The sequence below is a fragment of the Lysobacter spongiicola DSM 21749 genome (genome assembly GCF_900167055.1).
Taxonomy (GTDB): Bacteria; Pseudomonadota; Gammaproteobacteria; order Xanthomonadales; family Xanthomonadaceae; genus Novilysobacter; species Novilysobacter spongiicola.
Genome location: NZ_FUXP01000007.1, coordinates 1 through 57,500, shown reverse-complemented (window position 1 = coordinate 57,500; position 57,500 = coordinate 1). Strand labels below are relative to the sequence as shown.

Below are 57,500 nucleotides of genomic sequence, written 5' to 3'. Positions count from 1 at the left end.
CATGCCTTCCGCGTACAGCGGCCGGCCGCAGCAGAGCGGCTTCTGCAGGACGATGGGCCGGTAACCCGCCGCCTCCAGCACGTCGGTGGCGGCCTTGAGCGGCCCCGGCGTCAGGTAATTGCCGAAGGTGTCCGCCCACAGCACCACGGGTTTGCCCCCGGCCGCCGGCGTACGTCCCGCGAACCATCGTTTGAAAGTGGGCTTGGCGAAACGTGGCATCTCGCGTTCCACCGCAATGCCGCCGACCTTCTTCGCCAGCCTGCCCAGGCCAGGTGCATGCAGCGCAGCGTTCGCCAGCCCCGGCATGTGCGACGCGATGCGGCTCCACCAGAAGATCAGCCCCATCGAGTAGGCATCGCGCGGGCGCATCCGGCCCTGGTAGTGGCGGGCCATGAACTCGGCCTTGTAGGTGGCCATGTCGACGTTGACCGGGCAGTCGTTCTTGCAGCCCTTGCAGGCCAGGCACAGGTGCAGTGCATCGCGCACGGCCTCGCTGCGCCAGCCGTCCTGGATGGTTTCGCCGCGCAGCATCTCGTGCAGCAGGCGAGCGCGGCCGCGGGTGGAATGCTGCTCGTCGCGGGTGGCGCGGTAGCTGGGGCACATCACGTCGCCGGTCATGTTGCGGCAGGCGCCGACGCCGACGCAGCGCATCGAGCTGCCGGAGAACTGGTGCTCGTCCTCCGGGTAGTCGAAGGCGGACGCGACCTTCGGCAGGTTCAGCCCGGGGCCTTCGCGCAGGTGTTCGTCCACCGCGGAATCGAACAGCTTGCCGGGATTCATCCGGCCGTCGGGATCCCACAGCGCCTTGAATTCGCGGAAGGCGCCGACCAGCTCGTCGCCGTACATCTTAGACAGCAGGTAGCCGCGGGCCTGGCCGTCGCCGTGCTCGCCGGAGAGCGAGCCGCCGTGGCGCACCACCAGGTCGGCGGCTTCATCAAGGAAGCGCTTCCACTTCTCGATGCCCTCGCGGGTTTCCACCTCGAAATCGATGCGGCAGTGCACGCAGCCGTCGCCGAAGTGGCCGTACAGGGCGCAGTGGTAGTCGTGCTGGCGCAGCAGCTCGCGGAATTCGCGCAGGTAGGTGCCAAGGCGTTCGGGCGGAACGGCGGCATCCTCGAAACCGGGATGGGTCTCGTGCTCGCCGGGCACGTGGGCGGTGGCGGCCAGGCCGGCCTCGCGCACCGTCCACAGGCGCGCCTGCTCGGCCGGGTCTTCCACCAGCTCCACGCTTGGGCTCTCGTCGCCATCGCCGCCATCGCCGATGCCATCGACCAGCCGTTGCGCCGCGGCGTTGGCGTCTTCCTGGTCGTCGCCGCCGAACTCCGCCATCAGCCAGCCTTCGCCATCGGGCAGGCGCTTGATGGCGCCGGGATGCAGGTTCTTCTTGCGCATCGCGGCGACCAGCGCCTCATCCATGCCCTCCAGCCCGTAGGGCTCGTATCGCAGTACCCGTTCGACGTCCGCGGCGGCATTGCAGACATCCGCGTAGCCGAGCATCACCAGCGTGCGGCACTTCGGGCGCGGGGTCAGCCGCAGGCGGGCCTGCAGCACCACCACGCAGGTCCCTTCCGAGCCCACCAGCGCGCGGGCAACGTTGACCCCGTGGTCGGGCAGCAGGTTGTCGAGGTTGTAGCCCGATACCCGCCGCGGGATGTCCGGGTAGCGCTCGCGGACCATGTCGGCGTAGCGCTCGCGCAGGCGCTGCAGGCCCTGGTAGATCTCGCCCTTGCGGCCGTCGGTGCCGGCATGTTCGGCGACCTCGTCACCGTCTTCGCCACCGACCCAGAAGCGCGCGCCGTCGTAGGTCAGCACCTCCAGCGCCACGATGTTGTCGGCGGTGCGGCCGGTGGTGACCGAGTGCACGCCGCAGGAGTTGTTGCCGATCATCCCGCCCAGGGTGTTGTGGGCATGGGTGGAAGGATCGGGCCCGAAGGTCAGGCCATGCTCGGCGGTGGCATCGCGCAGCTGGTCGAGCACGCAGCCCGGCTCCACCAGCGCGGTGCCCGCCTCGGCATCGATATCGACGATGCGGTTGCACCATTTGGAATAGTCGAGGACCACGGCGGTGTTGCAGCACTGGCCGGCCAGGCTGGTGCCGCCGCCGCGCGACAGCACGGGCGCATCGAACTCGCGGCAGGCGGCGACGGTGGCGACAACATCGTCAAGGTGGCGCGGCACCACCACGCCGATGGGGACCTGCCGGTAATTGGAGGCATCGGTGGCGTAGAGCGCGCGAGATCCCGCGTCGAAGCGGACCTCGCCATCAATCCGCTTGCGAAGCTCCCGGGCCAGTGCGTGTGCGGTGTCGGATGCCAGCGCCATTTCAGATCCTGTGCTCCTCCATGTCGGCCTCGCGCAGCACCAGGCCGTGGCCGGGGCGGCTGCGGTCGGGCACCAGCGCGCCATCCTGCAGCGGTGCCACGCCATCGAAGGCCATGGCCTCCAGCCGCACGTGGTCGTGGAAGTACTCCAGGTGCCGCAGCTCGGGCACGGCGGCGGCGACGGGGCCGTGCAGCGCCGGAGCGCAATGGGCGGACAGCGGAATGTGGTGGGCATGCGCCAGCGCGGCGGCATCGAGGAAGCCGGTGTAGCCGCCGCATCGCGTGGCGTCGACCTGCAGCACGTCCACGGCGCCGGCTTCCAGCATGCTGGCGAAATAATGGTTGGCCCAGCCGTATTCGCCGGCGGCGATCTCCATGCCACCCGGCACGCGGTCACGCAGCAGCCGCAGGCCCTCCAGATCGTTCGATGACACCGGCTCCTCGTACCAGCCGACTGCGGCGTCGGCGAACTCATCGGCCAGCGCGAGCGCCTGTTTGCGGTCATAGGCGCCATTGGCATCGACCATCAGCACCGCGCCGGGTCCGATGGCTTCACGGGCGATGCGGGTCCGCTCGCCATCCCGGCCCGGATCCGTGCCCACCTTCATCTTCACCTGCCCGATCCCCTGCCCGACCCAGTGGGCAAGCTGCGATTGCAGGCCATCGTCGTCCAGGCTGGTGAAGCCGCCACTGCCGTACACCGGCAGCGAGCGACGGGTGGAAGACAGCAGGTCCGGCAGCGAGACATCGAGCAGCTTGGCCTTCAGGTCCCACATGGCCACGTCCATCGCCGAGACCGCCATCGCGCCGATGCCGGGGTAACCGGCGTTGCGCAGGGCGATGACGGCATCGCGATGCATGGCACGGGTGTCGAACGGGTCGCGCCCCTCGGCCAGTGGCGCCAGCGTGTCCCGCACCACCGTCACCACCGCCCGATGGCCGTAGGTGTAGCCGAGCCCGCAGTGCCCACCCGCCTCGGCCCGCACCACGACCATGGTGGTGCTGTCCCAGCGGAAGCTGCCGTCGGCCTCGACCTCGTTGGTGGGCACCGTCCAGGCATCCACCCGCACGTTGGAGATGGACGGCCGCGCGCTCACTTGCCGTCTTTGTGCGGCAGCACTCCGGCCGCGACCTGCTTGATGCTCTGCTTGATGATGCCGGCGCTGTCCGGATCGCCATGCACCAGGGCGGACATCAGCGCGCGGGCCTGGCCCGGCTTGATGTGCGGCGGCAGCGGTGGCACGTCCGGATCGGTCACGAACTCGATCACCACCGGCCGGTCGGAGGCGAATGCATCGTCCCATGCCCGGCCGACATCCTCGGGCCGCTCGACCTTGATGCCGCGGAAGCCGAGCAGTTCGGCGTAACGGGCGTATGGGAAATCGATGACGTCCTGGGCAATGGGGAACTTCGGGTCGCCGGCCAGGACCCGCTGCTCCCAGGTCACCTGGTTGAGGTCGTGGTTGGCCAGCACCAGCACGATGAAGCTGGGGTTGCTCCACTCCTTCCAGTACTGCTGGACGGTGAGCAGCTCGGAGTTGCCGTTCATCTGCATCGCGCCGTCTCCGACCATGGCGATGACGGGGCGGTCCGGGAAGGCCATCTTGGCGGCGATCGCATAGGGAACGCCGCTGCCCATCGTGGCCAGGCCGCCGGAGAGCGAGCCCATCATGCCGCGCCGCATCTTGATGTCGCGCGCATACCAGTTGGTGTGCGAACCGGAATCGCCACACAGCACCGCACGCTCCGGCAGCCGGGGCGACAGTTCGTGGAACACGCGCTGGGGGTTGATCGGCTTCGCATCGGCCATGGCCCGGGCTTCCAGATCCTCCCACCACTCGCGTACGTTGCCTTCGACCTCGTCGCGCCAGCTGCGGTCATCCTTGTGCTTGAGCAGTGGCAGCAGGCGGGCCAGGGTCTGGGCGCTGTCGCCGACCAGGTTGATCTCGGTCGGGTAGCGCATGCTCATGTTGCGGGGCTGGATGTCGATCTGCACCGCCCTGGCCTGGCCCTGTTTGGGCAGGAATTCGGAGTACGGGAAGGTGGTGCCGACCATCAGCAGGGTGTCGCAACCTTTCATCAGCTCCCAGCTCGGCTTGGTGCCCAGCAGGCCGATGGAGCCGGTCACGAACGGCAGGTCGTCCGGAACCGCGGCCTTGCCCAGCAGCGCCTTGGCCACGCCGGCGCCGAGCCGCTCGGCCACCTGCACCACCTCGTCGGTGGCCTTGATGGCACCGGCGCCGACCAGCATCGCCACCTTGCCGCCCTCGTTGAGGATCGCCGCCGCGCGTTGCAGCTCGTCGTCGTTGGGCTGTGGGCGCGACAGCGCGTGCCCGACACCGGAATAGACGTAGCCGTGCTCGCGCGGGATCTCCTCGACCGCATCCACCTCCTGCAGATCGTTGGGCACGATGATGCAGGTCACCGCACGCTCGGATGCGGCGACGCGGAAGGCGCGGTCGACCACGTGCTGCAGCTGGGCCGGCTTGTTGATCTGCTCCAGGTAGTTGGTGACGTCCTTGAACAGCGTCTTGAGGTCGACCTCCTGCTGGTAGTCGCTGCCCAGCGCGGTCACCGCCTGCTGGCCGACGATCGCCACCACCGGCACGTGGTCGGCCTTGGCGTCGTACAGGCCGTTGAGCAGGTGGATCGCGCCGGGGCCGGAGGTGGCCATGCACACGCCGATCTCGCCGGTGAACTTGGCGTGGGCGGTGGCCATGAAGGCGGCCATCTCCTCGTGGCGCACGCGCACGTAGTGGAAGCGGTCGGAGGCGCGGTCGAGCGCACCCATGATCCCGTTGATGCCGTCGCCGGGGTACCCGAAGATGCGCTTGACGCCCCAGTCGGACAGGCGTTGCAGCAGGAAGTCGCCTACGGTCTGGCTCATGGTGTTTCCTCCGTGAGTGGTGTGTCGGGCGCGGCGGCACGCGCGCCGGTGGGGGAATGCCCGCGGCCGCCCTGCTCTTTCGATTGCTGTTCGGGCCGGGTCGGATCGGGTTGACCGGTGCGGCCGCGTTCGGCGTCGGCGACGATCCGGGCGCTGTTGATCAGGCCCACGTGGGTCAGGCCCTGCGGGATGTTGCCGAGCATGTCGCCGGTTTCGATGTCGTACTCCTCGCTCAACAGGCCGACGTGGTTGCACAGGCCCAGCAGGCGCTCGAACAGGTGCCGGGCTTCCTTCACCCGGCCGCTGAGGGCAAGGTTGTCGACCATCCAGAACGAGCACGGCAGGAAGGCGCCCTCCACGCCCGGCAGGCCGTCGAGCGGGTTGACCGGGCTGTAGCGGCGCAGCAGGCCATCCACCGCGAGTTCCTTGCCGATGGCATCGGCGGTGGCCATGGCCTCGGGCGAATCGGCGGCGACGAAGCCGACCAGCGGCAGCAACAGCAGGCTGGCGTCCAGGTCCTTGGCGCCGTAGCGCTGCACGAAGATGCCGCGCTCGCGGTCGAAACCGTGCTCGTAGATGTCGGCGCGGATGGCATCGCGCACCTCGCACCAGTGCTCCACCGGCCCCTTGATCAGGCCCTCGCGGGCGGCGCGGATGCAGCGGTCGAAACCCACCCATGCCAGCGCCTTGGAATGCACGAAGTGCGCCTCCCCACCACGCATCTCCCAGATGCCGCGATCGGGCTCGCGCCAGTGCTGCTCCAGGTCCTCCAGGATCGCGACCTGCAGGTCCCAGAAGTGCTCGCGCCCCTCCAGGCCGTTTTCGCGGCCGACATGCAGCACGTCGAGCACCTCGCCGCGGATGTCGAGCTGGAACTGGCGCCCGGCCTCGTTGCCGATGCGCACCGGGCGCGAATCGCGATAGCCGGGCAGCCAATCGGCCGTGGCCTCGGACATCTCCGAGTCGCAGTCCACCTGGTACAGCACGTGCATCGCCAGCGGCTCCCTTCGGACCGCGTCCACCAGCCAGTCGCGCCACTTGCAGGCCTCGTCGCGGTAGCCGTTGCCGAGCAAGGCGTAGAGGGTGAAGGTGGCATCGCGCAGCCAGCAGAACCGGTAGTCCCAGTTACGGCAGCCGCCGGCCACTTCCGGCAGCGATGTCGTCGCCGCCGCGATGATGCCGCCGGTCGGCTCGTAGATCAGGCCCTTCAGGGTCAGCAGCGACCGCATCACCGCGTCGCGCCAGGGGCCGTCGTATTCGCAGCGGCCGGCCCATTCGCGCCACCACTCGGCGCAGCTCTCCAGGGCGCTGTCTGGATCCATGGGCGGGTCCGTTGGGCGCCCGCCACGGGCGAAGGTCATGGCGAAGGTGACGCGATCGCCGGCGGCAAGTTCGAAGTCCGCGCGCACGTCGCCTTCCTCCACCCGGCACGGCACCGATGCGTTGAAAGCGAGGGCCTCGTCTCCCGCATGGCCAATCACCACCCCGTCCCGGTCCACCAGCTCCGGTGTGCAGGAGCCGAACTGGAAGCGCGGGCGGAACCGCATCTTCATCGGCACCCGTCCAGACACGCCCCGCACCACCCGGACCACCTCGGCGCAGTCGGGGTCGATCGGCATGCAGTCGGCGATGCAGACGGTGCCTTCTGCCACCTCGATCTCGGTCTCGACCACCAGGGTGTCGTCGCGGTAGCGCTGTTGTGTCCGGGTGGGCTGGCCGGCGGGTGCCAGTTCCCAGCAGCCGTGCTCCGGGGTGCCCAACAGGGCGGCGAAGCAGGCGGGCGAATCGAACCGTGGCAGGCAGAGCCAGTCGATGCAGCCGGAGCGGTCCACCAGGGCCGAGCCGCGGGTGTTGCTGAGGAAGGCGTGGTCGTTGATGGATGAGGGCATGCAGGCTCCGGTCCTGCCCTCCTTATGCGGCCGGCTGCGACGGCAAGGCCTGGCGCGCCTGCGGGCTGGGACGCGTGGGCGCCGTGCGGAGGGTCTTCGTTGGAGCGGGCGGCGGGTGCCAGCCCGCGGTCGAAACAGTGACACCGCGGGGCTTACGGTACGCAGCGGGCGTTGCGGGCCGGTGAAGTTCTTCTACAGCCGGGGCATGCACTGTCCCCGCCGACCGATTGCTTTAAACTGTCGCCCCGCAGCGGCCGGCTTCTAGCCCGCTGTCCTTGGTGAATCCCTCCGATTCAATGACTTACCACCCTCTGTTGGCGTAGTCCCTTCACACGCCGACGCGGAGCACCCGATGATTTTCGAAACCCTGGATACTTTCGGCCACGAGCAGGTCGTGTTCTGCCACAACAAGGACGCGGGCCTGAAGGCCATCATCGCGATCCACAACACCGTGCTGGGCCCTGCCCTGGGCGGCACGCGCATGTGGCCGTACCAGACCGAGCAGGATGCGCTGAACGACGTCCTGCGCCTGAGCCGCGGCATGACCTACAAGAATGCGGTGGCCGGCCTGGACATCGGCGGTGGCAAGGCCGTGATCATCGGCGACCCGGCCACCGACAAGTCCGAGGCGCTGTTCCGCGCGTTCGGGCAGTTCGTGCAGTCTCTGGGCGGGCGCTACATCACCGCCGAGGACGTGGGCATCGACGTCAACGACATGGAGTTCGTCTACCGCGAGACCGAATTCGTCACCGGCGTGCACCAGGTGCATGGCGGTTCCGGCGATCCTTCCCCGTTCACCGCCTACGGCGCGCTGCAGGGCCTGATGGCCTCGCTCAACAAGCGCTTCGGTGACGAGGAAGTCGGCAAGTACAGCTATGCCGTGCAGGGCCTGGGCCACGTCGGCATGGAGTACGTGAAGCTGCTCAAGGAGCGCGGCGCGAAGATCTTCGTGACCGACATCAACAAGGGCCTGGTCGAGAAGGCCGTGTCCGAGTACGGCGCCGAGGCCGTGGGCCTGGACGAGATCTACGACGTGCCGGCGGACGTGTACTCGCCGTGCGCGCTGGGTGGCACCGTCAACGAGCAGACCCTGCCCCGCCTGAAGGCGAAGGTGATCTGCGGCGCGGCCAACAACCAGCTGGCCACCAACGCCATCGGCGACGAAGTGGCCAAGCGCGGCGTGCTGTACGCGCCGGACTATGCGGTGAACGCCGGCGGCGTGATGAACGTCGCGCTGGAGATGACCGGCTACAACCGCGAGCGCGCGATGCGCCAGATGCGCACCATCTACCACAACCTGACGCGCATCTTCGAGATCGCCGAGCGTGACGGCATCCCGACCTACAAGGCCGCCGACCGCATGGCGGAGGAGCGCATCGAGCTGATGGGCAAGCTGAAGCTGCCGCTGGGCCGCTCGACCCCGCGCTTCCAGGGCCGCATCCGCGGCGGTGCGTAAGCGCCTCTGAAGCTGTACCGACGACGGGGCCGAGTGCCCCGTCGTCGTTTGCAAGATTCGACGTTGTTGTTCTTATCAGTACGCCATTCCCGTACGCCATTCCCACCCCCCTTCCGGAGCCTTCCATGCGCCCTTTCCCCCTTGGTGAAGAAATCGACGCCCTGCGCGAGGCCGTGCGCCGATTCGCCGAGTCGGAAATCGCCCCGCACGCAGCTGCGATCGACGAGGAGAACGCCTTCCCGCAGGAGCTGTGGCCGAAGCTGGGCGAGATGGGCCTGCTGGGGCTGACCGTACCGGCGGAGTTCGGCGGCAGCGAGATGGGTTACCTGGCGCACCTGGTGGCGATGGAGGAGATCTCCCGCGCCTCGGGTTCGGTGGGCCTGAGCTACGGCGCCCACTCCAACCTCTGCGTCAACAACCTGTATGCCAACGGCACCCAGGCCCAGCGCGAGAAGTACCTGCCCAAGCTGTGCAGCGGCGAGTGGAAGGGCGCGCTGGCGATGAGCGAGCCGGGCGCCGGTTCCGACGTGGTCGGCTCGATGAGCTGCCGCGCCGAGAAGAAGGGCGACGTATGGGTCGCCAACGGCAACAAGATGTGGATCACCAACGGCCCCGAGGCCGACGTACTGGTGGTCTACATGCGCACCGCCGGCAAGGACGCGGGCAGCAAGTGCATGACCGCCTTCATCGTCGAGCGCGGCATGAAGGGCTTCACTACCGCGCAGAAACTGGACAAGCTGGGCATGCGCGGCTCCAACACCTGCGAGCTGGTGTTCGACGATTGCGAGATCCCGGCGGAGAATGTCCTTGGCGAGGTCAACGGCGGCGTCAAGGTGCTGATGAGCGGCCTGAACACCGAGCGCCTGGTCCTGACCGGCGGACCGCTCGGCCTGATGCAAGCGGCCCTCGACATCACCCTGCCCTACGTACGCGAGCGCCGGCAGTTCGACGAGCCGATCGGCACCTTCGGCATCATGCAGGCCAAGGTCGCCGACATGTACACCGCGCTGCAATCCAGCCGGGCTTTCGCCTATCAGGTCGGCCGCGACTACGACGCCGGCCACAAGAGCCGCGTGGATGCCGCCTCCTGCCTGCTGCACGCCTCCGACGCCGCGGTGCAGGTGGCGCTGGAAGCGATCCAGTCGCTGGGCGGCAACGGCTACATCAACGAATACCCCACCGGCCGCATCCTCCGCGACGCCAAGCTGTACGCCATCGGCGCCGGCACCAACGAGATCCGCCGCATGCTGATCGGCCGCGAGTTGTTCGACGGGCGCAGCTGAGGGTGCTTGGGCCGGAGTGCGCCGGCACCTCCCGCTGCGACAGCTTTCGCCTCCGGGCGAGGCCTTCGACCTCCCGGGCGATGCCTCGCACCCCGGGCTGTGCTCTTCTGTAGGAGCGACGTGAGTCGCGACCGCGCATTTCCGGGTGGCATGTACAGGTCGCGACTGACGTCGCTCCTACACGGTCGGGGCGCGCGACGCGGCGGCTGACGGCACCGCCATCGGGCTTCCTGTAGGAGCGGCTTCAGCCGCGATCGTGAAATGGGCGCGGGCGAACCGGTTTGGGTCGCGGCTGAAGCCGCTCCTACATGGGCAACGGGAGATCCTCGGTGCCGGCAACACCCACAAGGAACGCGCGGGTGTCCTCGTCGGGAAACATTCACGCAGTCGACATAAAAAAACGCCGCGGAATCCGCGGCGTTTTTCGTTACACGACTTCCAGCCTCAGAACCCGACGGCCCAGTTCGCGAACGCGCCGGTCCAGCTCTGGCCATCCTGCCTGCGGCTGTCGACATCCAGCGTCAGGTGACCCACCGGGAGCGCCGCGCCAACACCCAGGCCGAACACGGTGGCGTCGCCGCCAAGGCCGGTGCCGGCAATCGGGGACCAGGCGTCGATGCCGGTGAAGCGTGCATCGATGGCCTCGCCCGTCTGCGACAGCGTGCGCTGCCACTCCAGGCGGCCGCGGAAGTCGAGCGCGGTCGCGCCCCACTGCCATTGCCGGTCCATGCGCAGGCCGCCCAGGGCCTGGGTGGCTTCCAGCGTCGAGCCGGCGGTGCTGAGGCCGAAGCCGGCGGCGCCCTGCTCGGTGAACGCCTCGCGCTCCATGCGCAGGGCCTGGGTGCCGAGGTACGGGGTCAGCGTGCCCATGCCGACGTCGAACCGGTGGCCGACCTGCAGCCCGGCGGTGGTGTACCGGTTGGCATAGTCCGCAGCGACACCGAAGCGGCTATTGCCCAGCAGGATCTCGCGCTGCATGTCGCGCTCCATCCGGCCCATGCCGAGGTGGCCCAGCACGTAGTTGCCGTCCTGGCTCCACGATGCATGCACCTGGCCTTCGGTCTGGCGATTGCGCTCGCGGTCGCCACGCAGGCCGCGGCCCGCAACACCATCGGTTTCACTGAAGGACGCGCCCATCACCAGGCCCGGGGCCACCCGGAAGTCCTGACCGATGGTCCAGCCGCTGGAGTCCAGCTCGGCGTGGGACCAGCCGCGCTGGCCGTTGATCCGGTCCGCCCAGGCGCCGGCGGCGATGCCATTGCCGATGGCGTCCAGGCGGGACTCCAGCGCGTGGCGGCTGCCCTCCAGCGCCATCATCGTGAACGCGGCATCGGCGGCATGCATTTCGCCCGAGAGGCTGGCGAGGGACTGCTCGGCGGCGGCGAGGCTCGCGGTGCGCTGGAACTGGCCCGCTGCGCCGAGGAAGTCGCCGTTGACGCCGACCGGGGCACCATCGGCGCCCTCCGTCCCATCGATGGCGCGGAAGGCCGTCTCGACACGGGTGGCGCTGCCGACGGAGACCGCGGTGAAGCCGTAGGACTGCGCGGCCGCCGTCACGTCCAGGCGGTCGATGTCGAGCCACGCCCAGTTGCTGTCGTAACCCAGCGTGGCCTCGAGGAAGACGCCGCTGGCGGTGGTGATGTCGTCGAACGAACCGGTCAGGCCGCTTTCGGCGTACAGGAACTCCTCACGTGCGCCGCTGACGTAGTCCTCGCGGACGCCCAGCACGTGCACGTCGCCGCCCTGGATCGATGCGGTACCGGAGACATGGAACTCGGTGCCCAGCTCGATCGCGAGTGTTGCGTCCGAGCCGTGGGTGTAGTTGCCGTCCATCCCCACCGACATGCTGCCGGTGCCGGCCTCGTCCAGCGTCACCTGCACCCAGCCGTCATTGTCGAGGTCGCCCACCAGGCCGGTACCGAAGCCGAAAGCACCGTTGGTGCCCACGCCGACGTCGCCGGTAATAGAGCCGGCCGAGACCAGCGCGCCACCCGAGACCTGGATGCCGTCGTCGAAGCTGGCGTCATTGTCGAGGTAGAGGCTGCCCGCGCCCTGCTTGGTCAGGGTGCCATTGCCGAACAGCTCGTTCGACCAGGTCGAGCTGCCACCGTCGATGCGCACGGTGACATCGCCCCAATCCAGCCTCGACGGGCCGCGGATGGCCGCGCCGATGTCGAGCAGGCCGTTGCCGAAGACCTCGTCGGTGCCCGGGGCGCCAAGGTCCTGCGCGGTGCCGAGCAGGGTCTGGCGCACCAGGTTGTTGTCGAAATACGGGAACGCCTCCCAGACCAGGGCCGCGGCGCCTGACACCAGCGGAGCGGCGAGCGAGGTGCCGCTCCAGTTCCAGTACGTGGGCGCATCGGGCGCGTCATCCTTGCCGGTCACGACCACGTCGCCGGGCGCCACCATGCAGTACGACATCGCGATGCCACAGGCATTGGAGTAGCTCGCCAGTTCGGTCGGCGACGCGGTGGCCAGCGCGGCCACTGCGATCCAACCCTCTTCCAGGTCCGCAGCGGGCCGGGTGCCGTTCGGACCCGGCTGGCTCGGCAGGGCCGCCATGTCCGTCGGGTCGGCGAAGGACTCGTTGCCGGTGGCGAACACCACCAGGCCGTCGTTGTCATGGATGAACCGGCGGTATTCCTCGGCAATGGGATCGGTTGCCCCGACGTCATCCCAGTACAGCCCGCCCCACGAGTTGTTCATGATGCGGACGTCGTAATCGATCAGGTCATCGTGGATGCCTTCCAGGCCCAGCGCGCCGTCGACCTCGTTGCCTTCGCCCGAGCCGTCGTCGACCGGCGGTTCGTCGGAAATGATGCGGGCCGAGACGATCTCCGCGCCGGGCGCAATGCCGCCCGGCCAGGCGCCGAAGGGCGTACCCGCCATGATCTGCGACACGCCGGTGCCGTGACCGTCCACGTCGTCGACGGTCTTGTCGTTGCGGGTCGGATCGAGATAGAACAGGTTCACCAGCACACGGGGGTTCAGCGCCGGATGGGTGCTGGTCACGCCGCTGTCGACCACGCCGATGCGGTAGCCCTCACCGGTCAGGCCGGCGTCGTGGGCTTCACCGGCATTGGTGAGCGTCAGGTGCTTGCTGAAATCGGGCTCCGGGTCATACACCACCGGTGGGGTCGGCGGCGGCGACGTCGGCGGCGGGTCGATCGGGCGCACGTTGCCGCCGCTGCCACCACCGCCACACGCGGCGAGGATCGCCACGCTCAAGCTGCTCAACCCCAAACGCCACGCGCCGTTGCGCGGATTTCCCTGCGATGCCATAGATTTCCCCTGGTCTGATGTTGTTCTCCCGGCCCCGAGTATCCGCCGAAATCGGCCGCCCGGACAATGACGGCCTGCTCAGACAGGTGAACCGTTGTGGCATCCCGGGCGTTTGCGGCACCGCAGCACGACGGACCATAATCGGGGGTCTGGGCGGTCCATCGCCCCCCCTCCACAGCAGGAGTCCCCCATGAGCGACGTCGTCATCGTCGGTGCCAAGCGCACCGCCATCGGTTCCTTCCTCGGCCAGTTCACCGGCGTCCCCACGCCCAAGCTCGGCAGCGCCGCGATCACCGGCGCGCTGGAGCAGGCCGGGCTGGCCCCGGACCAGGTCGAGGAGGTCATCATGGGCTGCGTGCTGCCCGCGGGCCTCGGCCAGGCTCCTGCCCGCCAGGCTGCGCTGGACTCCGGCCTGCCGGTATCCGCAGGCTGCACCACCATCAACAAGGTCTGCGGCTCGGGCATGAAGGCGGTGATGTTCGGCCATGACCTGATCAAGGCCGGGTCGGCCAAGGTGGTGGTCGCCGGCGGCATGGAGTCGATGACCAACGCGCCGCACGTGCTGAACGGATCGCGCACCGGCATCCGCTACGGCAGCACCGAGATGCTCGACCACATGGCCCACGACGGCCTGACCAACCCGTACGACGGCAAGGCGATGGGCGTCTTCGGCGACGCCACCTGCAACACCTACGAGTTCGACCGCGCGGCGCTGGACGCCTTCTCGGAGGAGAGCGTCAACCGTGCCAAGGCCGCCCAGGCCGATGGCAAGTTCAAGGACGAGATCGTTCCGGTCACGGTGAAGACCCGCAAGGGCGAGGTCGTGGTGGACAGCGACGAGGAGCCGGGCAAGATCGACACCGCCAAGATCGCCGGCCTGCGTCCGGCCTTCGGCAAGGAAGGCGTGCTGACCGCGGCCTCTTCCTCCAAGATCTCCGACGGTGCCGCGGCCACGGTGCTGATGAGCGCCGACGACGCCAAGGCACGCGGGCTGAAGCCACTGGCGCGCATCGTTGCCCACTCCACCCACTCGCAGGCGCCGGAGTGGTTCACCACCGCGCCAGTGAAGGCGATCTCCAACGTGCTCGACAAGGCCGGCTGGAAGGTCGAGGACGTCGACCTGTTCGAGATCAACGAAGCCTTCTCCTGCGTCGCGATGGCGCCGATCAAGGACCTGGGCATTCCGCACGAAAAGGTCAACGTGCACGGCGGCGCCGTGGCGCTCGGCCATCCGATCGGTGCCAGCGGTGCACGCCTGCTGGTGACCCTGCTCAGTGCCCTGCGCCAGCGTGGCGGCAAGCGCGGCGTGGCATCGTTGTGCATCGGCGGCGGCGAGGCCACGGCCATCGCGGTCGAGCTCCTCTGATCCACACGCCGCCCGCACGCAGCGGCGGATAGGATCGGCACAACCCAACCGGAGATATCCCGATGAAGCTCATGCAATCCGTGGCCGTGGCGCTGGTGTTCTCCAGCGCGCTCGTCGCCTGCGACCGCCGCGACGAACACCTGCAGGACGAGGCACGTTCGGCGGATACCACGGTCATTGATGAGAACACGCCCGACACGTACGTCGACCCGGACGTGGCTTCACAGGCGGTCGATCCCGATCAGCGCTGCACCGGCCTCACCGGGCAGGCGTTGACCGATTGCGAAGCCGAGGCGGCGGCCGCCACCGGTGCGGACATATCGAGTGGCGATAACGTGGAGCCACCGGTCGGTGACTGAGTCGTTGCCGGCTGCAAGCCCGAGCAGGCCCCCGAACGGGGGCCTGTTTCGTTTCAGCCGTCCCCTGCCCGGCTCAATCCCTGCAAAGCGGGCCCTTCGATCACCCGCCCGGTGGTGTCGAAGCGACTGCCGTGGCACGGGCAGTCCCAGGTGCGCTCGCCCTGGTTCCAGTGCACATGGCATTTGAGGTGGGGGCACACCGGCGAGAGCACAGTGACGGCGCCATCGTCGTCGCGATAGACGGCACGGGCTTCTCCGTCGATGTCCATCAGGCGGCCCGTCCCCGCCGGCAACCGGTCCAGGGCCGCGTCCGCAGTGTGCGGGTGTAGCCGCTCGAGCAGGTGCCGGGTGGTGGTCTTGTATTCCGCCAGCCACCCTTTCGCGGATTTGATCGGCGTAAACCGTCGCGGCCTGAGCAGCTCGGACAATGGCGAGTCCCGCCCCTGGACCAGATCGGTGATGACCTCGCTTGCCACCACGCCCCAGGTGAGGCCATCGGCCCCCATGCCGGTTGCCATGAACACGTTGTCGTGGCCGCTGGCACCGATGTAGGGCAGCCCGTCGGCCGAACTGTACTGCTGCGCGGACCACTGGTGGGTGAACGTCCTGATGTCGAAGTGCTCGGAAGCGAACGACCGCAAGCGCTCGGCGTAATCCACCCCGCGTTCGCCTTCGCCCGTCTTGTGCTTCTCGCCGACCACGACCAGGTACCGGGTGCCGTTCGGGTCCCGGTACGTGCGGATCGATCGCATCGCCGGTCCCTTCATCCAGACGCTGCCCACGGGAGGTCCCTCGGAAGCAAGCCGGGCGGCGATGCCGTACTCGCGGAATACCTCCATCTCGGCCTGCACGATGTTGAACCCGAGCGGCGTATGGGTGGCGAGCACGATATCGGTGGCGCTAACGGTCCCGCCCGAAGCCGTTACCCGCCCATTTCCGGCATCGATGTCCAGCACCGGGCTGTTCTCATAGACGGCCACCCCGCGTCTGGCCAGTTCGCGGACCAGGCCGCAGGTGAACGCGCACGGGTTGAAGTGCGCCTGGGACAGCAATGTGTGCACCCGTCGCGCCTGCAGCGGCCATCCGTGCAATTGCTCTCCCCACTCGGCCAGCAACCCCGCTTCCAGCGCCGCTTCGTGTTCTGTCCGCAGATCCTGCACCTGCAGACCGTCGTCGTCCGCGACGCATTCGTGCAACGGCACGCTTTCAAAGCTGCAGTCGATCCCGTGGCGGCCGGCTGTTTCGCGTATCCACGCCAGGGCCCGCGATCGCCCCGCCACGGCGCAAGCGACCTCCTCGGGACCCCATTTCTTCCGCAGGTTCCGCAGTCCGCTGGAGACAGTCCCATAAAGATTGCCAGTGGAACGGCCGGTATTGCCGGCCCCCACGCGCCGTGCTTCCACCAACGCCACCGACAGGCCGGCTTCGGCCAGACGCATGGCCGTGGCAGCGCCGGTGATGCCTCCACCAACCACCACGACGTCCGCATTGACCTCGCCTTGCAGAGCCGGGTAGGTATCCTCCTCAGCGCTGTTTCCGCACGCGTCGATCCAGATGCTGCGCATGTCCAACCTCGTTCAGGCCCGGGACCGCCAGATTGACGCCATACTGGTGGAACACGCGTGAGCGGCGGCCTCCGGCGTAAGCCGTTGACGCAGTTAGGGAAGATGCTGAATAGCCGCGGGCGCGGGAGTTGCCGGCGATCTTCGGCTAACGGGTTGTTAACGTGTCCGGGCACTGCCGCCGCTTGACAGGCGTCGCGGTGTTGTCATCATGTTATGGGCGCGCAACCACGCGATGCCCAACCTATTTAATTGACGAGGAATACACCATGACTTTCAACAAGGCGCTGCTTGCCCTCGCCATGGGCTTTGCCCTGGCTGCCTGCTCGAACCAGCAGCAGGCTGAAGACTCCGCCGCCGAGGCCGCCGAGGCCGCAGGCGAGGCTTCCGAAGCCGCTGCCAACGCCAGCGCCACTGGCGACGCCATGGCCGCGGACTCCGCCCAGGCTGCTGCTGACACCGCCGCCGCCGCTGCCGAAGCCGCTGCCACCTCGGCTGACGCCGCCGCCGCTGCGGACGACATGACCGCTGCCGACGACAGCGCCGACGCCGCGGAGAACGCTGCCGACGCCGCTGAGCAGGCTCAGGACGCTGCTGAAGAAGCCGCTGCCGAAGCCGACGCGGAGACCAACAACGACGGCATGTAATATCGCCGCGTTGCTGTGACAAGAAGGCCGCCAGGGCAACCTGGCGGCCTTTTCTTTGGTGTCGTCTTCACATTGCTTTACGGGCGGACCGTCAATAGTGCGCCCGCCGGCAGAACCGGCGACCCAATGCAGTTCCACTGCCGACAACCCAGGAGCTTTCAATGAACAACAAGCTTTCGATCCTTCTCGCCGCCAGCGCCTTTGCCCTGGCCGCCTGCAACTCCCCCACCGCCGACCAGGAAGCCAGCGAAGCCGAGATGCAGGCCGAAGTGGCCGGTGACCAGGCCGCCGCCGCCGCCGAGTCCGCTGGCGACGCCGCCGCTGCCGGCGCTGAAGCCGCTGCCGCAGGCACCGCCGCCGCCGTGGGTTCCGCCGCTGCCGCGGTAGACGAAGCCACCGACCCGATGCAGCGCGCGTACGAGGAAGGCAAGGCGAACGCGGCCGAGAACATCGCCGACGGCGCCGACAACGTCTCCGCGGAAATGCGCGAAGAGCAGAACGAGGCCGAGGCCGAGGCTATCGAAGAAGCCAACGACTGACCTTCAGTCCCAAGCTTGCCGTACCGACGGGACCCGCTTGCGGGTCCTGTTTTTTTGGGGCTGCGGTTATCCTGTGGCGCCCCTCACCACCCGGCCGACGCTTCCATGCCCGTACTGAGCTCCGCACTCGACCCAGCCTCGCGCGACTTCAAGGACAACGCCGCCTACCACCGTGCGCTGGTCGAGGAACTGGATGCACGGCTGGCACGTGCGGCAGCCGGCGGCGGCGAAAAGGCGCGGGACAAGCACACCGCGCGTGGAAAGCTGCTGCCCCGTGACCGCGTCACCGCCCTGCTCGACCCCGGCTCGCCCTTCCTCGAAATCGCGCCGCTGGCCGCTGAAGGCATGTACGACGATGCAGCCCCCGCGGCCGGCATGGTCTGCGGCATCGGGCGCGTCATGGGGCAGGAAGTGGTGGTCGTCGCCAACGACGCCACGGTCAAGGGCGGCACCTATTTCCCGATGACGGTGAAGAAGCACCTCCGCGCCCAGGAAGTGGCACGCGAGAACAACCTGCCGTGCGTGTACCTGGTCGACTCCGGTGGCGCGTTCCTGCCGCTGCAGGACGAGGTATTCCCCGACAAGGAGCATTTCGGGCGCATCTTCTACAACCAGGCCCGCATGAGCGCGGAAAACATCCCGCAGGTCGCGGTGGTGATGGGCAGCTGCACCGCGGGCGGCGCCTACGTCCCGGCGATGTGCGACGAATCGGTGATCGTCAAGGAACAGGGCACGATCTTCCTCGGCGGCCCGCCGCTGGTGAAGGCCGCCACCGGCGAGGTGGTGGATGCCGAGACGCTGGGCGGTGCCGAAGTGCACACGAGCATCTCCGGCGTCGCCGACCACTTTGCCGAGGACGACCGCCATGCGCTGCAGATCGCGCGGGACATCGTGAGCACCCTCAACCGAGAGAAGACGCTGCCCGTAGCCGTGCGCCCGGCGCGCGAACCGCTGTTCGCCGCGCAGGAGCTGTACGGCATCGTCCCGAAGGACACCCGCCGCCCGTTCGACATCCGCGAGGTCATCGCCCGTATCGTCGACGGCAGCGAGTTCCAGGAGTTCAAGGCGCGCTACGGCAAGACACTCGTGACCGGCTTCGCCCACCTGCACGGCTACCCGGTCGGGATCGTCGCCAACAACGGCATCCTGTTCGCGGAGAGTGCACTGAAAGGCGCCCACTTCATCGAGCTGTGCAACCAGCGCGGCATCCCGCTGGTGTTCCTGCAGAACATCACCGGCTTCATGGTCGGCAAGAAGTACGAGCAGGCCGGTATCGCCAAGGACGGGGCCAAGATGGTGACCGCGGTGGCCTGTTCGCACGTGCCCAAATTCACAGTGGTGATCGGCGGCAGCTTCGGCGCCGGCAACTACGCCATGTGTGGCCGTGCCTACGGTGCCCGCTTCCTGTGGATGTGGCCGAACGCGCGCATCAGCGTGATGGGCGGCGAGCAGGCGGCCAGCGTGCTCGCGACCGTCCGGCGTGACGGCATCGAGGCCCGCGGCGGCGAATGGAGCCACGAAGACGAAGAGGCCTTCAAGTCCCCGATCCGCGACCAGTACGAGACCCAGGGGAACCCCTACTACGCCACCGCGCGGCTGTGGGACGACGGCATCATCGATCCCGCCGACACGCGGCGGGTGCTCGGGCTGGGGCTGTCGGCGTCGCTCAACGCGCCGATCGATCCGCGTACGAAGTTCGGCGTGTTCCGGATGTAGGAGCCACGGCGAGACGGCCATCACGGCTTTGGGGAAGATTCCTGACCGTTTCCTGAAGCTGCGGTGTCCTGACGTAGTTGGTCACATGATGACGCTGTGAAGCAGGTGCTAAGTTCGGGATCCCTTGCATCCACCCATACGGATCCTGTCGATGGCCATCTGGAAAGACTCCACCCCCGCCAAGCCTGCTACCGCGCCCAATCCTGCGCCCTCCTCCGAAACGGACAACGCTCCCAAGCCGGCGAGCTTCGATCCGGCGCCGGTCCGCGAAGTCCCGTCTTCGCCCTCGCCCTCCGCGAGCAGCGGCAGCCGCGCCGCCGAAGCACCGCTGAAGGAATCGGTGATCGCCGCCGACCTCACCATCGAAGGCAAGATCGAAGGTACCGGGCATGTCCGCATCGCCGGCCGCTTCAACGGCGACGTCAACGTGCAGGGCAACCTGACCATCGAAACCGGGGCGCGCCTATCTGGTGGCGTGCGTGCACACAAGGTCATCGTGGCCGGTGAGCTGGAGGGGAACATCGAGTCGGCCCAGCGGGTCGAGTTGCTGGAGTCCGGCGCCCTCACCGGCGACGTCAAGGCCGGCGTGCTGACGGTGGCGTCCGGTGCACGCATGCGCGGCCAGGTCGACTTCGGCTGGAGCGACAAGGACGCGCCCGCCGGCCGCGGCGACAAGGGCCGCTCCGGCACCAAGCCCGACGCTGACGCATGAATGGTCCGCGCCCGGGCACCGCGGGCGCGACACGCACCTGCCCCCACTGCCGGACGACGATCCTGGAAAGCGCCAGCGTCTGTCCGCAGTGCCGGGGCCACCTGCGTTTCGACGCCGAGGCGAACGCGGTCAAGGCCGAGACGTTCTCACCGCTGCGGGTGGAAGGCACCATCCCCGCCCCCGGCGACGCGGCCTACGAGTACTCGATGGTGCTGTCGATCCGCGACGAGCGCGGTCGGGAGATCAACCGGCAGGTAGTCGGGGTCGGCGCACTCCATCCCGGCGAGGAGCGGACTTTCACCCTCGAAGTGCTGGCCAGCAAGGCCGCCTCCAGGGGGCGGCGAGGCCGCCACTGAGTCGCGACCCGTCGCCCACCTCGTGAAGGGACGTGTACGGGTGGGCGACGCCACTGCGCCGCCCGCCCACCTTCCTCAAGCCGTGGCGGGCCTGCCTGCTTCGGCGAACCGGTTGTACATGAACCCGGCGGCGATGACGGCCAGCACCAGCACCTGTGCGCCAACACTCTGCAGGGTCGGATACAGGCCGAGCAGGTCCACGCGTGGTCCGTTGAACATCGACATCGAGATCCAACCCGCCTCCTGCAGCGCGGCGATGCCCTTGCCTGCCAGCACCACGGCCAGCACCGCGATCAGGATTGAGCTGAGTGCGAAGAAGCGCGCGATCGGCAGTTTCAGGGCGTAACGCAGCATCGCCCATGCCACCACCACCAGCACGAGCGCGGCGGCGCCACCGCCCGCGACGATCGCCCCACCGTTGCCCTGGCTCCAGAGCGCGGCGTAGAACAGCACCGTCTCGAACACCTCGCGATACACCACCACGAACGACAGCAGGAACAGGAACCAGGCCGAACGCCGGTTCAGGGCGTGTGACAGCTTCTCCTGGATGTAGCGCTGCCATGCGCCGGCCTGGCTCTTGCCATGCATCCAGATGCCCACGAACAGCAACACGACGGCGGCAAACAGGGCCGCGAAGCCCTCTGTCAGCTCCCGGCTGGCGCCGCTGATGCTCACCAGGTAGGTCGCCGCGATCCAGGTCACGACGCCGGCGAGCAGCGCGCCGACCCAGCCGGCGTGCACGTATGGCATCGCATCTTCCCGGTTGGCCTTGCGCAGGAAGGCGATCATCGCGATCACGATCAGCAGGGCTTCGAGCCCCTCGCGCAGCAGGATGGTGAAGGCGCCGATGAAGGACGAGGCGTCGCTCGCCTGGTCGGGCGCCAGCGCCACTTCGGCCCGGTCGAACAGTGCATCCACCGCGTCGGCCTGCGCCTGCACTTGGGCGACGTCGGCGGAACCGGCGATCCGGCTCCGCAACTCGGCCATCGCCTCTTCAATTTCCGCCATCAACCCGGCATCGCGGGCGGCCAGCAAGGGCTCCATCGGCTCGAACCCGTCGAGGTAGGCCGACAACACCAGGTCGCGGGCTTCGCGCTGGTTCCCGGCTGCATAGGCATCGGTGCCCTGCGCAAGCCGTTCGCGGGCCAGTGCCAGCAGGCCGGCCGGTTCCTGCACGGACTGCACCACCTCCGGGTGGCGACGCAGGTAGGCGGTCAGGGCCCGGGCCTCATCCTCGCCGACTTCCGCCGCCAGCGTGGCGGGCGTCACATGGATGAGCGTGGCGAGGTCGGGCAGCAGCGCGCGAACCTCATCGCTTCCTTCCCACAGTTGCCGGCCCGGCTCCACAAGGTCCGCCGGGTAGGCGTACTGGCCGATATGGAAAGAGAGCGCCCAGCGGTCGTCAGCGGGCAGATGGGCATAGCTGCCCATGGTGGTGCCTTCCAGACCCTGTTCGATGACCTGGTACAGGGCGAAGATGCTGCGCTCGCGTGCGCGCGCCTCATCGGTGAAATCGATCGGTGCGGGATCCTGTCCCACGCCCGCCGGACCGTCGCCGGCGCCCTCGGTACCATGGCAGCTGGCGCACTGCTGCTGGTACAGGGGCGCGGCCGCCGCCGGGGTCGGCACCGAATCCGGCGCCAGGGGCACCGGATAGGCCTCCAGCACTGCGGCGGCGAGTGCACGCGCCATCACGCCGATCTCGGCCGGATCGCCCTTCGCGGCAATGGCCGCCTCCAGTGCTTCGGCTTCGCGCATCAGCTCCGGATGTGATCCGGCATCCGGCAACGCGGCCAGGCGCTCGCGGACCGAGGCGGAGAACTCGACCATCTCGTCGAACTCGAGCTGGTTGACCACCTCGCCCCCCTGCACGGCCTCGGGGTAGTCGACGGCCACGTAATCCAGCAGGCGCCACACGGTCTGCGCGCCGGGATTGGCCTCGGCAGGCAGGCACAGCAGGAACAGCGCGGACAGCACCAGGGAGCGCAGGAGGTTGGACATTCGGGGCATCGCGGCAGGCGGAAGAGCCGGATGTTACTTCAAATGAGAATTGGTCGCATTGGTGGAGCCGCCGCGCGCGATGCCCTCGGGGGTGCTGGCCGCTATCATTCATCGACCCCGCAGCAAGGACACCGCGAATAGATGAGCCACCCACTTCTGAGCTTGCGCGAGGGGCCGGTGGCCCGCCTGCGCATGAACCGGCCCGAGCTGCACAACGCCTTTGATCCGACCCTGATTGCCGCACTGACCGGGGCGCTCGATGCGCTCGGCCGCGACGGCGACGTGCGGGTGGTGGTGCTGGAGGCCGAAGGCACATCGTTCTCGGCCGGCGCCGACCTCAACTGGATGCGCGGCATGGCCGCCGCCGGCGAGGAAGAGAACCGCACCGATTCGCTCGCGCTCGCCCGGCTGATGCGCGTGCTGGACGAACTGCCCAAGCCGACCATTGCCCGGGTGCACGGCGCCGCATTCGGTGGCGGCGTCGGGCTGGTGGCCTGCTGCGACATCGCCATTGGCGCGGCGGGAGCCAGGTTCGGCCTGACCGAGAGCCGCCTGGGCCTGCTGCCGGCGGTGATCTCCCCCTACGTGGTGCAGGCCATTGGCCCACGACAGGCACGGCGATGGTTCGCCACGGCCGAGGTGTTCGATGCCGCGCAGGCACTGCAAATGGGCCTGTTGCATGAAGTGGTGGAGCCAGGCGACATCGACGAAGCGGTGCAACGCCAGGTCGACCTGTTGCTCAAGGCCGGGCCGGTGGCGTCGGCGCAGGCCAAGGCGCTGGTGCGCTCGGTAACGTCGCACGCCAATGGCGCGCGCCACGACCACGACAACGCCGCGCTGATTGCGCGGCTCCGCGTATCGCCGGAGGGCCAGGAAGGCCTCGGGGCATTCCTGGACAAGCGCAAGCCGGACTGGTGCAACTGATGTTCGACAAGATCCTGATCGCCAATCGCGGCGAGATCGCCTGCCGCGTCATCCGTACCTGCCGCCGGCTGGGTATCCGCACCGTCGCCGTCTACTCCGAGGCCGATGCCGACGCGCAGCACGTACGCCAGGCGGACGAGGCCTACCTGATCGGCGGGCCGCAGCCGGCCGACAGCTACCTGCGGGGCGAGAAGATCATCGAGGTGGCTCGTTCCGCCGGCGCACAGGCGATCCACCCGGGCTACGGCTTCCTGTCCGAGAACGCGGATTTCGCCGAAGCGGTGGCCGATGCCGGGATCGCGTTCATCGGCCCCGCCGCCGCCTCGATGCGCAAGATGGGCAGCAAGGCCGGTGCCAAGGAGCTGATGCAGGCTGCGGGCGTACCGGTGGTGCCTGGTTACACCGGCGAGAACCAGGAGCCCGCGCACCTGAAGGCCGAGGCCGACAAGGTCGGCTATCCGCTGATGATCAAGGCGGCCCATGGCGGCGGCGGCAAGGGCATGCGCATCGTGCGCGACCCGGCCGAGTTCCTGGCCAGCCTGGAGTCGTGCCAGCGCGAGGCGAAAAACGCGTTCGGCCGCGACCGGGTGCTGATCGAGCGCTACGTCGAGAAGCCACGCCACATCGAGATCCAGGTATTCGGCGACACCCTCGGCAACACCATCCATCTCAACGAGCGCGAGTGCTCGGCGCAGCGTCGTTACCAGAAGGTGCTGGAGGAGTCGCCCTCGCCTTTCGTGACCCTGGAGCTGCGCCAGCGCATGGGCGAGGCCGCGGTGCTCGCCGCCCGCGCGATCGACTACGTCAACGCCGGCACGGTCGAGTTCATCGTCGGCCAGGACGGCCAGTTCTATTTCATGGAGATCAATACCCGACTGCAGGTCGAGCACCCCGTGACCGAATGCGTGACCGGGCTTGACCTGGTGGCGTGGCAGTTGCAGGTCGCTGCGGGCGGTGCGCTACCGCTGGCGCAGGACCAGGTGCCGGTAGAGGGCCATGCCATCGAGGTGCGCCTGTACGCCGAGGACCCGGAAGCCGGGTTCCTGCCCGGCTCCGGCAAATTGGAGCGGCTGCGCCTGCCGGAAGCCTCCCCCGGCGTCCGCATCGACTCCGGCGTGGTCGAAGGCGATACGGTCACCATCTTCTACGATCCGATGATCGCCAAGCTGATCGTGCATGGTGCGGACCGGCCGGAGGCGCTGTCACGCCTGCGCGAGGCGCTGGCCCGATGCGAGGTGGTGGGACCCAAGTCGAACATCGGCTTCCTGGAACGGCTGGTCCGGCACCCGGCGGTGGTCGAGGCCACCATCGATACCGGTTACCTGGACCGGCACCTCGAAGAGTTCATGCCCGCCGCGGGCGAGGTCGACCACGACCTCCTGATGGCCGCGACGGTCGCGCGCCTGCTGGGGGATGAAGAGGCGACCCGAGAACGTGCGGAGCGGTCCGGCGATCCGACCTCCCCCTGGGCGATCGCCGATGGCTGGCGGCTCGGCCACGGCAGCCGTCGCAGCCTGGCTTTCGGGCAGGGCGACCAGCGCATCGAGCTGCATGCCAGCGGCAGCGACGGGCACTACCAGATCGAACACGACGGCGGACATGTGGCCGTCGCCGGTGCCCGGCTCGCGGGCAGCGAACTGACCCTGCGCATCGGCGACCGCGGCCGCCGCTTCCTGGTGCTGGACCGCGAGCACCATGTCCTGGTGCACGACGGCCAGCAGCGCCTGCGCTTGCAACCCCTGGCGATGTACCAGCACGAAGCCGGCGCCGGCGCGACGGGGGCGGACAACGTGGTCGCGCCGATGCCGGGCCGGGTGGTCGTGGTCAAGGCGGCGGCCGGCGACACTGTCGAGGCCGGACAGGAAGTGATGGTCATCGAGGCGATGAAGATGGAGCTGAGCCTCAAGGCACCGAGGGCTGGCACGATTGCCGAGATCCGCGCCGAAGCCGGCGATTTCGTCGAAGCCGACGCCGTACTCGTGGCGATGGAGCCGGCATGAGCGACCACGTCCGCATCGTCGAGGTGGGTCCGCGCGACGGACTGCAGAACGAAAAGGCGCAGGTCGCGACGGCCGACAAGATCGCGCTGATCGATCGCCTCACGGCCACCGGCCTGCAGAGCATCGAAGCCACCAGTTTCGTCAGCCCCAAGTGGGTGCCGCAGCTGGCCGATGCCGCCGAAGTGTTCACGGGCATTCAGCGCAAGCCGGGCGTGCACTATCCGGTACTGGTGCCCAACGAGAAGGGTTACCTGCGTGCGCGGGAGGTCGGCGTCGAGGAGATCGCGGTCTTCAGCGCCGCCTCCGAGGCCTTCAACCGCAAGAACATCAACGCCTCGATCGACGAATCCCTGGCGCGATTCGCTCCGGTCATGGCCATGGCGCGCGAGGATGGCGTGCGGGTCCGCGGCTATGTCTCCACCGTGCTCGGCTGCCCCTACCAGGGCGAGGTTCCGCTGGCCGACGTGGTGCGGGTTGCGCGTGAACTGCATGCAATGGGCTGCTACGAAGTGTCACTGGGCGACACCATCGGCACCGGGACACCCGGCAAGGCGCGAGCGATGCTGGCGGCAGTGGCCGCGGAGGTCCCGATGCAGTCGCTCGCGGTGCATTTCCACGACACCTGGGGACAGGCGCTGGCGAACATCCTCGCCTGCCTGGAGATCGGCGTGCGGGTGGTGGACTCCTCGGTTGCCGGCGCCGGTGGCTGCCCTTATGCACGCGGCGCCAGCGGCAACGTCGCCAGCGAGGACGTTGTCTACATGCTGCATGGGATGGGGATGACGACCGGCATCGACCTGGCGGAACTTGCCGCGACCGGGCGCTGGCTCGCCGGCCTGCTCGGACGCGAGACCGGCAGCCGTGCCGGGAAGGCGCTGGCGGTGTCATGACCGGCCGGCCGCCAGTGCCCGGCGTGCCTCCACCCCCCGACGGGACGGATGCAACGACGGCGCTCGCGGCACTGGAGGAAGCCTGCCTCCGCAAGGATCTTCCGGCAGGCATGCACGCGCTGCTCGGGCAGGCGCGGGCCGCACTGGAAGCCGCCCGGGACGATGCCGAATCGGCGCGGCTGCGCTACCACGCCCTGTTCGACGCCGTGCCCGATCCGGTCAGCATCCTCGACCATGACGGCACCGTGCTCGACCTCAACCGGGCAGGCCTGGCCGCTTACCAGCGCACGCGCGAAGAGATCATCGGAAAGCCCATCCACGTGCTCAACCCGGACCTGCCGGACGACCACCTGGCGCCGGTCTGGGAGACGCTCAACCGCGGCCGGTCCTATGTGATCGAGGTCAACAACATGCGGGCCGACGGCACCCGCTTCCCGGTCGAGGTGCATTCGGCGCCGCTCCACCACGAGGGCCGCGACTGTATCGTCGCCGTAGCCCGTGACCTCAGCGGTCGCCGAAACGCCGAGAAGCGCTATCGCCTGCTGATGGAAACCATCGACACGGCCGTCCTGGTGCGGGATGCCAGCGGAGACATCACGCACGTCAACGCAGCGGCGATGCGCCTGTTCGGAATCGATCCCGGCGAACCGGCCGCACAGGCCCTGGCCGCGGAACAGTGGACGGTGGTGGACGAAAATGGCCGCGAGCTGACAGCGCCCGAACAGCCTGCCGCCCGCGCCGTCCATACCGGGCGTGCCGTGGAAGCCACGGTGCTGGGCTATTTCCACCGCCGCCGGCGGACGCTCGCCTGGCTGTCGGTCACGGCGATGCCCGAATTCCTGCCGGGGCACGCGACGCCGCACCAGGTGCTGTCGATGTACTCCGACGTGACCGAGCTCAAGCGCGACAGTGCGCTGTTCGACCGTGCCCAGGCACTCGCGCACATCGGTGGCTGGGAATGGGACACCGGCCGCGACCAGCTCTACCTGACCCTGGAGGCCTGCCGCATCCTCGGCCGCACCACTCCGCCCACCACGCTCGGCGAACTCCACGGCTGCCTGGTCGAGCCCGACCGCCGACGCCTGCGCGAGGCACTGGAGCATGCCGCCGCCACTGGCGAGGGCCTGGAGCTCGACGTCCAGGGATTTCGCCAGGGCGGCGCGCCGTTCTGGGCCCGGATCATCGGCGAGGCGGACGCCGGTGGCCCGCTCAGCGCGCGCCTTACCGGCACCCTGCAGGACATCACCGAGCGCAAGCAGGGCGAGGAGATCCTGCGCATCCAGGCACGCACCGACCCGCTGACCGGCCTGCTCAACCGCGACGCGATCCGCTTCGAGATCGAGGCACGCCTGCAGGAGCCCTCGCTGGCGCACCTGGCAGTGCTGTACATCGATCTGGACCGTTTCAAGATCGTCAACGACGTACTCGGCCATTCGGCGGGAGACCGGCTGCTGGCATCGGCGGCGCACCGGATCCGGCGTGCCGTGGGCAGCGAAGGCCTGATCGCCCGGTTCGGTGGCGACGAGTTCCTGGTGGCCTGTTCCACTGGCGACGATGCCGGCCGTCCGTCCCGCCTGGCCGAGGCGATCCTGGCGATCTTCGGCGACAGCTTCCGGATGGATGGGGAGGAGTTCGCCATCACCGCCAGCATCGGCGTCGCCTGTTCGCCCGTCGACGGCACCAGCGCCGGGCAGCTGGTGCAGAGCGCGGACGTGGCGATGTACGACAGCAAGCGACGCGGCCGCAACAGCTGGCAGGCGTTCACCGCCGAGCTGGCGGCGCGGCAACAGGATCGCCTGCAACTGGAGACGCACCTGCGCCGTGCGGTCGAGAACGAAGAGTTCCACCTCGCCTACCAGCCGCAGGTCGAACTCACCTCCGGCCGTCTGGTGGCAGTGGAGGCACTGATCCGCTGGAACAACCCCAACCTCGGCGACATCGACCCGGGACAGTTCATCAGCCACGCAGAGACCACCGGCGATATCATCCGCATCGGCAGTTGGGTCCTGCGCAATGCGTGCATGCAGCTGCGGGACTGGCGCGACCGCGGGTTGATGGTGGATCGCATGGCGGTCAACGTGTCCTACCGGCAGTTCATCGGCGAGGACCTGGTCGAACGGGTGCGTGCCGCGTTGGCCGAGACAGGCCTGCCGGGGACCGCGCTCGAGCTGGAATTCACCGAGCGGGTACTGATCGAGGACGATCCCGAGACCGTGCGCACCTTCGCCGCCCTGCGCGAGCTGGGCGTGCACCTGAGCATCGACGACTTCGGCGAGGGCTACAGCGCTCTGAACTACCTGCGCCGGCTGCCGATCCACGGGCTCAAGCTGAGCCAGCTGTTCGTGCAGGGCGTACCGGACAACGCCTCCGACGTTGCCGTCTGCGAGGCGGTGGTCGGGATCTCCCGCAGCCTTGGCCTCGGGCTGGTCGCCGAGGGCGTGGAAACCGAGGCGCAACGCGAGTTTCTCGTCGGCCTGGGCGTCGGGATCGGCCAGGGCTTCCTGTTCGACCGCGCCCTGCTGCCCGACCAGCTGCTGGCGCAATACCGCCCGGTGCCGCCCTCCTCAACCGGCGATGCCCTCCCCCTGTAGGAGCGACGTGAGTCGCGACCTGTACATGGTTCCGAACGGTCGGCGGTCGCGACTCACGTCGCTCCTACGAAAGCACGGGGTTCCGACTTCGCATCGCTGCGACCTGCCCCGCGATTCGCGGCCAACCCCGCCCCTCAATTAGAATCCCGGTTTTCGCCCGCAGGACTTCCCCATGCAGCTCACCGACACCCGTGCCATCGTCACCGGCGGCGTTTCCGGCCTCGGCCTCGCGGTCGCCCAGCACCTGGTCGCAAACGGCGGCAAGGTCGCGTTGTTCGACGTCAACGAGGAGAAGGGCGCGGCCGCGGTCGCCGAACTAGGCGAATCCAATGCGCGCTTCTTCCGCACCGATGTCACCGACGAGGCGGGCGTGGCGACCAATGTCGCCGAAGCCAAGGACTTCCTGGGCGGGCTGAACGTCGCCGTCAGCTGCGCCGGCATCCTCGGTGCGGGCCGCGTGCTCGGCCGCGAGGGTGCGATGCCGCTGTCGCAGTTCCAGACCACGGTGATGGTCAACCTGGTCGGCAGCTTCAACGTCGCCAAGGCCACCGCCGAGGTGATGCAGCACAACGAGGCCGGCACCGACGGCGAGCGCGGCGTGATCGTCAACACCGCTTCCGTCGCCGCTTACGAGGGCCAGATCGGACAGGCGGCGTACTCGGCCTCCAAGGGCGGCGTGGTCGGCATGACCCTGCCCATGGCCCGCGAGTTCTCGCGCTTCGGCATCCGCGTGATGACCGTGGCCCCCGGTGTGTTCTGGACCCCGATGGTCGACGGCATGCCCGAGTCGGTGCAGCAGTCGCTGGCGGCGAGCATTCCGTTCCCGTCCCGCCTGGGCAAGCCGGAGGACTTCGCCGCCCTTGTCGCGCACATCCTCGGCAACACCTACCTCAATGGCGAGACCATCCGGCTGGATGGTGCTACGCGGCTCGCGCCGAAGTAGGTCAGGGCTCCCCGGGCCATTGGCCCGCGTGATTCCCTTCGTTTTGTAGGAGCGGCTTCAGCCGCGATCGGGAACAGGCGCGGCACGGATGATTCCACGATCGCGGCTGAAGCCGCTCCTACGCACACACACATACGAAACAACACCACCGGAAAACGCATGAAAGCCTCAGACGTCAAGAAAGGGAACGTGGTCGAGCACAACAACGCGATCTACCAGGTGCGCGACATCGAGCGCAGCTCGCCGCAGGGGCGCGGCGGCAACGTCAAGTTCCGCTTCACCATGTATTCGGTACCGGGCGGCAACAAGTACGACCTGAGCCTGGGCGGCGACGACGAGCTCAAGGAAGTCGAGCTGACCCGCCGCCAGGCGACCTACTCCTACAAGGACGGCGACGCTTTCGTGTTCCTCGACGACGAGGACTACACGCCGTATACCCTTGATGCCGACGTGGTGGGCGACGACGCCGGCTACATCGTCGACGATCTGTCGGGCTGCTACGTGCAGATCATCGACGACCAGCCGGTCGCGCTGCAGTTGCCGGCAAGCGTGGCGATCGAGGTGGTGGAAACGCCGCCGGAGCTCAAGGGTGGCACCGCGACCAAGCGTCCCAAGCCGGCCAAGCTCTCCACCGGTATCGAAATCATGGTGCCCGAGTACATCGGCAATGGTGAGCGGGTGCTGGTCAACACCAGCAGCGGCGAATTCGCCGGCCGCGCCGACTGATACCTGGCCGCCGACCGGTCACGGCAGGCGCAGGCCGCCCTGCGCCGCGTGCAGTGCACGCATGCGGGCGGCCAGCGCATCGACGTTGGCGTCGATGTTCTCCAGGTCATCCCGCATGCGCGGGTCGAGCAGTGGACGGACCTGCTCGGCGAGCGAGACGCCCATCGCCTCCAGGCGCGCCTGTCGCCGCGCGCCCTCTTCTTCCATCCATGCCAGCTCGTCGCCTTGCGGCAACCCGTATCCCGGCCGCCCCTCCAGCAAGGCGGCCGGTCGGCTGAGAAAACCGCTGTCGGCCAGCATCCGGCGCAGGTGGTCGGCCACCTCCCCGAAACCTTCCGTTGCGGACGCGTCCCCGGCGTCCGAGTAGCGGCGTTTCAGCTCGTCGCGCGCCTCCAGCATCCGCCGGCGCTGCGCAGCCTGCTCAAGTAGCAACAAGGCCGCGGTAGCCTGCATGTCACCCTTGCCCACCCAGGCCGCGCGACGCAATGCTGGCAGGTCCAGCCACTGCTCCACCTGCGCCTCCGGCAGTCCAAGCCGCTCGCGGGCAACCGCGTACATGGCCTGTTGGCGCTCGCGCATCGAATCGAAGCGGTAGCCCAGCCTCAGCGCCTCGTCCCGGTCTTCCAGCACCGAAGCATCCGCCACTGCCTGCTTGCGCAGCTTCCCCATCAGTCCGGTCGGGGTGATGCTGCGCAGGCGCGCCCTCCCGAGGCGGGGTGCGCCGTCGTGCAACAGCTTGAAGGTCTCGACCGCACAGTTGTTGCTCAGGAAGTAGTACTCGCCGTCGTAACTCCAGTGCAGCCGCGCGGCACGCTCGACGACGCCGCCGATCTCCTCCTGCGACAGCTCGAGTGGGATCGACTGCAGGGCACGCAGCTGGACCTTGGTGTACTCATCCACCACCTGGTCAAGCGGCAGCACGAACAGGCGCGAGGGATACGAGCCGGTCAGGCCGCGCCAGCTGGACAGCTGCACGTCATCGACGAAGGCGCGGAACGACAGCACCCGGTGGTGTTGCAGGTCCAGGAGGCAGTCGGGTCCCCGCTCCCGCCCCGGCGCACAGACCACCAGCCGCAGCATGCCGTGGCCCCAGCGGCTCATCAGCTGCTCGTTGCCTTCGGCCAGCAGGTAGTGCACCTGGTAGACGCGCGCCGGGTCGAGCAGGGTCAGCGCGCCGTCACTGTCGGGATCCGGATCGAGGAAAGGCAGGCCCGCCGGACACGCATCGGCAGGCGGCGCCCAGCCGAAGTGCTCGCGGAAATGGCGATGCAGCGCCGGCCGCCGACAGGCGTAGGCGGGATCGAGCAGGAAATACTCCATGTTGACCGCGACGAACTCCCGCGCGCTCTCCAGCTCGTACGGATCGGGGCTGCGATCGGTGAAGTGGTTGCCGGAACGTCGCGACCAGGGGAAAGCCCCCACCTGCCAGCCGGCGAGGTCCAGCAGCCGTGGATCGCCCGACAACCGCCCGCCCCGGCCGCCCGTGCGGTCGTAGAAGTGCGTCACTTCATGCAGGAGCGTCGCGCGCAGTTGCTCCAGCTCGCTCCGCTCCGGATGCGGGCTCGCCGCCATGGCCGAGGTGCCGTCGACGAGGCGCGGCAGCAGGCGGCGGTTGAGCAGCAGGGTCCGCTGCGTCGCGCGCCCATAGACCTCGGGTGCCAGCGTGGCGTCCCAGCGAATCCGGATGGGCTCCTCGATGGCCGCGGCCATGGCAGGCGGCAGCATCGAAACGGCGTCGTCCAGCAGGCCCTGGGTGGCGTCCTGCTCGTGGCCGTCCAGGCCTTCGGGGTCCAACTGCAATTGCAGCGCCGCCACCGGCCCGGACGCGAGCAGTGCGGCGGCGAGCAGGAGACCCGGCCAGCGGCGCCGGCGCGGGTCCCGTGCCGGCTTCACAGGGCCAGGATGGCCTGCGCCAGTTCCATGTCGCTGGCGGTGCGGGCTTCCGGAACGCGCTGGCGCAGCAGCTCGAGCGCCGCTTCCAGGTGCACGCCGCGGATCGCGCCATCACTGGCCACGTGGCTGGCCGCATCGTCGCGCGCAGCCAGCAAGATCTTGTTGTCGCTGAACGAGCCGCTGGTGCCGGAGATGCCGTCCGAGACCGACTTGACCGCGCCGCTCAATGCATCGGAGGTGGTGTAGAAGCTGGAAGCCAGCGCTGCCGGGGCAAGCCCGAGCAGGAGCGCGGCGGTGAGGATCCGCACCGGCTTCATGTTCAGGGTGACCGGTTTGATGTTCAGCGTGTGCATGTTCGGGAGGGCCGTGGGGCCGGCGGCCGCCGGCGGAGGGCGACAGATTACCGGCGAACACGGCCCAATCCCATGACGCACCGCCCGGTTGGAGAGGCAATGGATCGACCGGGTTCAGCGCGGGGTCAGTCCGGGAACACCTTGCCCCGGTTCATGATGCCGTCCGGGTCCAGTACCCGGCGGATGCCACGCATGACCTCGATCTCGGCCACGCTGCGGGTGCCCTGCAGGTAAGGCTTCTTGACCAGCCCGATGCCGTGCTCGGCCGAGATGCTGCCGCCATGCCGGGCCAGCACGTCCGAGAGCAACCGTGTGACCTGCTCGCAGCGGCCGATGAACGCCTGCTCGGCCATACCCTCCGGCCGCAGCACGTTGATATGGAGGTTGCCATCGCCGATGTGCCCGAACCAGACCACCTCGAAGTCGGGGTAACCCTCACCCAGAAGACCCTGGATCTCGGCCAGGAAGGCCGGCATTGCGCCTACCCGCACCGACACATCGTTCTTGTAGGGCCGCCTGGGCGCCAGGCTTTCGGTGATGCCTTCGCGCAGCTGCCAGATTTGCGCGGCCTGCGCGTCACTCTGGCTGACCACGCCATCGACCACCAGCCCGGCCTCCATCGCACGTTCGAAAGCGGCCATTGCAGCCGCCTCCCCCGCTTCGTCGGCGACAGCGAACTCCACCACCACGTAATACGGATGCACCTGGTCGAAAGGGTCCGAAGCGCCATGGCCCACCACGTGGCGAAGCGCCACGTCGGTGAAGAATTCGAACGCCTCCAGTTGCAGACGCTCCCGGAACACAGAGAAGACCTCCATGACCGCTTCGAACGCCGGCAGGGCCAGCAGCATCACGTTGGTGGGCGGCGGTGACGGGGCCAGCTTCAGCGTCGCCTCGACCACGATCCCAAGCGTGCCCTCGGACCCGACAAGCAGGTGTCGCAGGTCGTAGCCGCTGGAATTCTTGACCAGGCCACGGTTGAGCTCGAGCAGTTCGCCGCGGCCAGTCACGACGGTGAGGCCGGCGATCCATTCGCGCGTGTTGCCATGGCGCAGCACCCGGATCCCGCCCGCGTTCGTCGCGATGTTGCCGCCGATGGTGCACGACCCGCGCGATCCGAAGTCCACCGGGTAGGCCAGGCCATGACTGCGCGCCGCCTCCTGCACCACCTGCAGCACGGCGCCCGCCTGCACCTGCAGCGTCCGGTCGACGGGGTCGAAGCCGAGGATGCGGTTCATCCGCTCCAGGCTGACCACCAGCTCGCCATTGGCCGCCACGGCGCCGCCGGACAGGCCGGTGCGTCCACCCGAAGGCACCAGCACCACGCCCTCGCGGCGTGCCCATTGCACGATGCCGACCACGTCCTGCGCCTGGCGCGGGAACGCGATGGCAAGTGGCGCCGGCGTCCAGCGGCGCGTCCAGTCGCGGCCGAAGTGCTCGAGCTCCGCGGGGCCACATTCCAGCTGCAGCCCCGGCAGCACGGAGCGCAGCGATTCCAGGCGCGGATCGGTCATCGGGGGGTTGCTCGCTAACGGGAATCCGAGCCTGCCAGCCGCGGGGCCTGCCCGTCCACTGGCCACCGCGGCAGCACGGCGCGGATTCTGCGATATTCGGAACCTCCGCTCGAGCGACACCCACACGTGGCCAGGACGTCCTACCCGAAGCACGAGATTCGCATCCTGCTGCTGGAAGGCATCAGCCAGAACGCCGTCGAACAGTTCCGCGCCGCTGGCTATTCGCGCATCGACCAGTTCGACAAGTCGTTGCCGGAAGACGAGCTGCGCAGGCAGGTGGCCGATGCGCACTTCATCGGCATCCGCTCGCGCACCCAGCTCACCGCCGAGGTACTGGGCGAGGCCCGCAGGCTGCTGGCAGTAGGCTGCTTCTGCATCGGCACCAGCCAGGTGGACCTGGATGCGGCGGAGCGCCTGGGCATCCCGGTGTTCAACGCGCCCTACTCCAACACCCGCAGCGTGGCGGAGCTGGTGGTGGCCGAGGCGATCATGCTGATGCGCGGCATCCCGCGGAAGAACGCAGCCTGCCACCGCGGTGGCTGGGAGAAGTCGGCGGCCGGCAGCCACGAGGCCCGTGGTAAGACCATCGGCATCGTCGGCTACGGCCACATCGGCACCCAGGTCGGCCTCATCGCCGAGAACCTGGGCATGCGCGTGCTCTTCCATGACATCGAGGCCAAGCTCGCGCTCGGCAACGCGCGCCCGGTCGACAGCCTCGACAGCCTGCTGGAGCAGAGCGACGTGGTGACCCTGCACGTGCCCGAGACACCGGCCACGCGCCTGATGATCGGCGAGCCGCAATTGTCGAGGATGCGGCGCGGCAGCCACCTGATCAACGCCTCGCGCGGAAGCGTGGTCGACATCGAAGCGTTGGCAGCGGCGTTGCGCTCGGGCCACCTGGGCGGGACGGCAGTGGATGTGTTCCCGGTCGAACCAAAGGGCAACGACGATGTGTTCGAGTCGCCGCTGGCCGGCATCGACAACGCGCTGCTGACCCCGCACATCGGCGGCAGCACGCTGGAGGCGCAGGACAACATCGGCCTGGAAGTGGCGGCCAAGCTGGTGCGTTACAGCGACAACGGCTCGACCCTCTCCGCGGTCAACTTCCCCGAGGTCACCCTGCCCGAGCACACCGGCAGCCGGCGGCTGCTGCACATCCACCGCAACGTGCCGGGCATGATGTCGCGGGTCAACGGCATCTTCTCGCAGCGCAACGTCAACATCGACGGCCAGTACCTGCGTACGCATCCGGAAGTCGGCTACGTGGTGATCGACGTGGACGCCAGCGAGGAACAGGCCACGGAGCTGAAGGAGGAGCTGGCGGCGATCGACGGCACCCTGCGGACCCGCATCCTGTATTGACGGCTGGCGCTCGGGCGCTCGCTATTGCCGCGCCGACCGCGCCACCCACTTTTCCGCCATGCGCCGCAGGGAGGGATCGGCTTCCGGATCCTCCAGGACCTGCGCGACCTCCCGCCATGCCAGGTCGAGCGATTCCTCGCTGACCACGAACTCCTCGCCCGCCTCCGCCCGCACCACGTAACGCACGTCGTAGTGCCAGTGACCCGGCACGGCGCCCCGCTCCGGGATCCAGTGGCGGTCCAGGTCGAAGATCTTCGCCTCGCCCACCAGCCCCTCCAGGCCCGATTCCTCGGTCGCCTCCCGCAATGCCACGCGGGCCAGGTCCATGTCGCCATCGGCATGCCCACCGAGCTGTAGCCAGCGGCCGAGCTTGCGGTGGTGGGTCAGCAGGGTGCGGGTGCCACTGCGGTCCACCAGCCAGCTGGAAGCGGTGAAATGGCCGGCCAGGCGCGCCCTCTCGAATGGCGCCTCCGGATCGTCGAGCAGCGCCTCGAACAGGTCCACCACCTCGGCCTCCGCAGGCCATTGCCGGCGATAACGGGAGAGGCTGCCAAGCAGGTGTGAATGGTCGGAGGGTGGGGCGTGATGCATACGGGAAAGTACGTCCGGCAGGAGGGATCATGACAAGCGCAAGCACGGCTTGCCGGCTGTTTCGCGGCTGGGGTATGGTGGCCCGCCACTCGTCGCGCGCCAAGGGCGACGTGCTTGGCGGCAACATCGCGCCGCCGCTTGTTCAACCCGGGGAATCCATGTCCAGCAAGTCGTCCAGCATCGAGCCGAGCGCTTCGGCGGGCCGCCCGGTACCCATGATCCTGTCCCCGCACCCGTGCGGAATCCACTGCGGATGAGCACTGCAGCGCCCAGGGAGCCCTCCCTGCTGCAGGCTTTGCTGCCGCTGCTGCTTCTTGTCCTGTTGCTGGGCGCCGCGGTCTACCTCTACGGCGACAACGCCTCCTACGGCGCCAACCAGGTCTCGCTGATGATTGCCGGCGGTGTCGCCGCGCTGGTCGGCATCCGCAACGGGATGCGCTGGGACGACATCCAGGACAGCCTGGTACGCGGCATCTCGCTGGCGATCGTGCCTATCTTCATCCTCCTCGCCGTGGGTGCGCTGATCGGCACGTGGATCCTCAGCGGCACCGTACCGACCCTGATCGTGTACGGGCTGAAGCTGTTGCACCCCTCGTTCTTCTTCCCGGCGGTGTGCCTGATCTGCGCGATCGTCGCCCTTGCGATCGGCAGCTCGTGGACGGTCGCGGGCACGCTCGGCGTGGCCCTGATCGGCGTCGCGCAGGGGCTGGACATGTCCCCGGCAATCACCGCCGGCGCCGTGATCTCCGGCGCCTACTTCGGCGACAAGATGTCCCCGCTGTCGGACACCACCAACATCGCGCCGGCGGCCGCGGGCAGCGAGCTGTTCGAGCACATCCGCCACATGATCTGGACGACCGGTCCGAGCTTCCTGATCGCGCTGGTCCTGTTCGCGATCATGGGTATGGGCAGCCAGGCGGCGGGCGTGGGCGGCGACGCCTTCGGTGACCTTCCGCAGGTGCTCGGGGCGCAGTTCGACCTGGGCTGGTACCTGCTGATCCCGATGGCCGTGGTATTCGCGCTGGCGGCGATGCGCTTTCCCGCCTTCCCCAGCATCCTGATCGGCGCGCTGCTCGGCGCGGTGTTCGCGGTGATCTTCCAGCCCGAACTGGTGGTCAAACTCGCCGACAGGGAAACCCTGGCCCGCCCGATGGCGCTGCTTTCGGGCGCGTGGATGGCGATGTTCGACGGCTACAACGCCAGCACCGGCAACGCCGCGGTGGACGACCTGCTCACCCGCGGCGGCATGTCCAGCATGCTCAACACGGTGTGGCTGATCGTCTGCGCGATGGGCTTCGGCGCGGTCATGGAATCCACCGGCCTGCTCGAGCGCATGATCCGCAGCGTGCTCAAGGCGGCGCGCTCCACCGGCTCGCTGATCACCGCGACCCTGGGCACTGCGATCGGAGCCAACGTGGTGGCGGCCGACCAGTACATGGCGATCGTGCTGACCGGGCGCCTGTTCCGCCCCGAGTACGAGAAGCGCGGGCTGGCACCGGTGAACCTGTCCCGGGCACTGGAAGATGGCGGCACCATCACCTCGCCCCTGGTGCCGTGGAATACCTGCGGTGCCTACATGGCCGCGACGCTGGGCGTCGCCACCCTCGATTACCTGCCGTACGCGTTCTTCAACCTCGCCAGCCCCTTGGTGGCGGCCGTCCTGGCGTATGCGGGATTCAAGATCCTGCGCATGCCTCCGCGCGATTCGATGTCGCCTGAAGCCGCCCCGTCCACTACCGGTACCAGAGCCTGAGCCTTCCCATGGAAAAGACCTCGATCCACGGCATGTGGTCATCGCGCCTCGCCTTCATCCTCGCAGCCACGGGCTCGGCCGTCGGGCTGGGCAACATCTGGCGCTTCCCGTACCTGGTCTCCGACAACGGCGGCGGCGCGTTCGTGCTGGTGTACATGGGCTGCATCTTCCTGGTCGGCCTGCCGGTGCTGATCGCCGAGATCCTGCTTGGCCGCCATGGCCGCCGCAGCCCGGTCAACACCCTGCTCGACCTTGCGCGCGAAACAGGCGCGGCCAAAGCCTGGGCCGGCATCGGCTGGATCGGCATCATCGCCGGCGTGCTGATCCTGAGCTTCTACAGCGTGGTCGGCGGCTGGACGCTGCACTACGCCTGGCTGTACCTGATGCAACTCTTCGGCGGTGCCCCGATCGATGATCCCGCCGCCGCCTTCAGTGCCCTGCTCGCCGATCCGCTTGAACTGACCTTCTGGCACGCCGCCTTCATGTTGCTGACGGTGGGCGTGGTCGCACTGGGCGTGGAGAAGGGCCTGGAGCGGGCGGTCAGCTTCCTGATGCCGGCGCTGTTCCTGATGCTGTTGTTGCTGGTGGGCTATGGCGCCACGACGGGGCACCTCGGGCAGGCTGCAGCCTTCCTGTTCCAGCCGGACTGGTCGAAGGTCAACGGAGGCGTGTTCGTGGCGGCGCTGGGCCAGGCCTTCTTCACCCTCAGCCTTGGCATGTGCACGATGATGACCTACGGCGCCTACCTGCCGAAAGACGTCTCGATCCCCAAAACCGGCGCGGTGGTCGCGGTCGCCGATACGGGCGTGGCACTGCTGGCGGGCCTTGCGATCTTCCCGATCGTGATCGCTTTCGGCATCGACCCCGCGGGTGGTGGTCCCGGCCTGATCTTCACCTCGCTGCCGCTGGCGTTCAACGCGATGTCGATGGGCGTGATCTACGGCCTGCTGTTCTTCGGACTGCTGTTCGTCGCTGCCTGGACCTCCTCGATCTCCCTGCTGGAGCCGGCCACCGCCTACCTGGTGGAGCGGGGCCGCACCAGCCGCCGCACGGCCGCGCTGTCCATGGCTGCCCTGTGCTGGGTGCTCGGCCTGGCGTCGGTGCTGTCGCTCAACGTGCTGTCGGACGTGCGCATCTTCGACCGCGACATCATGGGCTTCATCGAACTGGTCGCCAGCGAGATCATGCTGCCGCTGGGCGGGCTGCTGATCGCGCTGTTCGCGGGTTGGGCGCTGAAGGAATCGGTGCTGCGCGAGCAGCTCAAGGGGCTGTCGCCTGCCCTGTTCACGCTGTGGCGCTGGCTGGTGCGCGTGGTCGCCCCGCTGCTGGTGCTGGCGGTGCTGCTGAACGTCCTGTTCTGATCCGCGAGGGCCGGCGTCCACGCCGGCTTCGCGATAAACTGCCGGGATGGAAAACCGGCCCTATGACGCGCAGCGGCTGGCCCGCTGCGCCAGCGAGATCGCCTCTTCCGTGCGCGAGCTTTCCGCGCGCGGCTGGACGCCCGCTACCAGCAGCAACTTCTCCATGCGGCTCGACGAGCGGCACGTGGCGATCACCGTTTCCGGCCGCGACAAGGGCCGGCTCACGGATGACGACGTCATGGTGGTCGACCTGTCGGGCAGCGCGGTCGCGACCGACCACCGCCCGTCCGCGGAGACCCTGCTGCATACGCAGCTTTACGCGCGTTTCCCCGACGTCGGATGCGTGCTGCACACCCACTCGCTCAACCAGACGGTGGCATCGCGGCTGTACGCCGGAGCCGGCCAGCTGCGGCTGGAAGGGTACGAGCTGCTGAAGGCCTTCAATGGCAACACCACCCACGAGGCGGCGATCGACCTGCCGGTCCTGCCCAACAGCCAGGACATGCACACCCTCGCCGCCCAGGTCGACGCGCTGCTCGACAACCAGCCCGTGTGGGGCTACCTGATAGACGGCCACGGCCTGTACGCCTGGGGCCGCGACATGGGCGAGGCGCGCCGCCACCTGGAGGCGTTCGAGTTCCTGATCGCCTGCGAGCTTGAACTGAGGAGACTGCACGCGTGAGCCGACTTCGGATTTTTGCCGAGAACGAACCCGGGACGCCGGTCAGCAGCACGACGGATCGCGGCCGGATGGCCGAAGAACTCGGGCGCATCGGCGTCGCGTTCGAGCAATGGGAGGCGAGCCAGCCGGTGGCCCCTGGCGATGCCCCCGAGGTGATCATGGCTGCCTACAGAGCGGACATCGACCGGCTGGTGGCGGAACGCGGCTTCAAGAGCGTCGACGTCGTCAGCATCGCGCCGGACAATCCGAACCGGGAAGAGATGCGGCGCAAGTTCCTCGACGAACACTTCCACAAGGAAGACGAGGTTCGCTTCTTCGTCGCCGGGTCCGGCCTGTTCACGCTGCACGTCGGCGACGGGGTCTACGAGGTGCTGTGCGAGGCCGGTGACCTGATCGCGGTCCCCGATGGCACCACCCACTGGTTCGACATGGGGCCGGAACCCAGCTTCGTCGCCATCCGGTTCTTCACCGAGCCCGATGGCTGGGTCGGCCACTTCACCGGCACCGACATCGCGCAGCGCTTCCCGCGACTGGATCCGGAGGCCGGCCGATGAGCGCACCCGTCTCGGCCGTGCTGACCGACATCGAGGGCACCACCAGCAGCATCTCGTTCGTCAAGGACGTGCTGTTCCCATACGCGCGCAAGGCGCTGCCGGGCTTCGTCAAGGCGCGCGCGCAGGACCCGGCGGTGCGCAAGTGGCTGGACGTGGTGGCCACCGAAAACGGCGGCGTCTGCCAGGACGCGGTGGTGGTCGAAGTCCTGCAGGGTTGGATCGACCAGGACCGCAAGCACACCGCGCTCAAGGCACTGCAGGGCATGATCTGGGCCGACGGCTACGCCACCGCCGATTTCACCGCCCACATCTACCCCGACGCGGCCGAGTCGCTGCAGCGCTGGAAAGCGGAAGGCACCCCGCTGTACGTCTATTCGTCGGGCAGCGTGCCGGCGCAGCGGCTGTTTTTCGGGCACAGCGACGCCGGTGACCTCACCCATCTGATCTCCGGCTGGTTCGACACCGAGGTCGGCGGAAAGCGGGAGGCCGGCAGTTACCGGAGCATCGCCGCCTCGATCGATGCACCCGCCAGTGAAATCCTGTTCCTGTCCGACGTCGTCGAAGAACTCGATGCCGCGCGCAAAGCCGGCCTGCAGACCGTCCTGGTGGACCGGCTGGAAGACTACCCGCAGCCGCGCCACGGAGATGCCACGAATGGCCACCGGCGCGTCGAGAGTTTCGCGGAGGTCGCGATCGGTTGAACCAGCGCATCGGATATCCGGATGGCGAAACGGTGCGAATCCGCACGGCCACACTCGGTGACCTGCCGGACATCGTCCGGATGTTGGCCGATGACCCGCTGGGTGCAACACGCGAGCAATACCGGTCGCCCCTCCCGGACACCTATGTCGCCGCCTTCAGTGCGATCGACGGCGACCCGAACAACGAGCTTGTCGTGCTGGAGCTTCTGGGCGCGGTCAAAGGCGTTCTGCAACTGACCTTCATCCCCCACATCACCCACCAGGGCGGCTGGCGCGCCCTGGTGGAAGGGGTGAGGGTCGATTCGGGTTCGAGGTCGCTCGGACTTGGCCGCCGCATGTTCGACTGGGCGATTGAACGTTCACGGGAGCGTGGCTGCCATCTGCTGCAACTCACCACGGACAAGGCGCGTCCGGAGGCCCTACGCTTCTATGAGGACCTCGGCTTCGTCGCCTCCCACGAAGGCATGAAGTTGCGCCTCTAGCGCACGCCGGCTATTCGCCGGCGTCCTGTAACTCGTAGGTCGTACTCGCGCGTTGCTCGCCCGTCCACGGGTCGAACACCCGGACCTCCACCCGGTGCTCGCCGGCCTCCAGGTCGGTCGGCAGTGCCCCCCGCCAGAGATGCTTGCCGGGCTGGGCTTCCGGCGACCGGTCGAAACCGCGCAGGGCGATGGCCTCGTCGTCGCGCACGTTCTCCACCAGCAGGCGCGGATCCGGGCGTTCGACACGCCGCATCGGCTTCCAGGCGCCATCATCGATACGGAATTCGACGCGGCTGTCGTCCATGCCCATGAAGACGTTCGCGTAGACGCCCCAGGCCGGATAGGCGCCACGACGAAGCACGCGCGGAGCGTGGAGCGCCATGGCCTCCGTCAGTGCGGGATCACCCGCCGGCAGCCGCGCGGGATGCCAGCTGAGGGCGTACTGGCCACCGGCACCCACGCGCAGGCGGGCGAAGCCGTTCGGGGTGCCATCCGCCATGGTCGTGTCGGGAATGCCCTGCGCATCCTCCACGCCCGACCAGAATGCCCCGCAGACCGCACCGACGTTGAACTCGTGCAGTGGCTCGCTTCCCTGCCATCCACTGGTCGCATCATGGAAGACATGCTGTTGCGTGTGGTTGTGCGCGCTGAGCAGCAGCACGTTCGGGAACCGGGACAGCAGGGTGAACAACCGCTCGCGGTCGGCGTCGCGGAAGGTGTCGCGACCGTCCGGTTCGAACAGCGGGATATGCAGTGCGACCACCAGCAGGCGCTCGACCGGCACCGTGGGCAGGTAGGCCTCCAGGAAGCGGAACTGCTCCTCCCGGAAGCCGCCGATGTAGGCCGGGGACTGTCCGGGCTGGTGGATGACGTCGTCGAGCAGCAGGAATGTAGCCCGCTGCTCCTCCCAGGCGAAGGTGTCGGGGCCGAACACGTGGCGGAAGCTGAGCAGAGCATCGTCGTCCCGCCCGGCGTCCAGATCCATGTCGTGGTTGCCCGCCACATGCAGCCATGGCACCCCTAGCGAGGCGGTGTGCGCGTTCAGCGCCGGATACAGGGAGAGGTCATCGTCGACCACGTCCCCGAGCGTCAGGCCCAGGTCGGCGTTGGCACCCTGCTCCAGCAACGGCTGGATGATGTCGCGGTGGTAGTAGTCCACGTCCACTTCCGACTTCACCTGGGGATCGGCGAAGACCAGTACCTGCAGCTCGTCATCGCCGGCGGCGGCCGGGACCAGCGGGAAGTTCCGGCAATTGGCATCCTCCACGGGAATGCCCCCGAACCGGACGGGCGGCCCGGGCTGCGTGCGCAGGTTGCGCCAGTAGTCCGGCAGTCCGTTGCCCCGATCCGGCATGGCGTAGCCCGGCGGCTTGATCACGAAGGTGGTTCGACCGTCCACCGCAGGCAACTCGTAGCGGCCGTCGGCGTCGGTGGTGACGATGTGGACGCCATCCGACACCTTGACGTCGGGAATGCCGGGGCCGTCTACGACCTGGCCGTTGGCGGGGTCGCGATTCTCGAACACGTAGCCGGCGTTGCAGGGCTCGGCGGCGATGGCGGCGGGGGGCACGGCCAATGCCAAAGCCATGAGCAGGCCACGGCCAAGCGAGTGGCGGCAGGAGTGGGTGGCGGGCGCGGGCCGTGCTTCGGTCGGATCCATGCCGCCATTCTCCTTCAAGGCCGCGGATTTTGTAGGAGCGGCTTCAGCCGCGATCGGGGGCTGAGACCTGAGCTCGAGTCTCGGATCGCGGCTGAAGCCGCTCCTACATGTCACCGGTGGCGGGTGCGCAGCATGTCGACAGCGTCACCGAGGCCAAGGCCACGGGCGCGCAGCAGGACCTGCAGGTGGAACAACAGGTCGGCGGCCTCCCCCAGCAGTGCCTGGTCGTCCTGGGCCACCGCCGCCAAGGCCGTTTCGACGCCCTCTTCGCCCACCTTCTGCGCAATCCGACGTACGCCGGATTCGAACAGGCGGGTCGTGTAGCTGCCTTCCGGCCGTTCGCGCTCACGGTCTGCCACCAGGACGTCGAGTTCGGCCAGGAAGTCCCCGGGCGCGTCCGGAAAGCAACTGGTGCGGTCGAGGTGGCAGGTCGGCCCGCGCGGGCGCGCGAGGACCAGCAAGGTGTCGGCGTCGCAATCGGTCTCGATCCCCACCAGGTCCAGCACGTTGCCCGAGCTCTCGCCCTTGGTCCACTGCCGTTGGCGGCTGCGGCTGTAGAAGGTCACCTGCCCCTTCTCACGCGTGGCCTGCAGCGCCTGCCGGTCCATGTAGCCGAGCATCAGCACACGGAGCGTGTCGGCATCCTGGACGATGGCCGGCAACAGGCCGGTCGCCGCATCCCAGGCAAGCGTTGAAGGATCGGGGAAATCACCTTCGACGGTGACGGAGTCAACCATGGCGCACCTCGATGCCCTGCCCTTGCAGGTATCGCTTGAGTGGGGGAATGGCAATGGCACCGGAGTGGAAGACGCTGGCGGCAAGGGCGCCGTCGACATCGGCCTGCTTGAAGGCCTCGGCGAAGTGTCCCGGCGTACCGGCGCCACCCGAGGCGATCAACGGGACCGCGCACACCGCCCTGACCGCACGCAGCTGTTCGAGGTCGTAGCCGGCACGCACACCGTCGCTGCCCATGCAGTTCAACACCACTTCGCCCGCGCCCAGCGCCTGCACCTCGACCACCCAGTCCAGGGTCCGTCGGGGCAGTGCCTGTGTCCGGTCCGGATCGCCGGTGAACTGTCGCACCCGCCACTCGCCGTCGCCGTCGCGCAGGCTGTCGATGCCGACCACCACGCACTGCACGCCGAACGCCTCCGCCAGCTCGGCAACCAGCTCCGGCCGCAGCAGCGCGGGCGTGTTCACCGACACCTTGTCGGCACCGGCATGTAGCACCCGGCGTGCCTGCTCGACACTGCGGATGCCGCCGGCCACGCAGAACGGGATGTCAATGGCCCGGGCCACGCGCTCGACCCATTCCACTCCCACACTGCGCCCTTCCGGGCTGGCGGTGATGTCGTAGAACACCAGCTCGTCGGCGCCTTCGTCGCGATACCGCAGCGCCAGCTCGACGATGTCGCCCATGTCGACGTGGTCGCGAAAGCGCACGCCCTTGACCACCCGCCCCTCGCGCACGTCGAGGCAGGGAATGATGCGCCGGCTCAACATGGCGCACGCTCCTCCGCCAGCGCACCCACCAGGTCGAGCCGGCCGTCGAGCAAGGCCTTGCCCAGCACCGCTGCCGCGCATCCTGCATCACGCGCAGCCCTGACATCGGCGACGTCGCGGATGCCGCCGGACGCCTGCAACAGCACATCCGGAGCGATGGCGTGCAGTTGCCGGTACAGGCCAAGGTTGGGGCCGGCGAGCATGCCGTCCTTCGCGATGTCGGTGCACAGCAGGTGGCGCAGGCCCGCATCCATGTAGTGGCGAAGCAGCGGTTCGAGCTCAACGCCGCTGTCGCGTGTCCAGCCGGCAGTCGGCAGCAGCCATCGCCCATCGGAGGCCTGCCGCGCGTCCAGAGCGACGGTGATGCGCTCCGGCCCGAAGTCGGCCAGCCATCCCGCGATCATTTCCGGCTCCCGCACCGCCAGGGAGCCGATCACGACGCGGTCGGCGCCCGCATCGAAGATGGCGCGCAGGCCCGATTCATCGCGCACGCCGCCGCCCGTTTGCACCTGCAGTGCAGTGGTCGCCTTCAGCTCGGCCAGCAGTGGCTTGAGTGTGTAGCCACCCGCGCGGGCGGCGTCGAGATCGACCAGGTGCAGCCATCCCGCCCCGGCCGTGGCGTAGGCGCGGGCCGCTTCCAGCGGTTCCACCGGGTAGCGGGTCTCCGATGCGTAGTCACCCTGCCGCAGCCGTACCACCCGGCCCTCGCGCACGTCGATCGCGGGCAGCAGGGTGAAGCCGGCCTCCGGCGCCTGGACGCCGGTGTTGTCCATCATGCTCATTGCAGGCGCTCCGACAGGAAATTGCCCAGCAGGCGCGCACCGGCGCCGGCGGAACGTTCGGGGTGGAACTGGGCGCCCCAGCGGTTGCCGGCACGTACCACAGCACTGAAGGGGGTGCCGTGCACGCATCGTGCGATCGTTTCCGGACCCACCGGCGCGGCATAGCCATGCACGAAATACGCCCATTCGCCTCCGCCCATGCCATCCAGCAGCGGATCCGGCTCTCCCACCAGCTCAAGGCGGTTCCAGCCCATGTGCGGGATCCGGGCGCCATCGGCCGCGGACATGCGCGCCACCCGTCCGGGCAAAAGCCCCAGGCACGGCACGCCGCCTTCCTCGGATGATTCGTAGAGCAACTGCATGCCCAGGCAGATGCCGAGCAATGGCTGGCGCAGCCCACGCAGCACCGACACCAGTCCGAGCTCGTGCAGCCTGGCCATGCCGGCCGCGGCAGCGCCGACGCCCGGGAGGATGACCCGTTCCGCGGAGGAAATGATGCCGGGGTCGGCGCTTACTTCCACCCGCGCCCCCAGCCGCTCGAACGCGTAGCGGACCGAGCCCAGGTTCGCGCCGCCGGCATCCACCAGCACCACCCCGGTCACAGCGCCCCCTTGGTGCTCGGCAACTCGTTGCCTTCGCGGCGCAGCGCCTGGCGCAACGCGCGCGCGACCACCTTGAAGCAGGCCTCGACCTTGTGGTGGTCGTTGTCGCCCTGCACCTTCAGGTTCATGTTGAGACCGGCGGCGTCGCACAGCGAGCGGAAGAAGTGCGGCACCAGCTCGGTCGGCATGTCGCCCACCCGCTCGCGCCGGAAATCCCCGTCGAACACGAAATAGGCGCGGCCGGAGATATCCAGCGCCACGCTCGCGAGCGCCTCGTCCATCGGCAGGCAGAAGCCGTATCGCCCGATGCCACGTTTGTCGCCCAGCGCTTCCCGTAGTGCTGTACCCAGCGCCAGTGCACAGTCCTCGATGGTGTGGTGCTCGTCCACCTGCAGGTCGCCCTCGCAGGTGAGCGACAGCGCGAACGCGCCGTGCTTGCCGAGCTGCTCCAGCATGTGGTCGAAGAACGGCAGGCCGGTGCGTACCGCCGGCTCGACGGTGCGATCCAGGTCGACACTCACCTGGATCGCGGTCTCCTTGGTCTTGCGCTCCACCGTGGCGGTGCGCGGCGCGCGCGCCAGCTCATGGGCGATGCCAGGCCAGTCCCAGTCGCCGCCGAACTGCGGCGTGCGCAACTGGAAGGCACGGATGCCAAGGTTGCGGGCGAACGCATTGTCGGTTTCGCGGTCCCCGACCATGGCCGAGCGGCTCCAGTCGATGGTGCGGTCCTTGAGGTAGGGCAGCGCGAGGCCGATGCCGGGCTTGCGCGTAGGCGCGTTGTCCGCGGGCAGGCTGCAGTCCACCAGCACATCGCGGAAGACGATGCCCTGGCTCTCGAACACCTGCATCATCAGCCCGTGCGGGCCGTCGAAATCTTCCCGGGGAAATGCGTCGGTCCCGAGGCCATCCTGGTTGCTGACCATCACGAACTGGTAGCCGGCGTCGCGCAGCTCCAGCATCGCCGGGATGACACCACGCACCAGGCGCAGTTTGTCGAAGCGGTCGATCTGGAAGTCATCGGGCTCCTCGATCAGGGTGCCGTCGCGATCGACGAACAGCAGCGGCGTGAGGGCACTCATGCGGGTTGCTCCATGCCGACGACGGCGTTGATGACCCGGTCGTTCTGCTCCGGGGTACCGATGGTGATGCGCAGCGCGTCGCCCAGGCCCGGGGCAGTGCGTTGGTCACGCACCACGATGCCGGCGTCCAACAGCCGCCGGTACGCCGCCTCGGCATCCGAGAAACGCACCAGCAGGAAGTTCGCCCGCGATGGATACACGCGCACGACACCGGGCGAAGCTTCGAGCCTCGCACGCAGCCTTGCGCGCTCGGCCACCACGCGCCCGACCTTGACCCGTGTGTCGACCAGCACGGCCGGCGCCACCGCCTGCCGGGCGACCGCAACACACGGCTCCGGCACCGGATACGGCGCCTGGCAGCGCCGCAGCACCTCGATCAGCGAAGCGTCGGCAATGACGCTTCCGATGCGGGCCCCGGCCAACGCGTGCGCCTTCGACAACGTGCGCAGCACGGCGATGTTGCGTCGGCCAGTTAGCAGGGAGACGGCGGATTCGGCTTCGGCAAACTCACCGTAGGCCTCGTCCACCACCACGATGGCCTGCCCATCCAGACGAATGGCAAGGGTTTCGATGGCATCCAGTGGCAGCAGGTTTCCGGTGGGATTGCCGGGCGAGCACAGGAACACCAGGCGGACCCCCTCCTCCAGTGCAACGTCACCAACCCGCGCGAAGTCACAGGCAAAGCCTTCGGCCGGAAGATCCTGCAGTGGCACCTCCACCACGCGCGTCCCGTGCAGCCGCGCGCACACCGCATACATGCCGAACGTCGGCGGGCATGTCAGCACCGCATCACCGCCCGGACGACACAGCGCGCGCAGCAACAGGTCGATGGCCTCGTCGCTGCCCCGTCCGACCAGCAATTGGTCAACCTTGGCGCCATACAACTTCGCCAACGACTCGCGCAGGGCGTGCGGCTGCGGATCCGGGTAGCGCCGGAGACGCTCCGTGCCCGGGCTGCCGTTGGTCCACGGCGATTCGTTGGCATTGAGCCACGCGTTGCCGGCGGCCGTGGTGCCACGTGCCGACACATAGCCGGTGAAGTCGCGAAGATCCTCGCGGACCAGCGTACGGGGGTCCGTCGACGCGATGTGGCTGGGCGGTCTCATGCTGCATCCAGCCGTACTGAGACAGCACGGGCATGTGCGCCAAGCCCCTCGGCGTTGGCGAGCTCGACGGCGCACGGGCCGATCGCCTGCAGCCCGCGCCGGTCCACTTCCTGCACCGTGATCGCCACCTGAAAGCTGGACACGTTCAGGCCACCGGTGCAGCGGGCCGCGCCGCCGGTCGGCAGGACATGGTTGGTACCGCTGCAGTAGTCCCCCAGCGCTTCCGGCGACCAGTCGCCCAGGAACACCGAACCGGCAGCCTGCACCCGCGGGAGCCAGGCGCGCGCGTCGCGCAGCGCCAGTATCAGGTGCTCGGGCGCGTACTCGTTGCTGATCGCGATGGCGTCCTCCAGGGAGTCGACGCGGATCATTGGAGAATCAGCCAACGCCTGGCGCGCGATCGCCGAGCGCGGCAGTTCCGCCAGTTGCTCCCCGATCGCGACGGCCACGCGATCCAGCAGGTCCTCGTCGTTGCTCACCAGGATCACCTGGGAATCGGGGCCATGCTCGGCCTGCGACAGCAGGTCGGCGGCCACGAATTCGGCCGGAGCCCCCGCATCGGCGATGACCAGCACTTCCGAAGGGCCAGCGGGCATGTCGATCGCCGCGCCCCCTTCCGCCATCGACACTTGGCGCTTGGCTTCGGTCACCCAGGCGTTGCCGGGGCCGAACAACTTGTCGCAGGCCGGGATGCTCGCAGTGCCGAAGGCCATCGCCGCGATCGCCTGCACGCCGCCCACCTTGAACACCCGGCGGATCCCGCAGCGCGCGGCAGCGACAAGCACTGCCGGATCGGCACTTCCGTCCTTCCGTGGTGGGGTGCACATCACCGGCTCCGGGCAACCCGCCAGCCGCGCCGGCACGCCCAGCATCAAGGCCGTCGATGGCAACGGCGCCGAACCCGCCGGCACGTACAGCCCGACCCGCCGGATGGGGCGGAGGATGCGTTCGCAGCGCACGCCGGGAGCGGTATCTACGGCATACGGCTGCGTCATGCCTGCCAGGTGGAAGGCTTCGATCCTGCCGGCAGCGGCGTCGATCGCGGCCCGCAGGGAGGCCGACACGGCCTCCTGCGCCGCGGCGAATTCGGCTCCGGTCACTTCAACCGCTTCGAGGTCGACGCCATCGAATCGCGCGGTCAAAGCCCGCACCGCGTCGTCGCCTCCGGTCCGCACCTGCTCCAGCAACGCACCGACCGCCACGCGGGTGTCTTCGGCGGTCACCTGCGCCGGCCGGCGCAGCGCCTCGCGGCGGGCAACGGAATCAAGCCGGCTCCACTGCAATCGCTTCATGCCAGCATGCCCTCGACCGGCAACACCATCAGCCCGCTCGCTCCGGCCCGCTTCAGTTCTTCCAGCCGTTGCCAGGTGACTGCGCCGTGGCATAACGCCTGCAGTGCGAGGTGGTCGGCACCATCGATCTGCATCACCGTCGGCGCTTCGGCATCGGGCAGCAAGGGCAGCAAGGCCGGCAGGGAGGCGCGCTCGGCCTGGAACATCAACAGCTTGCTGTGGCGGATCCGCAGCGCCCCATCGAGCCGGCGCAACAGCATCGACGCCAGCTCTCCGCGGGCGGCGTCGAACTCGTGCACCGGCCCGGCCAGCACCGCTTCGCTCTCGAACAGGGTCGCCACCGGCTTGAGCTGGTTCGCCGCCAGCGTGGCGCCACTGGAGACCAGGTCGCAGATGGCATCGGCCTGGCCAAGCCGGGGCGCGATCTCGACCGAACCCGACAGCAGCACCACCTCCGCGGATACGCCTTCGTCCGCAAGCCACTGCGACAGCAGCGCGGGATAGCTGGTGGCGATGCGCATGCCGTCCAGCTGCCGCGGGGACTTCCACTCCCACCCCTCCGGCACCGCCAGCGCAAGCCGGCAGTCACCGAACCCGAGCGCACGCAGCTCCCGATAGGCCGTGGGCTTTCCGGCCGCCCGGCGCTCACCGTCCTGCTCGGTCATGACGTTACGGCCGACCACGCCAAGATCGCAGACACCATCGGCAATCAGGCCGGGGATGTCGTCGTCGCGAACCAGCAGCAGGTCCACCGGCAGGGTCTCGCCGTAGCAGAACAGGCGGTCGCGGCTTTCCCGCCAGCTGAGGCCGCAGGAGGCCAGCAGCGCCCTGGCGGGGTCGGCCAGGCGGCCGCTCTTCTGGATCGCGATGCGCAGGCGATCGCGGGGTGTGGCATTGGGTGGGGACATCGGAATTCCTGGAATACGGGAGGCTCAGGCGCCCCGGGGTCGTGTGCGTCGGATCGCGGCGGCATAGCCACCGGCGCCGGTTTCGATGGTGCGGGCGACGCGGCCGATGGTGGTTACGCTGACCGCGGTGCGGTCGTGGATCTCGCGATACGGGACCTGCTCCATCAGCAGGGGGACCACCCGCCAGCGGTCCGTCATCGCCTCCAGCTCCGCCGGCGTACAAAGGTCCTCAAGGAAGCTCCTGACTTCGTCGGCGCCGCGGAGCGCCGCGAATGCGGAGGCGAGTTCGTCGAGGACATCGACATCGGTTGCGCTGGTGGAGGGGCGACGTTTCATCGTGTGTCAATGTAATAACGTGTTAGTACATTAGGGCAGGAGCGGCGGTGGGTCAAGGCCGGTTCTGGCGGCACAGTGCGTTCATCGAGCCATGCAGCCCCGTGGGGCTAGTACCCATTGCGATGCTGGATCAACGCGTGCCGACGGTGCGCCGGGGAGGACGACAGGACATGCGCCGCTTCGGGGCTGCGGCCCGATTCTGGATACTGCTGGTGGCATCGGCATGGCTTACGCCGAGCGTCGTCGCGGTGGCTGTCCCGTTGCAGGCGGCCACGCATCAAGTGGCTCCCCCGGTGACCGTGGAGCTGCAGCCGGACACCGGCAGCGTCGGGTTGTCTCCCTACGTCAGCTTCCACCACGATCCGGATGGCGAGCTCCGCGTGGCCGGTGCGAGGCGCCTGGCGGCGTCGGGCGGTTTCGAGCCCCTGCCCCAGGGCAATCCTGCTTTCGGCTTCCAGCCGGGCGCCTTCTGGTTCCACGTGCGGGTGGTGAACCATGATCCGGGCGAGCAGAAACGCTTCCTCGTGCAGGACTATCCGTTGAGCGATCGGCTGGACCTGTACGTGGTCGGTGCCGATGGCCAGGTGCGCCATGCAGCCGGCGGAGACAACCTGCCATTCGCCCGGCGCGCGGTGGAGTACCACATGCCGAGCTTCGAGCTGCTGCTGCCCGCCGGCGAGCCGGTCGACCTCCTGCTCCGGGTCCGCAGCCAGAGCTCGATGCAGGTGCCACTGGTGCTGCACACACCCGCCTCGCTCGCAGAGGCCATGCACGATGCGCAATGGGGCATCGGCCTGTACTACGGCATCCTGCTGGCCCTGTTCGTCTACAACCTGGTGTTGTGGCTGATGCTGCGCGACGCCAGTTACCTCTGGTACCTGCTGCACATCATCGCCTTCGGGCTGGTGCTGTTCACCCTCAATGGGCTGGGCTTCCAGTACCTGTGGCCGGATTCACCATGGTTCGCGGACCGGGCGGTGCCGCTGTCCATCTGCCTGGCCCAGGTGGGGATGCAGCAGTTCGCGCGCCATTTCCTGGAACTGCATGAGCGCTGGCGCTTCGGGGACCGGGTCGGCCTGGCAATGATCGGCTTCTTCGTGCTGCTGGCGATCGCCTCGCTGCAGCTGCCCTACCGGATCTCCACCCCGCTGGCGTCGGCGGCGGTGTTCGTGAGCATTGCCTGGATCGCTATTGAATCGATCGTGGTGATGTCGCGGGGTTACAAGCCGGCGCGGCTGTTCCTGCTGGCCTGGAGCATGTTCCTGCTCGGCACGGCGATGATCGCGGCCGTGGCGTTCGGCCTGTTGCCGAAGACCTTCGTCACCATCTATGGCGTGCAGATCGGTTCCGCGCTGGAGATGTTGCTGCTTTCGGTCGCCCTGGGCTACCGCTATGCAGCGCTGCGCAACGAGAACGAGCGCATCGTGCACCGGGCCAAGGCGGAACTGGAACGCCAGGTGGAGGAGCGCACCACCGAGCTGCGCAACGCGCTTGCCCAACTCGGCGATGCCCATGCGCGGCTGCGCGAATCCAGCCGGCGCGACGGATTGACCGGCCTGCACACCCGGGCCCACTTCCGCGAAGGCTTCGGGCAGTTGATTGCCCGCGCGCGCGCGAACGGCCGCCCGCTCTCGCTGCTGATGATCGACCTGGACCACTTCAAGCAGATCAACGACTGCCACGGCCACCTCGTCGGCGATGACTGCCTGCGCTGGGCCGCCCATGTGGTGGGGCAGGCGTTGCGTCCGCACGAGGCGCTGCTGGCACGCTTCGGCGGCGAGGAGTTCGTGGTTGGCCTGCCGGACCTGGGACGGACGGCGGCCACGGCCGTGGCGGCGGAGCTGGTGAGGCAGCTTCGGGCCTCGCCCTGCGAAAGCGGAGGACGGAGCATTGCGGTCACCGCGAGCATCGGCGTGCACGAGCTCGACCTGCTCGGAGGCGAGGACACCGACGCCGCGCTGCAATGCGCGGACGAGGCGCTCTACCAGGCCAAGGCCGACGGCCGTGACTGCGTGCGCTGGCTCCCGGAAGATGCCGTGCCGCCGCCCCGGACGCTGGCCCTGGGCTGATGGAAGGCCGGGCGCCGGGCCCGACCGCGGTCAGGCAGAGCGGGCAGCCGCCAGCACCCGGCCCTCGACCACCAGTTGCACGGCTTCGGCCACGTCGCGGTCCAGCGCGCGGTCGCGTTCGAGGAAGCCGATGCGCTCGCGGATCACTGCGTGGGCGGCGGCGACAGCAGCTCCCGGGCGGAACTCCGCGGAGCCGGCCAGCTCGTCCCGCAGCCCGGAGATCTCCGCGTGGAAGGTGCCCTGCCCCTCGGCGCCCGCCGGGATGCCGGACACCTTCTCCGCCAGCGCCCCGGAATCGCCCTCCCGGGCGAGGGCCCGCGCCGCATTGATCATGTCCAGCCGCAGGTCGAGTGCCTGGGCCGCGGTATAGAGCTCCAGGCCAAGCACCTTGCCCAGATCGTCCGCCATCGCCAGCACGTGCCGCGCCTCGTTGGCGCCCATCGACACATGGTCCTCGGCGTTCGCACTGGTCGGGATCGAGTACACCGACGCCGGCATCGCCCTGCTGGCGAGGTCGTTGACGATGGCGGCGGCGGTGTACTGCACGATCATGAAGCCGGACTCGGTCGCGTCCTCGTTGCCGATCAGGAAGGCCGGCAGGCCATCGTTGGTCGCGGGATCGACCAGCTTGTTGAGGCGGCGCTCGGAGATCGACGCCAGCACCGGGATGGCCGCCTTCACGTAGCTCATCGCCAGCGCCAGCGGCATGCCATGGAAGTGGCCGGCGGAGATCACCTGCTCCTCCACGTGTTCGGCCGCGGCATCGGGGAAGACGATCGGGTTGTCTGTCAGGGAGTTGAGCTCCACCTCCAGCACCCGGGCGGCCTGCGCCACCGCGTCGCGCACGGCCCCATGGACCTGCGGCACGCAACGCAGCGAATAGCTGTCCTGCGGCTGGTGCTTCTTGCCGCCACGGAATGGGCGGAAGCGGGTGTAGAACTTCTCGCGGCCCTGGCGCTGCGCCAGCGGCACCCAGTCCCAGCCGATATCGAAGCGCAGCGCCTGCAGTTCTTCCGTACCCCAGGACTGTGGCGTCCACGGCCTGAAGCGCGGCACCAGGTGGTACGGGATATTGGCGAGCGTCGACCCCTCCAGCAGCCTGCGCAGGTGCGCGGCGACCTCCACCTGGCCCGGATGGGGGCGGAGTGCGTGCACCTCTTCGGCGAACGCGCCCAGCCGGCCAGCGAAGGCATCGATGGTCATCGCCGCGGCAAGGTCGGCGGTGTCCAGCAGGTCCTCGAGCTTCGACAGCGCCAGCACACCACAGGCGAGCATCTGCGCGGTGCCGTTGTTGAGTGCCAGGCCCTCCTTGTACGACAGCGTGACCGGCTGCAGACCGGCGCGCGCGAGTGCTTCCGCACCCGCCAACCGCTCGCCCTGGTAGAAGGCTTCACCGCCACCCAGCAGCACGATGGCCAGGTGCGACAGCGGCGCGAGGTCGCCCGAGGCGCCGACCGAACCCAGTTGCGGCACCACCGGCACGATGCCGGCATTGAGCATGGCCGCAAGCGCCTGCAGGGTCTGCACGCGGATGCCGGAGTGGCCGCGCATCAGGGTGTTGATGCGGATGCACAGCATCGCCCGCACCACTTCCGGTGCGAACGGTTCACCCACGCAGACCGCGTGGGTCACGATCAGGTTGCGCTGCAGCTCCTCGTGCAGCGATTCGTGCGGGTTGGTGGCGTCGACCCCGGCGCCATTGCGCAGGCGCTGGTTGCCCAGCAGACGATCCGCGTTGCTGCCGAAGCCGGTGGACACGCCATAGATCGGCTCTTCGCGCCCGGCCTGTTCGGCCAGGAACTCGGCCGCGCGTGCGACCGCCGGCAACTGTGCTTCATCCAGCTCCACAGAAGCACCGTGCGCCACCGCCACCAGTTGCGGGCGCGTCAGCGAGCGGCCATCCAGGCGCACCGGCTTCACTCGCGCACCTCCACCAGCGGCTGGGCCAGCTCTACCTTCAGGGTCCGGGCGAGTTCGTCGCGGGTGACCTCGAACTGATCCTCCCTGCGCAGGTCCTTCACCGTCACCGTGCCCTTGGCGATTTCGTCCTCGCCCAGCACCGCAACGAAGCGGATGCCCGCGCGGTCGGCGTACTTGAACTGCTTGCCCAGCTTGGAAGGCTCCATCACCACCTCGACGTTGAGCCCGCCCTGGCGCAGTTCGCTGGCGACCGCCAGGCAGTGCGGGAGGCGGCTGGCGTCCATCTGGGTCACCAGTACCTGCACGGTACTTTCGGCGGCGTCGACCAGCCCCGCTTCGCGCAACTGCCAGAACAGGCGGGTCAGCCCGATGGAAATTCCGACACCGGGCAGCTTCGACTTGCTGTAATGGCTGGCGAGGTCCTCGTAGCGGCCGCCGGAGCAGATCGAGCCGATCTGGGGATAGTCGTCGAGCGTCGTCTCGTAGACGGTGCCGGTGTAGTAGTCCAGGCCGCGGGCGATCGAGAAGTTGAGTGCGTAGTCCGTCTCCGGCACGCCAAGTGCACGCACCAGTTCGAGCACCTCGCGCAGCTCCGCCACGCCTTCGCGCAGGTCGTCGTTGCCGCTGCCCAGCGCATCCAGGCGTGCCATCGCATCCGCGTGCGAGGTGGAACGGACCGAGACGAACTCCAGGATGGTGGCGACCGCACCCGGTGCCAGGCCAAATCCTTCACCGGTCAACGTGTCGCGCACGTAGTCGGCACCACGCTTGTCGAGCTTGTCGACCTCCCGCAACACCCGGGCCTGGAGGTCCGGATCAGCCACGCCCTGCGCTTCGAAGAAGCCGCGCATCAGCTTGCGGTTGTTGAGCTGGATGGTGAACCTGCCGATCGCCAACTCAGAGAACAGCGCATGGATGACGGCCGGGATCTCGGCGTCGAAACGTACGCTCAGCGCGTCCTTGCCGACCACGTCGATGTCGCACTGGTAGAACTCGCGGAAGCGGCCGCGCTGCGCCCGCTCACCCCGATACACCCGCTGCATCTGGTAGCGGCGGAACGGGAAAGCCAGGTCGTGCTCGTGCTCGGCGACATAGCGGGCCAGGGGCACGGTCAGGTCGAACCGCAGCGCCATCTCCGGCAGGCCATCGCCCGCCTTCTCCAGCGCTCCGGTGGATTGCACGAAGTACACCTGGCGCTCGGTCTCGCCGCCGGACTTGGTCAGCAGCACCTCGGAGAGCTCCATGACCGGGGTTTCCACCGGCAGGAAGCCGAAGCGCTCGAAATTGCGGCGGATCGTGTCCAGCATGCGCTGGAAGGCGATCTGGTCGGGAGGCAGCAGCTCCATGACCCCGGGCGGCGTACGCGGCTTGATCAAGCGGGACTCCAGGTAGAGAGGTTTGGCGGGTATCCCGACAGTTTACCGGCCGGCGTCGCCTGCCGCTTCAATCACCGACGGGGCTATTGCCTCGCCCTGCGCCAGGGTCTAAAATGCGCGGCTCTGCAGTCGGGGTGTAGCTCAGCCTGGTAGAGCGCTACGTTCGGGACGTAGAAGTCGCAGGTTCAAATCCTGTCTCCCCGACCATTTGCAGCAGAACGACGTGGAAGCCGGCCCAAGGGTCGGCTTCTTGCGTTCTGGGGACGGCTTCCGCCTGCATCTTCGTTACACGGGTCCCGATAGAGTGCCGACGATGGCAGCCCCCGGCATCCGCAGCAAGACACGCGATCCCCGCCCGCACACGAGGCTGGCGGGCATGCTGAAGATCATCTTCCGCGACCCGATGAGCCTGCTGACGCCTGCCCAGCGCGGGCAGTTGCTTGCCAACCAGTTGGAAGCGTCGCGGCCGGCATACTCGGTCCTGCTGCTCATGGGGTCGGCCCTGCTGGTACTGCTGGCGGGGCTGGAGGTGATGGGATGGGTGCCCGGCATCGGCTATCCGCCGGCACTGACCGCACTGGGGGCCCTGGGGCTGAGCTCCTTCTCGGTAGCAACGCTGCGCGTGCAGAACAACGGGGTGCTCGCGGCGACGCTTCTGGTCTATGGCGGCGGGCTCGCCTCGCTGATGTCGCTGCCACTGGACCCCGACACCATCCCGCCCGAGTTCCGCACCGCTCTCTTCGACCTGTTCCCGGTCGCCGCCCTGGCCCTGACCGTGCGGCGTACGGCGGTGCTGATGATCGTCGGACTGTTGGCGATCGTCGCGGTGCTGCGTATCGCCGTGTATCCGAATCCGGAGTCCGGGCTAGCTGTGTAAACCCAGCACGTTGTTCAGCGGGATGCGGGTAATGGGCGGCTTGTAGCCAAGACTGGCGTGTAGCCGATGCCAGTTGTAGTGGTGCAGCCAGCCCGGGAGGGCGCCTGCGCGCTGTTCGGAGTTGGCATAGGAGCGTGCGTAGGCCCATTCGCGCAGGCAGGTCTGGACCAGCCGCTCGGCCTTGCCGTTGGTACGCGGGGTATAGGGGCGCGTGCGCAGGTGGCGCATGCCGAGCCGGTGGACCAGGCGGCGGAAGCTGCGCGATCTGTAGCAGGCACCGTTGTCGGTCAGGAC

48 protein-coding genes and 1 tRNA gene (1 of these 49 running past the window's edge) are annotated in these 57,500 nt (G+C 68.5%); 25 read left to right on the top strand and 24 right to left on the bottom strand.

Annotated features, from left to right (window positions below; translation table 11 throughout):
• The 4 genes in view from B5D37_RS09880 to B5D37_RS09865 are tightly spaced (at most 1 nt apart) and all read right to left on the bottom strand, a layout consistent with a single transcriptional unit that may run on beyond the window.
• Positions 1–2,322, bottom strand: partial view of an FAD-binding and (Fe-S)-binding domain-containing protein gene (locus B5D37_RS09880; protein ID WP_078758568.1) — the 5' portion only. Its footprint begins 567 nt before the window's first position; 2,322 of the gene's 2,889 nt are visible here — the first part of the coding sequence; the start codon lies at positions 2,320–2,322; its stop codon lies beyond the left edge, outside the window.
• Between the two features lies 1 nt (position 2,323).
• The gene (locus B5D37_RS09875; RefSeq protein ID WP_078758567.1) at positions 2,324–3,418 is read right to left on the bottom strand and encodes an enolase C-terminal domain-like protein; all 1,095 of its coding nucleotides are present in this window, start codon (positions 3,416–3,418) and stop codon (positions 2,324–2,326) included.
• The gene (locus tag B5D37_RS09870) at positions 3,415–5,208 is read right to left on the bottom strand and encodes a thiamine pyrophosphate-requiring protein (RefSeq protein ID WP_078758566.1); all 1,794 of its coding nucleotides are present in this window, start codon (positions 5,206–5,208) and stop codon (positions 3,415–3,417) included. Before B5D37_RS09870 ends, B5D37_RS09875 begins: the two co-directional genes overlap by 4 nt.
• Positions 5,205–7,097 (bottom strand): glycoside hydrolase family 15 protein, encoded by a 1,893-nt coding sequence (locus tag B5D37_RS09865; RefSeq protein ID WP_078758565.1) that lies wholly within the window; start codon positions 7,095–7,097, stop codon positions 5,205–5,207. The genes B5D37_RS09870 and B5D37_RS09865 overlap by 4 nt, the downstream gene beginning before the upstream one ends.
• A gap of 352 nt (positions 7,098–7,449) precedes the next feature.
• On the opposite strand from B5D37_RS09865, the gene B5D37_RS09860 reads away from it, so the two are divergent.
• Positions 7,450–8,553, top strand: coding sequence for a Glu/Leu/Phe/Val dehydrogenase dimerization domain-containing protein (locus B5D37_RS09860; protein WP_078758564.1), 1,104 nt, complete (start codon positions 7,450–7,452; stop codon positions 8,551–8,553).
• A 125-nt stretch (positions 8,554–8,678) separates the two neighbouring features.
• The gene (locus B5D37_RS09855) at positions 8,679–9,836 is read left to right on the top strand and encodes an isovaleryl-CoA dehydrogenase (protein WP_078758563.1); all 1,158 of its coding nucleotides are present in this window, start codon (positions 8,679–8,681) and stop codon (positions 9,834–9,836) included.
• 444 nt (positions 9,837–10,280) lie between these two features.
• Here the strand turns inward: B5D37_RS09855 and B5D37_RS09850 are convergent, their stop codons facing one another.
• Entirely contained in the window at positions 10,281–13,073 is a 2,793-nt protein-coding gene (locus B5D37_RS09850) for a S8 family serine peptidase (protein ID WP_159447376.1), read from the bottom strand.
• A gap of 235 nt (positions 13,074–13,308) precedes the next feature.
• Between B5D37_RS09850 and B5D37_RS09845 the strand changes: the two genes are divergently transcribed.
• Together B5D37_RS09845 and B5D37_RS09840 are read left to right on the top strand one after the other, a co-directional pair.
• A complete protein-coding gene (locus B5D37_RS09845) occupies positions 13,309–14,484 on the top strand; it encodes a thiolase family protein (RefSeq protein WP_078758561.1) in 1,176 nt (391 codons plus the stop codon).
• A gap of 62 nt (positions 14,485–14,546) precedes the next feature.
• On the top strand, positions 14,547–14,843 hold the full coding sequence (locus tag B5D37_RS09840) for a hypothetical protein (protein WP_078758560.1): 297 nt from the start codon (positions 14,547–14,549) through the stop codon (positions 14,841–14,843).
• Between the two features lie 53 nt (positions 14,844–14,896).
• Here B5D37_RS09840 and B5D37_RS09835 read toward each other — a convergent pair whose 3' ends face one another.
• Positions 14,897–16,408 (bottom strand): FAD-dependent oxidoreductase, encoded by a 1,512-nt coding sequence (locus tag B5D37_RS09835; RefSeq protein ID WP_078758559.1) that lies wholly within the window; start codon positions 16,406–16,408, stop codon positions 14,897–14,899.
• A gap of 266 nt (positions 16,409–16,674) precedes the next feature.
• On the opposite strand from B5D37_RS09835, the gene B5D37_RS09830 reads away from it, so the two are divergent.
• The 5 genes from B5D37_RS09830 (at position 16,675) to B5D37_RS09810 (ending at position 20,375) form a co-directional block, all read left to right on the top strand.
• A complete protein-coding gene (locus B5D37_RS09830; protein ID WP_078758558.1) occupies positions 16,675–17,052 on the top strand; it encodes a hypothetical protein in 378 nt (125 codons plus the stop codon).
• A gap of 161 nt (positions 17,053–17,213) precedes the next feature.
• A complete protein-coding gene (locus tag B5D37_RS09825; RefSeq protein WP_078758557.1) occupies positions 17,214–17,591 on the top strand; it encodes a hypothetical protein in 378 nt (125 codons plus the stop codon).
• 105 nt (positions 17,592–17,696) lie between these two features.
• Positions 17,697–19,307, top strand: a complete 1,611-nt coding sequence (locus B5D37_RS09820) for a carboxyl transferase domain-containing protein (RefSeq protein WP_078758556.1) — start codon at positions 17,697–17,699, stop codon at positions 19,305–19,307.
• 151 nt (positions 19,308–19,458) lie between these two features.
• Entirely contained in the window at positions 19,459–20,019 is a 561-nt protein-coding gene (locus B5D37_RS09815; RefSeq protein ID WP_078758555.1) for a bactofilin family protein, read from the top strand.
• Positions 20,016–20,375: a hypothetical protein gene (locus B5D37_RS09810; protein WP_078758554.1), complete on the top strand. Its 360-nt coding sequence runs from the start codon at positions 20,016–20,018 to the stop codon at positions 20,373–20,375. Before B5D37_RS09815 ends, B5D37_RS09810 begins: the two co-directional genes overlap by 4 nt.
• Before the next feature lie 75 nt (positions 20,376–20,450).
• Here the strand turns inward: B5D37_RS09810 and B5D37_RS09805 are convergent, their stop codons facing one another.
• Positions 20,451–22,376 (bottom strand): cytochrome c/FTR1 family iron permease, encoded by a 1,926-nt coding sequence (locus B5D37_RS09805; RefSeq protein ID WP_078758553.1) that lies wholly within the window; start codon positions 22,374–22,376, stop codon positions 20,451–20,453.
• Between the two features lie 141 nt (positions 22,377–22,517).
• Between B5D37_RS09805 and B5D37_RS09800 the strand changes: the two genes are divergently transcribed.
• The 6 genes from B5D37_RS09800 (at position 22,518) to yeiP (ending at position 30,450) form a co-directional block, all read left to right on the top strand.
• The gene (locus B5D37_RS09800; RefSeq protein WP_078758552.1) at positions 22,518–23,300 is read left to right on the top strand and encodes an enoyl-CoA hydratase/isomerase family protein; all 783 of its coding nucleotides are present in this window, start codon (positions 22,518–22,520) and stop codon (positions 23,298–23,300) included.
• Positions 23,300–25,300, top strand: a complete 2,001-nt coding sequence (locus B5D37_RS09795) for an acetyl/propionyl/methylcrotonyl-CoA carboxylase subunit alpha (protein ID WP_078758551.1) — start codon at positions 23,300–23,302, stop codon at positions 25,298–25,300. Before B5D37_RS09800 ends, B5D37_RS09795 begins: the two co-directional genes overlap by 1 nt.
• Positions 25,297–26,190, top strand: coding sequence for a hydroxymethylglutaryl-CoA lyase (locus B5D37_RS09790; RefSeq protein ID WP_078758550.1), 894 nt, complete (start codon positions 25,297–25,299; stop codon positions 26,188–26,190). The genes B5D37_RS09795 and B5D37_RS09790 overlap by 4 nt, the downstream gene beginning before the upstream one ends.
• 23 nt (positions 26,191–26,213) lie before the next feature.
• Entirely contained in the window at positions 26,214–28,781 is a 2,568-nt protein-coding gene (locus tag B5D37_RS09785; protein ID WP_234987801.1) for a sensor domain-containing protein, read from the top strand.
• A 172-nt stretch (positions 28,782–28,953) separates the two neighbouring features.
• Entirely contained in the window at positions 28,954–29,724 is a 771-nt protein-coding gene (locus B5D37_RS09780) for an SDR family NAD(P)-dependent oxidoreductase (protein WP_078758548.1), read from the top strand.
• 159 nt (positions 29,725–29,883) lie between these two features.
• Positions 29,884–30,450, top strand: a complete 567-nt coding sequence (gene yeiP / locus B5D37_RS09775; RefSeq protein ID WP_078758547.1) for an elongation factor P-like protein YeiP — start codon at positions 29,884–29,886, stop codon at positions 30,448–30,450.
• An 18-nt stretch (positions 30,451–30,468) separates the two neighbouring features.
• On the opposite strand, the gene B5D37_RS09770 is transcribed toward yeiP, so the two are convergent.
• The 3 genes from B5D37_RS09770 to B5D37_RS09760 form a co-directional block, all read right to left on the bottom strand.
• Positions 30,469–32,343, bottom strand: a complete 1,875-nt coding sequence (locus B5D37_RS09770) for a DUF7844 domain-containing protein (protein ID WP_078758546.1) — start codon at positions 32,341–32,343, stop codon at positions 30,469–30,471.
• Positions 32,340–32,660: a DUF2388 domain-containing protein gene (locus tag B5D37_RS09765; protein WP_078758634.1), complete on the bottom strand. Its 321-nt coding sequence runs from the start codon at positions 32,658–32,660 to the stop codon at positions 32,340–32,342. Before B5D37_RS09765 ends, B5D37_RS09770 begins: the two co-directional genes overlap by 4 nt.
• A 161-nt stretch (positions 32,661–32,821) precedes the next feature.
• Positions 32,822–34,210 carry an FAD-binding oxidoreductase gene (locus B5D37_RS09760; protein WP_078758545.1) on the bottom strand — a complete coding sequence of 463 codons (1,389 nt, stop codon included), beginning with the start codon at positions 34,208–34,210 and terminating at the stop codon, positions 32,822–32,824.
• A 126-nt stretch (positions 34,211–34,336) separates the two neighbouring features.
• Between B5D37_RS09760 and serA the strand changes: the two genes are divergently transcribed.
• On the top strand, positions 34,337–35,572 hold the full coding sequence (serA, locus tag B5D37_RS09755) for a phosphoglycerate dehydrogenase (protein ID WP_078758544.1): 1,236 nt from the start codon (positions 34,337–34,339) through the stop codon (positions 35,570–35,572).
• Between the two features lie 21 nt (positions 35,573–35,593).
• On the opposite strand, the gene B5D37_RS09750 is transcribed toward serA, so the two are convergent.
• Positions 35,594–36,163, bottom strand: a complete 570-nt coding sequence (locus B5D37_RS09750; protein WP_078758543.1) for an NUDIX hydrolase — start codon at positions 36,161–36,163, stop codon at positions 35,594–35,596.
• 253 nt (positions 36,164–36,416) lie between these two features.
• Here B5D37_RS09750 and nhaC point away from each other — a divergent pair, with 253 nt between their 5' ends.
• From nhaC to B5D37_RS09720, 6 genes are read left to right on the top strand one after another with little or no spacing between them, the layout of a single operon-like run.
• The gene (gene nhaC, locus B5D37_RS09745; protein ID WP_078758542.1) at positions 36,417–37,916 is read left to right on the top strand and encodes a Na+/H+ antiporter NhaC; all 1,500 of its coding nucleotides are present in this window, start codon (positions 36,417–36,419) and stop codon (positions 37,914–37,916) included.
• An 8-nt stretch (positions 37,917–37,924) separates the two neighbouring features.
• Positions 37,925–39,277: a sodium-dependent transporter gene (locus B5D37_RS09740; protein ID WP_078758541.1), complete on the top strand. Its 1,353-nt coding sequence runs from the start codon at positions 37,925–37,927 to the stop codon at positions 39,275–39,277.
• A 46-nt stretch (positions 39,278–39,323) separates the two neighbouring features.
• Positions 39,324–39,959: a methylthioribulose 1-phosphate dehydratase gene (locus B5D37_RS09735; protein ID WP_078758540.1), complete on the top strand. Its 636-nt coding sequence runs from the start codon at positions 39,324–39,326 to the stop codon at positions 39,957–39,959.
• Positions 39,956–40,513, top strand: a complete 558-nt coding sequence (locus tag B5D37_RS09730; RefSeq protein WP_078758539.1) for a 1,2-dihydroxy-3-keto-5-methylthiopentene dioxygenase — start codon at positions 39,956–39,958, stop codon at positions 40,511–40,513. The genes B5D37_RS09735 and B5D37_RS09730 overlap by 4 nt, the downstream gene beginning before the upstream one ends.
• On the top strand, positions 40,510–41,214 hold the full coding sequence (gene mtnC, locus B5D37_RS09725; protein ID WP_078758538.1) for an acireductone synthase: 705 nt from the start codon (positions 40,510–40,512) through the stop codon (positions 41,212–41,214). Before B5D37_RS09730 ends, mtnC begins: the two co-directional genes overlap by 4 nt.
• Positions 41,211–41,696, top strand: coding sequence for a GNAT family N-acetyltransferase (locus tag B5D37_RS09720; RefSeq protein ID WP_234987797.1), 486 nt, complete (start codon positions 41,211–41,213; stop codon positions 41,694–41,696). The genes mtnC and B5D37_RS09720 overlap by 4 nt, the downstream gene beginning before the upstream one ends.
• 10 nt (positions 41,697–41,706) lie before the next feature.
• Here B5D37_RS09720 and B5D37_RS09715 read toward each other — a convergent pair whose 3' ends face one another.
• The 10 genes from B5D37_RS09715 to B5D37_RS09670 all read right to left on the bottom strand — a co-directional run bounded on the left by B5D37_RS09715 (position 41,707) and on the right by B5D37_RS09670 (position 50,964).
• Positions 41,707–43,356, bottom strand: coding sequence for a calcineurin-like phosphoesterase C-terminal domain-containing protein (locus tag B5D37_RS09715; protein ID WP_078758632.1), 1,650 nt, complete (start codon positions 43,354–43,356; stop codon positions 41,707–41,709).
• 110 nt (positions 43,357–43,466) lie between these two features.
• Complete coding sequence (hisIE, locus tag B5D37_RS09710) at positions 43,467–44,093, bottom strand: bifunctional phosphoribosyl-AMP cyclohydrolase/phosphoribosyl-ATP diphosphatase HisIE (RefSeq protein WP_078758537.1); 627 nt, start codon at positions 44,091–44,093, stop codon at positions 43,467–43,469.
• The gene (gene hisF, locus B5D37_RS09705) at positions 44,086–44,859 is read right to left on the bottom strand and encodes an imidazole glycerol phosphate synthase subunit HisF (RefSeq protein WP_078758536.1); all 774 of its coding nucleotides are present in this window, start codon (positions 44,857–44,859) and stop codon (positions 44,086–44,088) included. The genes hisIE and hisF overlap by 8 nt, the downstream gene beginning before the upstream one ends.
• Positions 44,853–45,632, bottom strand: a complete 780-nt coding sequence (locus B5D37_RS09700) for a 1-(5-phosphoribosyl)-5-[(5-phosphoribosylamino)methylideneamino]imidazole-4-carboxamide isomerase (RefSeq protein WP_234987805.1) — start codon at positions 45,630–45,632, stop codon at positions 44,853–44,855. Before B5D37_RS09700 ends, hisF begins: the two co-directional genes overlap by 7 nt.
• Before the next feature lie 5 nt (positions 45,633–45,637).
• Positions 45,638–46,243: an imidazole glycerol phosphate synthase subunit HisH gene (gene hisH, locus B5D37_RS09695; protein WP_078758534.1), complete on the bottom strand. Its 606-nt coding sequence runs from the start codon at positions 46,241–46,243 to the stop codon at positions 45,638–45,640.
• The gene (hisB, locus tag B5D37_RS09690) at positions 46,240–47,322 is read right to left on the bottom strand and encodes a bifunctional histidinol-phosphatase/imidazoleglycerol-phosphate dehydratase HisB (protein ID WP_078758533.1); all 1,083 of its coding nucleotides are present in this window, start codon (positions 47,320–47,322) and stop codon (positions 46,240–46,242) included. Before hisB ends, hisH begins: the two co-directional genes overlap by 4 nt.
• The gene (hisC, locus tag B5D37_RS09685) at positions 47,319–48,428 is read right to left on the bottom strand and encodes a histidinol-phosphate transaminase (protein ID WP_078758532.1); all 1,110 of its coding nucleotides are present in this window, start codon (positions 48,426–48,428) and stop codon (positions 47,319–47,321) included. The genes hisB and hisC overlap by 4 nt, the downstream gene beginning before the upstream one ends.
• Positions 48,425–49,720: a histidinol dehydrogenase gene (hisD, locus tag B5D37_RS09680; RefSeq protein WP_078758531.1), complete on the bottom strand. Its 1,296-nt coding sequence runs from the start codon at positions 49,718–49,720 to the stop codon at positions 48,425–48,427. The genes hisC and hisD overlap by 4 nt, the downstream gene beginning before the upstream one ends.
• Complete coding sequence (hisG, locus tag B5D37_RS09675; RefSeq protein ID WP_078758530.1) at positions 49,717–50,628, bottom strand: ATP phosphoribosyltransferase; 912 nt, start codon at positions 50,626–50,628, stop codon at positions 49,717–49,719. The genes hisD and hisG overlap by 4 nt, the downstream gene beginning before the upstream one ends.
• A gap of 24 nt (positions 50,629–50,652) precedes the next feature.
• Positions 50,653–50,964 (bottom strand): YerC/YecD family TrpR-related protein, encoded by a 312-nt coding sequence (locus B5D37_RS09670; RefSeq protein ID WP_078758529.1) that lies wholly within the window; start codon positions 50,962–50,964, stop codon positions 50,653–50,655.
• Positions 50,965–51,134: 170 nt separating this feature from the next.
• Here B5D37_RS09670 and B5D37_RS09665 point away from each other — a divergent pair, with 170 nt between their 5' ends.
• Positions 51,135–53,033, top strand: a complete 1,899-nt coding sequence (locus B5D37_RS09665) for a sensor domain-containing diguanylate cyclase (protein WP_159447375.1) — start codon at positions 51,135–51,137, stop codon at positions 53,031–53,033.
• 30 nt (positions 53,034–53,063) lie between these two features.
• Here the strand turns inward: B5D37_RS09665 and B5D37_RS09660 are convergent, their stop codons facing one another.
• Entirely contained in the window at positions 53,064–54,953 is a 1,890-nt protein-coding gene (locus B5D37_RS09660; RefSeq protein WP_143814249.1) for an HAL/PAL/TAL family ammonia-lyase, read from the bottom strand.
• Positions 54,950–56,329 (bottom strand): histidine--tRNA ligase, encoded by a 1,380-nt coding sequence (gene hisS, locus B5D37_RS09655; protein WP_078758527.1) that lies wholly within the window; start codon positions 56,327–56,329, stop codon positions 54,950–54,952. Before hisS ends, B5D37_RS09660 begins: the two co-directional genes overlap by 4 nt.
• A gap of 130 nt (positions 56,330–56,459) precedes the next feature.
• Here hisS and B5D37_RS09650 point away from each other — a divergent pair.
• Positions 56,460–56,536 (top strand) — tRNA-Pro (locus B5D37_RS09650).
• 169 nt (positions 56,537–56,705) lie between these two features.
• The gene (locus B5D37_RS09645) at positions 56,706–57,206 is read left to right on the top strand and encodes a hypothetical protein (RefSeq protein WP_078758526.1); all 501 of its coding nucleotides are present in this window, start codon (positions 56,706–56,708) and stop codon (positions 57,204–57,206) included.
• Here the strand turns inward: B5D37_RS09645 and B5D37_RS09640 are convergent.
• Positions 57,195–57,500, bottom strand: a 306-nt coding sequence (locus B5D37_RS09640; protein ID WP_143814063.1) for an integrase core domain-containing protein, incomplete at its 5' end; no start/stop codon positions are given. The two genes, B5D37_RS09645 and B5D37_RS09640, sit on opposite strands and share 12 nt — an antisense overlap.

What these genes read in the sequence shown, in the direction of transcription:
- mtnC (WP_078758538.1), top strand. Translation starts at nt 40,510, where the DNA reads ATGAGCGCACCCGTCTCGGCCGTGCTGACCGACATCGAGGGCACCACC.
- B5D37_RS09780 (WP_078758548.1), top strand. Translation starts at nt 28,954, where the DNA reads ATGCAGCTCACCGACACCCGTGCCATCGTCACCGGCGGCGTTTCCGGC.
- B5D37_RS09815 (WP_078758555.1), top strand. Translation starts at nt 19,459, where the DNA reads ATGGCCATCTGGAAAGACTCCACCCCCGCCAAGCCTGCTACCGCGCCC.
- B5D37_RS09820 (WP_078758556.1), top strand. Translation starts at nt 17,697, where the DNA reads ATGCCCGTACTGAGCTCCGCACTCGACCCAGCCTCGCGCGACTTCAAG.
- B5D37_RS09830 (WP_078758558.1), top strand. Translation starts at nt 16,675, where the DNA reads ATGACTTTCAACAAGGCGCTGCTTGCCCTCGCCATGGGCTTTGCCCTG.
- B5D37_RS09840 (WP_078758560.1), top strand. Translation starts at nt 14,547, where the DNA reads ATGAAGCTCATGCAATCCGTGGCCGTGGCGCTGGTGTTCTCCAGCGCG.
- hisB (WP_078758533.1), bottom strand. Translation starts at nt 47,322, where the DNA reads ATGAGTGCCCTCACGCCGCTGCTGTTCGTCGATCGCGACGGCACCCTG.
- B5D37_RS09805 (WP_078758553.1), bottom strand. Translation starts at nt 22,376, where the DNA reads ATGTCCAACCTCCTGCGCTCCCTGGTGCTGTCCGCGCTGTTCCTGCTG.
- B5D37_RS09835 (WP_078758559.1), bottom strand. Translation starts at nt 16,408, where the DNA reads ATGCGCAGCATCTGGATCGACGCGTGCGGAAACAGCGCTGAGGAGGAT.
- B5D37_RS09860 (WP_078758564.1), top strand. Translation starts at nt 7,450, where the DNA reads ATGATTTTCGAAACCCTGGATACTTTCGGCCACGAGCAGGTCGTGTTC.
- B5D37_RS09700 (WP_234987805.1), bottom strand. Translation starts at nt 45,632, where the DNA reads ATGGACAACACCGGCGTCCAGGCGCCGGAGGCCGGCTTCACCCTGCTG.
- B5D37_RS09810 (WP_078758554.1), top strand. Translation starts at nt 20,016, where the DNA reads ATGAATGGTCCGCGCCCGGGCACCGCGGGCGCGACACGCACCTGCCCC.
- yeiP (WP_078758547.1), top strand. Translation starts at nt 29,884, where the DNA reads ATGAAAGCCTCAGACGTCAAGAAAGGGAACGTGGTCGAGCACAACAAC.
- B5D37_RS09765 (WP_078758634.1), bottom strand. Translation starts at nt 32,660, where the DNA reads ATGAAGCCGGTGCGGATCCTCACCGCCGCGCTCCTGCTCGGGCTTGCC.
- B5D37_RS09645 (WP_078758526.1), top strand. Translation starts at nt 56,706, where the DNA reads ATGCTGAAGATCATCTTCCGCGACCCGATGAGCCTGCTGACGCCTGCC.
- B5D37_RS09735 (WP_078758540.1), top strand. Translation starts at nt 39,324, where the DNA reads ATGGAAAACCGGCCCTATGACGCGCAGCGGCTGGCCCGCTGCGCCAGC.
- hisC (WP_078758532.1), bottom strand. Translation starts at nt 48,428, where the DNA reads ATGAGACCGCCCAGCCACATCGCGTCGACGGACCCCCGTACGCTGGTC.
- B5D37_RS09825 (WP_078758557.1), top strand. Translation starts at nt 17,214, where the DNA reads ATGAACAACAAGCTTTCGATCCTTCTCGCCGCCAGCGCCTTTGCCCTG.
- B5D37_RS09870 (WP_078758566.1), bottom strand. Translation starts at nt 5,208, where the DNA reads ATGAGCCAGACCGTAGGCGACTTCCTGCTGCAACGCCTGTCCGACTGG.
- hisD (WP_078758531.1), bottom strand. Translation starts at nt 49,720, where the DNA reads ATGAAGCGATTGCAGTGGAGCCGGCTTGATTCCGTTGCCCGCCGCGAG.
- B5D37_RS09665 (WP_159447375.1), top strand. Translation starts at nt 51,135, where the DNA reads ATGCGCCGCTTCGGGGCTGCGGCCCGATTCTGGATACTGCTGGTGGCA.
- B5D37_RS09760 (WP_078758545.1), bottom strand. Translation starts at nt 34,210, where the DNA reads ATGACCGATCCGCGCCTGGAATCGCTGCGCTCCGTGCTGCCGGGGCTG.
- B5D37_RS09750 (WP_078758543.1), bottom strand. Translation starts at nt 36,163, where the DNA reads ATGCATCACGCCCCACCCTCCGACCATTCACACCTGCTTGGCAGCCTC.
- hisG (WP_078758530.1), bottom strand. Translation starts at nt 50,628, where the DNA reads ATGTCCCCACCCAATGCCACACCCCGCGATCGCCTGCGCATCGCGATC.
- hisF (WP_078758536.1), bottom strand. Translation starts at nt 44,859, where the DNA reads ATGTTGAGCCGGCGCATCATTCCCTGCCTCGACGTGCGCGAGGGGCGG.
- B5D37_RS09715 (WP_078758632.1), bottom strand. Translation starts at nt 43,356, where the DNA reads ATGGATCCGACCGAAGCACGGCCCGCGCCCGCCACCCACTCCTGCCGC.
- B5D37_RS09740 (WP_078758541.1), top strand. Translation starts at nt 37,925, where the DNA reads ATGGAAAAGACCTCGATCCACGGCATGTGGTCATCGCGCCTCGCCTTC.
- nhaC (WP_078758542.1), top strand. Translation starts at nt 36,417, where the DNA reads ATGAGCACTGCAGCGCCCAGGGAGCCCTCCCTGCTGCAGGCTTTGCTG.
- B5D37_RS09800 (WP_078758552.1), top strand. Translation starts at nt 22,518, where the DNA reads ATGAGCCACCCACTTCTGAGCTTGCGCGAGGGGCCGGTGGCCCGCCTG.
- B5D37_RS09670 (WP_078758529.1), bottom strand. Translation starts at nt 50,964, where the DNA reads ATGAAACGTCGCCCCTCCACCAGCGCAACCGATGTCGATGTCCTCGAC.
- B5D37_RS09865 (WP_078758565.1), bottom strand. Translation starts at nt 7,097, where the DNA reads ATGCCCTCATCCATCAACGACCACGCCTTCCTCAGCAACACCCGCGGC.
- B5D37_RS09795 (WP_078758551.1), top strand. Translation starts at nt 23,300, where the DNA reads ATGTTCGACAAGATCCTGATCGCCAATCGCGGCGAGATCGCCTGCCGC.
- B5D37_RS09845 (WP_078758561.1), top strand. Translation starts at nt 13,309, where the DNA reads ATGAGCGACGTCGTCATCGTCGGTGCCAAGCGCACCGCCATCGGTTCC.
- hisIE (WP_078758537.1), bottom strand. Translation starts at nt 44,093, where the DNA reads ATGGTTGACTCCGTCACCGTCGAAGGTGATTTCCCCGATCCTTCAACG.
- B5D37_RS09790 (WP_078758550.1), top strand. Translation starts at nt 25,297, where the DNA reads ATGAGCGACCACGTCCGCATCGTCGAGGTGGGTCCGCGCGACGGACTG.
- B5D37_RS09855 (WP_078758563.1), top strand. Translation starts at nt 8,679, where the DNA reads ATGCGCCCTTTCCCCCTTGGTGAAGAAATCGACGCCCTGCGCGAGGCC.